The organism is Marinomonas balearica, assembly GCF_004362145.1.
Classification (GTDB): Bacteria; Pseudomonadota; Gammaproteobacteria; order Pseudomonadales; family Marinomonadaceae; genus Marinomonas; species Marinomonas balearica.
In genome coordinates, this window is the sequence record NZ_SNXC01000003.1 from 1 (window position 1) to 57,671 (window position 57,671).

43 protein-coding genes and 4 tRNA genes (1 of these 47 running past the window's edge) are annotated in these 57,671 nt (G+C 43.7%); 27 read left to right on the forward strand and 20 right to left on the reverse strand.

The features are described 5' to 3' along the window. Positions 1–417: 417 nt before the first annotated feature. From DFP79_RS00985 to DFP79_RS00995, 3 genes are all read right to left on the reverse strand, one after another. Positions 418–1,590 carry a sodium ion-translocating decarboxylase subunit beta gene (locus DFP79_RS00985; protein ID WP_133502099.1) on the reverse strand — a complete coding sequence of 391 codons (1,173 nt, stop codon included), beginning with the start codon at positions 1,588–1,590 and terminating at the stop codon, positions 418–420. A gap of 105 nt (positions 1,591–1,695) precedes the next feature. Beyond that, positions 1,696–3,477, reverse strand: coding sequence for a sodium-extruding oxaloacetate decarboxylase subunit alpha (gene oadA / locus DFP79_RS00990; protein WP_133502100.1), 1,782 nt, complete (start codon positions 3,475–3,477; stop codon positions 1,696–1,698). 33 nt (positions 3,478–3,510) lie between these two features. Beyond that, positions 3,511–3,753, reverse strand: coding sequence for an OadG family protein (locus tag DFP79_RS00995; protein WP_133502101.1), 243 nt, complete (start codon positions 3,751–3,753; stop codon positions 3,511–3,513). Between the two features lie 239 nt (positions 3,754–3,992). Here DFP79_RS00995 and DFP79_RS01000 point away from each other — a divergent pair, with 239 nt between their 5' ends. Then, complete coding sequence (locus tag DFP79_RS01000; protein ID WP_133502102.1) at positions 3,993–4,943, forward strand: tRNA dihydrouridine synthase; 951 nt, start codon at positions 3,993–3,995, stop codon at positions 4,941–4,943. Positions 4,944–5,098: 155 nt separating this feature from the next. On the opposite strand, the gene DFP79_RS01005 is transcribed toward DFP79_RS01000, so the two are convergent. The 8 genes from DFP79_RS01005 to alr all read right to left on the reverse strand — a co-directional run bounded on the left by DFP79_RS01005 (position 5,099) and on the right by alr (position 11,231). Then, a tRNA-Arg gene (locus DFP79_RS01005) sits at positions 5,099–5,175 on the reverse strand. A 27-nt stretch (positions 5,176–5,202) separates the two neighbouring features. After that, positions 5,203–5,279: transfer RNA gene (locus DFP79_RS01010), tRNA-Arg, on the reverse strand. A 71-nt stretch (positions 5,280–5,350) separates the two neighbouring features. Next, positions 5,351–5,427 (reverse strand) — tRNA-Arg (locus DFP79_RS01015). 7 nt (positions 5,428–5,434) lie between these two features. Then, positions 5,435–5,525: transfer RNA gene (locus tag DFP79_RS01020), tRNA-Ser, on the reverse strand. Positions 5,526–5,602: 77 nt separating this feature from the next. Continuing rightward, positions 5,603–5,791 carry a carbon storage regulator CsrA gene (gene csrA, locus DFP79_RS01025; protein WP_013659940.1) on the reverse strand — a complete coding sequence of 63 codons (189 nt, stop codon included), beginning with the start codon at positions 5,789–5,791 and terminating at the stop codon, positions 5,603–5,605. Positions 5,792–5,922: 131 nt separating this feature from the next. Then, a complete protein-coding gene (locus DFP79_RS01030) occupies positions 5,923–7,164 on the reverse strand; it encodes an aspartate kinase (protein WP_133502103.1) in 1,242 nt (413 codons plus the stop codon). A 124-nt stretch (positions 7,165–7,288) separates the two neighbouring features. Beyond that, positions 7,289–9,904: an alanine--tRNA ligase gene (gene alaS, locus DFP79_RS01035; protein WP_133502104.1), complete on the reverse strand. Its 2,616-nt coding sequence runs from the start codon at positions 9,902–9,904 to the stop codon at positions 7,289–7,291. Positions 9,905–10,133: 229 nt separating this feature from the next. Next, positions 10,134–11,231, reverse strand: coding sequence for an alanine racemase (alr, locus tag DFP79_RS01040; RefSeq protein WP_133502105.1), 1,098 nt, complete (start codon positions 11,229–11,231; stop codon positions 10,134–10,136). Between the two features lie 321 nt (positions 11,232–11,552). Here alr and DFP79_RS01045 point away from each other — a divergent pair, with 321 nt between their 5' ends. After that, positions 11,553–11,999: a regulatory protein RecX gene (locus tag DFP79_RS01045; protein WP_133502106.1), complete on the forward strand. Its 447-nt coding sequence runs from the start codon at positions 11,553–11,555 to the stop codon at positions 11,997–11,999. A gap of 8 nt (positions 12,000–12,007) precedes the next feature. Here DFP79_RS01045 and DFP79_RS01050 read toward each other — a convergent pair whose 3' ends face one another. The 4 genes from DFP79_RS01050 to DFP79_RS01065 form a co-directional block, all read right to left on the reverse strand. Then, entirely contained in the window at positions 12,008–13,588 is a 1,581-nt protein-coding gene (locus DFP79_RS01050; protein WP_133502107.1) for a coiled-coil domain-containing protein, read from the reverse strand. A gap of 132 nt (positions 13,589–13,720) precedes the next feature. Next, a complete protein-coding gene (gene glmS, locus DFP79_RS01055; RefSeq protein ID WP_133502108.1) occupies positions 13,721–15,532 on the reverse strand; it encodes a glutamine--fructose-6-phosphate transaminase (isomerizing) in 1,812 nt (603 codons plus the stop codon). Positions 15,533–15,699: 167 nt separating this feature from the next. Beyond that, entirely contained in the window at positions 15,700–18,345 is a 2,646-nt protein-coding gene (locus DFP79_RS01060) for a response regulator (protein ID WP_133502109.1), read from the reverse strand. Between the two features lie 50 nt (positions 18,346–18,395). Beyond that, entirely contained in the window at positions 18,396–19,358 is a 963-nt protein-coding gene (locus DFP79_RS01065) for an NAD-dependent epimerase/dehydratase family protein (protein WP_133502110.1), read from the reverse strand. A gap of 204 nt (positions 19,359–19,562) precedes the next feature. Here DFP79_RS01065 and DFP79_RS01070 point away from each other — a divergent pair, with 204 nt between their 5' ends. Continuing rightward, on the forward strand, positions 19,563–20,594 hold the full coding sequence (locus tag DFP79_RS01070) for a glycosyltransferase family 4 protein (protein WP_133502111.1): 1,032 nt from the start codon (positions 19,563–19,565) through the stop codon (positions 20,592–20,594). A gap of 155 nt (positions 20,595–20,749) precedes the next feature. On the opposite strand, the gene DFP79_RS01075 is transcribed toward DFP79_RS01070, so the two are convergent. Continuing rightward, complete coding sequence (locus DFP79_RS01075; RefSeq protein ID WP_133502112.1) at positions 20,750–21,730, reverse strand: glycosyltransferase family 2 protein; 981 nt, start codon at positions 21,728–21,730, stop codon at positions 20,750–20,752. A gap of 164 nt (positions 21,731–21,894) precedes the next feature. Between DFP79_RS01075 and DFP79_RS01080 the strand changes: the two genes are divergently transcribed. The 19 genes from DFP79_RS01080 (at position 21,895) to DFP79_RS01170 (ending at position 46,560) form a co-directional block, all read left to right on the forward strand. Further along, positions 21,895–23,079 (forward strand): glycosyltransferase family 4 protein, encoded by a 1,185-nt coding sequence (locus DFP79_RS01080; protein WP_166637613.1) that lies wholly within the window; start codon positions 21,895–21,897, stop codon positions 23,077–23,079. A gap of 10 nt (positions 23,080–23,089) precedes the next feature. Further along, entirely contained in the window at positions 23,090–24,571 is a 1,482-nt protein-coding gene (locus DFP79_RS01085; protein WP_133502114.1) for a lipopolysaccharide biosynthesis protein, read from the forward strand. Further along, positions 24,555–26,024, forward strand: coding sequence for an O-antigen ligase family protein (locus DFP79_RS01090; RefSeq protein WP_133502115.1), 1,470 nt, complete (start codon positions 24,555–24,557; stop codon positions 26,022–26,024). The genes DFP79_RS01085 and DFP79_RS01090 overlap by 17 nt, the downstream gene beginning before the upstream one ends. Positions 26,025–26,057: 33 nt before the next feature. Beyond that, a complete protein-coding gene (locus DFP79_RS18145) occupies positions 26,058–26,828 on the forward strand; it encodes an acyltransferase (protein WP_133502116.1) in 771 nt (256 codons plus the stop codon). Next, complete coding sequence (locus tag DFP79_RS01100; RefSeq protein ID WP_133502117.1) at positions 26,825–28,084, forward strand: glycosyltransferase; 1,260 nt, start codon at positions 26,825–26,827, stop codon at positions 28,082–28,084. Before DFP79_RS18145 ends, DFP79_RS01100 begins: the two co-directional genes overlap by 4 nt. A gap of 13 nt (positions 28,085–28,097) precedes the next feature. Next, on the forward strand, positions 28,098–30,536 hold the full coding sequence (locus DFP79_RS01105; protein ID WP_133502118.1) for a hypothetical protein: 2,439 nt from the start codon (positions 28,098–28,100) through the stop codon (positions 30,534–30,536). 25 nt (positions 30,537–30,561) lie between these two features. Further along, on the forward strand, positions 30,562–32,106 hold the full coding sequence (locus DFP79_RS01110) for a GumC family protein (RefSeq protein ID WP_133502119.1): 1,545 nt from the start codon (positions 30,562–30,564) through the stop codon (positions 32,104–32,106). 12 nt (positions 32,107–32,118) lie between these two features. After that, positions 32,119–33,207, forward strand: coding sequence for a glycosyltransferase (locus tag DFP79_RS01115; RefSeq protein WP_133502120.1), 1,089 nt, complete (start codon positions 32,119–32,121; stop codon positions 33,205–33,207). After that, positions 33,204–34,370, forward strand: a complete 1,167-nt coding sequence (locus DFP79_RS01120) for a glycosyltransferase family 2 protein (RefSeq protein ID WP_133502121.1) — start codon at positions 33,204–33,206, stop codon at positions 34,368–34,370. Before DFP79_RS01115 ends, DFP79_RS01120 begins: the two co-directional genes overlap by 4 nt. Next, entirely contained in the window at positions 34,363–35,043 is a 681-nt protein-coding gene (locus DFP79_RS01125) for a sugar transferase (RefSeq protein ID WP_133502122.1), read from the forward strand. Before DFP79_RS01120 ends, DFP79_RS01125 begins: the two co-directional genes overlap by 8 nt. A 204-nt stretch (positions 35,044–35,247) precedes the next feature. Beyond that, complete coding sequence (locus DFP79_RS01130; protein ID WP_133502123.1) at positions 35,248–35,577, forward strand: STAS domain-containing protein; 330 nt, start codon at positions 35,248–35,250, stop codon at positions 35,575–35,577. 27 nt (positions 35,578–35,604) lie between these two features. Continuing rightward, positions 35,605–36,423: an OmpA family protein gene (locus DFP79_RS01135; RefSeq protein ID WP_133502124.1), complete on the forward strand. Its 819-nt coding sequence runs from the start codon at positions 35,605–35,607 to the stop codon at positions 36,421–36,423. Position 36,424: 1 nt separating this feature from the next. Continuing rightward, positions 36,425–38,527 carry an SLBB domain-containing protein gene (locus tag DFP79_RS01140; protein ID WP_133502125.1) on the forward strand — a complete coding sequence of 701 codons (2,103 nt, stop codon included), beginning with the start codon at positions 36,425–36,427 and terminating at the stop codon, positions 38,525–38,527. 20 nt (positions 38,528–38,547) lie between these two features. Further along, a complete protein-coding gene (locus tag DFP79_RS01145; protein ID WP_133502126.1) occupies positions 38,548–39,255 on the forward strand; it encodes a tyrosine-protein kinase family protein in 708 nt (235 codons plus the stop codon). A gap of 10 nt (positions 39,256–39,265) precedes the next feature. Beyond that, the gene (locus DFP79_RS01150) at positions 39,266–40,672 is read left to right on the forward strand and encodes a response regulator (RefSeq protein ID WP_133502127.1); all 1,407 of its coding nucleotides are present in this window, start codon (positions 39,266–39,268) and stop codon (positions 40,670–40,672) included. A 10-nt stretch (positions 40,673–40,682) separates the two neighbouring features. Continuing rightward, positions 40,683–42,230, forward strand: a complete 1,548-nt coding sequence (locus DFP79_RS01155; RefSeq protein ID WP_133502128.1) for a SpoIIE family protein phosphatase — start codon at positions 40,683–40,685, stop codon at positions 42,228–42,230. Positions 42,231–42,298: 68 nt separating this feature from the next. After that, positions 42,299–43,810, forward strand: a complete 1,512-nt coding sequence (locus DFP79_RS01160; RefSeq protein ID WP_133502129.1) for a sigma-54-dependent transcriptional regulator — start codon at positions 42,299–42,301, stop codon at positions 43,808–43,810. Positions 43,811–44,011: 201 nt separating this feature from the next. Continuing rightward, entirely contained in the window at positions 44,012–44,488 is a 477-nt protein-coding gene (locus tag DFP79_RS01165) for a hypothetical protein (RefSeq protein WP_133502130.1), read from the forward strand. 20 nt (positions 44,489–44,508) lie between these two features. Then, on the forward strand, positions 44,509–46,560 hold the full coding sequence (locus DFP79_RS01170) for an LruC domain-containing protein (protein WP_166637614.1): 2,052 nt from the start codon (positions 44,509–44,511) through the stop codon (positions 46,558–46,560). Between the two features lie 82 nt (positions 46,561–46,642). On the opposite strand, the gene recA is transcribed toward DFP79_RS01170, so the two are convergent. Together recA and DFP79_RS01180 are read right to left on the reverse strand one after the other, a co-directional pair. Beyond that, positions 46,643–47,689 carry a recombinase RecA gene (gene recA, locus DFP79_RS01175; RefSeq protein ID WP_133502132.1) on the reverse strand — a complete coding sequence of 349 codons (1,047 nt, stop codon included), beginning with the start codon at positions 47,687–47,689 and terminating at the stop codon, positions 46,643–46,645. A gap of 140 nt (positions 47,690–47,829) precedes the next feature. Continuing rightward, the gene (locus DFP79_RS01180) at positions 47,830–48,321 is read right to left on the reverse strand and encodes a CinA family protein (RefSeq protein WP_133502133.1); all 492 of its coding nucleotides are present in this window, start codon (positions 48,319–48,321) and stop codon (positions 47,830–47,832) included. A gap of 194 nt (positions 48,322–48,515) precedes the next feature. Here DFP79_RS01180 and mutS point away from each other — a divergent pair, with 194 nt between their 5' ends. Together mutS and fdxA are read left to right on the forward strand one after the other, a co-directional pair. Next, the gene (gene mutS / locus DFP79_RS01185) at positions 48,516–51,152 is read left to right on the forward strand and encodes a DNA mismatch repair protein MutS (protein ID WP_133502134.1); all 2,637 of its coding nucleotides are present in this window, start codon (positions 48,516–48,518) and stop codon (positions 51,150–51,152) included. Positions 51,153–51,366: 214 nt separating this feature from the next. Next, the gene (gene fdxA / locus DFP79_RS01190) at positions 51,367–51,690 is read left to right on the forward strand and encodes a ferredoxin FdxA (protein ID WP_133502135.1); all 324 of its coding nucleotides are present in this window, start codon (positions 51,367–51,369) and stop codon (positions 51,688–51,690) included. Between the two features lie 448 nt (positions 51,691–52,138). Here fdxA and DFP79_RS01195 read toward each other — a convergent pair whose 3' ends face one another. Then, positions 52,139–53,344, reverse strand: coding sequence for an EAL and HDOD domain-containing protein (locus DFP79_RS01195; RefSeq protein WP_133502136.1), 1,206 nt, complete (start codon positions 53,342–53,344; stop codon positions 52,139–52,141). A 206-nt stretch (positions 53,345–53,550) separates the two neighbouring features. Between DFP79_RS01195 and ilvD the strand changes: the two genes are divergently transcribed. The 3 genes from ilvD to DFP79_RS01210 all read left to right on the forward strand — a co-directional run bounded on the left by ilvD (position 53,551) and on the right by DFP79_RS01210 (position 57,629). Beyond that, positions 53,551–55,395, forward strand: a complete 1,845-nt coding sequence (gene ilvD, locus DFP79_RS01200; RefSeq protein ID WP_133502137.1) for a dihydroxy-acid dehydratase — start codon at positions 53,551–53,553, stop codon at positions 55,393–55,395. A gap of 144 nt (positions 55,396–55,539) precedes the next feature. After that, positions 55,540–56,382 carry a 23S rRNA (adenine(2030)-N(6))-methyltransferase RlmJ gene (locus DFP79_RS01205; protein ID WP_133502138.1) on the forward strand — a complete coding sequence of 281 codons (843 nt, stop codon included), beginning with the start codon at positions 55,540–55,542 and terminating at the stop codon, positions 56,380–56,382. 20 nt (positions 56,383–56,402) lie between these two features. Next, positions 56,403–57,629 carry a GGDEF domain-containing protein gene (locus DFP79_RS01210; protein ID WP_133502139.1) on the forward strand — a complete coding sequence of 409 codons (1,227 nt, stop codon included), beginning with the start codon at positions 56,403–56,405 and terminating at the stop codon, positions 57,627–57,629. A gap of 32 nt (positions 57,630–57,661) precedes the next feature. On the opposite strand, the gene DFP79_RS01215 is transcribed toward DFP79_RS01210, so the two are convergent. Beyond that, positions 57,662–57,671, reverse strand: the final stretch of a protein-coding gene (locus tag DFP79_RS01215) for a secondary thiamine-phosphate synthase enzyme YjbQ (protein ID WP_133502140.1). The gene runs 410 nt beyond the window's last position; 10 of the gene's 420 nt are visible here — the last part of the coding sequence; its start codon lies beyond the right edge, outside the window; the stop codon is at positions 57,662–57,664.

Below are 57,671 nucleotides of genomic sequence, written 5' to 3' on the forward strand. Positions count from 1 at the left end.
ATTGACGTGTTCACTCATCAAAGACTTTAATTTTTTAGAAGTCTCCAGCGAGCGCCCACACAAATTATCTGATTATCTATTTTAAAGAGCGTACCGACTCGGTTACTTAGAAGCGTTCTTCTTAGTGTCTCACTCGTTGTTCTGAGTGGTTGTCCGTGTCAGCGAGTGCGTATATTAAGGATCTACAGATTTAGTGCAACCCCTTTTTTATCTTTTTATCAAAAAAGTCATTCTAAAAGCCGAAAAGACAAACTTGAATTAGGCTAAAAGGCTTATTAATAAAGGGTTACAGCACATTACTACTCAAAAAAGTTAATCCCCCCATTTTCTTTAAACACGCAAAATACACGACAAAAAAACAAAAAAGGCGCCAAGGCGCCTTTCATTGTATCCATTTCTGCTTCAAATGAAGGTCATTTAGCCACCAACATAACTCAGCATAACACCAGCAGCTACAGCCGAGCCGATGACACCCGCAACATTTGGCCCCATCGCATGCATAAGCAAGAAGTTTTGCTTGTTTGCTTCAAGACCCACTTTATTTGCTACGCGTGCAGCCATCGGCACCGCAGACACACCTGCTGCCCCGATAAGAGGGTTTATTGGATGAGCAGATACTTTATTAAGCAGTTTCGCCATCAAAACGCCCGTTGCCGTACCAATAGAGAAAGCAACCAATCCAAGAGATAGAATTCCTAACGTTTCTAAATTCAAAAATGCTTCAGAACTAAGCTTTGAACCAACACCAAGACCTAAGAATATAGTAACGATATTAATCAATGCGTTCTGCGCTGTATCACTAAGGCGATCAACTACGCCAGACTCTTTCATCAAATTACCAAAACAGAACATACCCAACAATGGAGCCGCCGAAGGCAAGAATGCAGCTGCCAATAGAGTTACCACAATAGGGAAGATTATTTTTTCTGTTTTCGTCACATGACGAAGCTGCACCATTTTGATTGCACGCTCTTCATTAGACGTCAGCGCTTTCATAATTGGTGGTTGAATGAGTGGCACCAATGCCATGTACGAATAAGCCGCTACTGCAATCGCACCCAAAAGATCTGGGGCTAATCGACTCGCTACAAAAATCGCTGTTGGCCCATCAGCGCCACCGATAATACCAATCGCAGCCGCATCCGCTAATGTGAAGTCCATGATACCGTATGCTCCCAATAGAACAGCACCGATCACCGTAGCAAAAATACCAAACTGAGCTGCTGCCCCCAATAGAAGCGTTTTAGGGTTAGCCAACATCGGACCAAAGTCGGTCATCGCCCCAACCCCCATAAATATTAGGAGTGGAAACAATCCGGTCTCAATACCGCCATGATAAATGTAGTATTGCAATCCACCCGGAGACACCATATGACCGGCAGCATCATACACAGGGGCAGCCATAAAACCAGCACCAGGAATGTTAACCAAAATTGCACCCACACCAATAGGCAACAACAACAGTGGCTCAAACCCTTTTTTGATCGCGAGGTAGATCAAAAGCATGCCAACCAACATCATAACAGCCTGTCCAAATTCCAGCTGATAGATACCAGTGTCATGATATAAATTTAATAATTTTTGTTCCATATTGAACGAACCCTTCCTCTCGAAGAAGCATATTTAACGCGACCTTCCTACCTCTATATAAGAAGGCCGCCTTTTAAAAAGGCAAACAGATAGACAAAACACTCTTTATAGGGAGACGAGAGCCTGCCCAACTTGAACCGCATCGCCTTCTTTAACATATATAGAACCAACCACTCCCGATTTAGGAGCAGATATCTCTGTTTCCATTTTCATTGCTTCCAGAACCATAATCGTTTCACCTTCTTGAACTTGCTGCCCAGGTGAAACAAGCACTTTGAATATATTGCCAGCCAAAGGAGCAGGAACATCTTCACCTCCACCAGCAGGTGCTACTGGAGCAGGCGCAGGTACTGAAGGCGCACCCCCAATTGGTTGGATCTGGCTGATATCACCACCATCCGTCACCTCAACAACATAGCTTTGACCCGAAACATTCACTGTATAAACAGCAGGCCCCTCTTCGGTTGAGTCCTTAACAGCCACCTCTTTACCTGTCGGAACAGGCTCAAACGCACTCGCATCACCACGATTTTCCAAAAATTTCAGGCCGATTTGAGGGAACAATGCGTATGTAAGCACATCATCAATAGATTCATCAGAAAGCGTAATGCCTTTTTCAGCCGCTAGAGAGTCTAACTCTTGAGTTAACTTCTCCACTTCCGGAGACAGTAAATCAGCAGGGCGACACGTAATGGGTTCTGCACCATCAAGCACACGCGTTTGCAACTCTTCATTAAACTCTGCGGGTGCTGCACCATATTCACCTTTTAGAACACCAGCAGTCTCTTTAGAGATCGACTTGTAACGCTCACCAGTCAATACGTTCAATACTGCTTGCGTACCTACAATTTGAGATGTCGGCGTCACCAATGGAATCATTCCAAGATCTTTACGCACCTTTGGAATTTCTTCCAACACTTCATCAAACTTGTCTGCTGCACCCTGCTCTTTTAGCTGATTTTCCATGTTAGTTAGCATGCCACCTGGCACCTGAGCGATCAAAATACGCGAATCCGTTCCTCTCAATGAACCTTCAAATTTGGCATATTTTTTACGCACCACACGAAAGTAAGCTGCAATTTCTTCTAGCAAAGCCAGATCCAAACCCGTGTCTCGGTTTGTTCCCTGTAGCGCCGCAACAACAGACTCTGTTGCAGAGTGACCGTATGTCATCGACATCGAGGAGATTGCAGTATCGACGCGGTCAATACCCGCTTCGATGGCCTTCAATATGGTCATATCTGACAAACCAGACGTTGCGTGAGCATGCAACTGAACCTCCAGATCAGTCTGATCCTTAAGAAGAGTTACCAATTCAAATGCGTCGTAAGGCGTTAAGATGCCAGACATATCTTTTATCGCAATCGAATCTGCACCCATATCTTCTAAGGTCTTTGCGTAGTCAACCCAAGTCTTAGTCGTATGAACCTCACTCTTAGTGTAAGAGAGAGTACCTTGAGCGTGCTTGCCAACCTCTTTTACAGATTTGATTGCTTGCTCTAAGTTACGAGGGTCATTCATCGCATCAAAAATACGAAATACATCTACACCGTTTTTAGCTGCGCGCTCAACAAATTTAGCGACAACGTCGTCCGCATAATGTCGATAGCCTAAAAGGTTTTGTCCGCGAAGAAGCATTTGCTGAGGCGTATTCGGCATCGCTTTCTTAAGCTCACGAATACGATCCCATGGATCTTCCCCGATAAATCGAATACAAGAGTCAAACGTTGCTCCCCCCCACGATTCAAGTGACCAAAAACCAACCTTATCCAATTTTTCTGCGATAGGAAGCATGTCATCGATACGTAGGCGTGTAGCAAATAGAGATTGATGTGCGTCGCGTAGTACGACATCGGTTATACCAAGAGGTTGTTTAGTTGTTGTCATAGATTCAGCCTCGGCAAAATGCGTCTGTTAATTTTATCGGTTGCGATGTTGATGTATTGCCGCTGAGATAGCGGCTACGATTTGAGGGTCTACTGTATTATTTGCCGTTACCGGTGCACTTGGCACTTTAGCAGCAGGTTGAGCCGCCTCTGGAAACAGTTTATTAACCAAGGTAGACATATAACCAGTAGCAAAAATCAGAATAACCAAGAAGAGGAACACAAAGCCCATCCCCAAGACCATTAGGCCGATACCTTCACTTACCAATTCGTTCATTGTTGCACCCTTACTTGCACGAATTATTGCCTTGTTTAGAGGCTGCGAATGTGATCTTATTCAAATTTTGAGCAGATCTTCAGTTTTGGTTGCTTATTTTTACCACAAACCAGAACAGTTTAATATTTTTTTTGCATAACAGTTTAATTCAAATCGTGAATACACATAATATAATTAATAAGCAGCCAACCAATAACTCCATCCTCTATAAGAAGAAATTCACATTAGCAGTAGCTCCGATGGAAGGAGTCATGGATCACACCATGAGATCACTCTTATCCTCTATCGGCGGAATGGATTATTTAGTTTCAGAATTTATTCGAGTTTCTCAGAACGCCATCCCTGTTACTGGTTTTAGAAGATTAGTACCTGAAATCGAAAAAAATAGCCAAACAGAGTATGGACACCCTGTTCACGTACAATTTTTAGGTAGCAATGCAGAAAGAATAGCACAAAGTGCAATAAATGCAGTGGCAGCCGGCGCAACCCATATCGACATGAATTTTGGCTGCCCAGCGAAACGAGTAAACGGCCATGGCGGAGGGTCAGTATTGCTGCAAACACCAGAACAACTGCACGAAATCATGAGCAGCCTCTATAAAGCCCTACCCAACCACATAGGCCTATCTGCAAAGATCAGATTAGGCTATGAAGATGAAGCACTGCTTTTCGAAAATGTATCCGCTATAGAAGATGCAGGAACACAGACTTTAACCGTTCACGGACGAACAAAAAAAGATGGGTACAGGCCACCCGCTAGATGGGAGAAAATTGGTGACATTAACGCCCGCAGCAAAATGCGCATTATTGCCAATGGCGATATTGAAAACTTTGATGCCTTAATGCGTTGTCACGACATAACAGGGTGTGTCGACTTCATGATCGGACGAGGCAGCTTAAGCAACCCGTTTATTTTCCAACAACTGAAAACAAAACTACAAGCCGAAGACGCATTACACTCAAATTCAATCGATACACTCACAAGAGAGCCTTTACTTCAGTTAGTAGAGCAATATCAGAAAAACCTAAGAAAAGAGTGTGATGAGTTTGCAACTATGGGGAGACTCAAGCAGTGGTGTGCGCACCTAAGAAAACATTACCCATACATAGAGACTAATTTACGAGAATTAAGAAATACCACAACGATAGAAGAATTTTTACACTTGCTCGATAAAATTGAACGCGATTAAAAATTCAAATAGAAAAAACAATAAATTCAACACAGGATAAGAATTGAACAGAAAAGTAAAACTTTAGATTTATAACAATAAGAAGGAAAACTAAGAACTATTTTAGTTTTTTTTGAATGGAGTTCGATTTGAAAAAAAGAGATAAGAATAAGTAATGGCGCATCCGGGAGGATTCGAACCTCCGACCGCTCGGTTCGTAGCCGAGTACTCTATCCAGCTGAGCTACGGATGCGTATCAATACTTTTTACAAATTTTAAATGGCGCATCCGGGAGGATTCGAACCTCCGACCGCTCGGTTCGTAGCCGAGTACTCTATCCAGCTGAGCTACGGATGCGTAAACATTTAAAATATTTTTTGCGATATTACCATTGGAAGGATAGTTACCAATATTCGCGGAACTTGTGATGGCGCATCCGGGAGGATTCGAACCTCCGACCGCTCGGTTCGTAGCCGAGTACTCTATCCAGCTGAGCTACGGATGCATCAAAATGGCGGAGAGTGAGGGATTCGAACCCTCGATGAGTGATTAACCCATACTCCCTTAGCAGGGGAGCGCCTTCGGCCACTCGGCCAACTCTCCGAAACAAGTGCGGCGTATTATAGATGCCCCAATTGTTTTGTAAAGACTTTTTTTCCAAAAAGTTTAATTTTTTTCAATTAATCTTCTAGGTTGTGTTCGTCTTGCTCTTTTTGGATGCGAAGATAGATTTCTTCACGGTGTACAGAAACATCTTTAGGAGCGTTGATACCAATACGTACTTGATTCCCTTTAACACCAAGAACAGTAACAGACACTTCATCACCAACCATTAGAGTTTCACCAACGCGACGAGTAAGAATAAGCATAATAGATCTCCTTTGAGTCCTTAATAAAAATTCGATGTCAGGAAATTCCTTCTAGGTTGTAAGAATTCCCCTACAAAACGAATTGTAGCTTCAAGCAAGACAATACGCCACCCCTAACTTGTGAGTGATTGTTAAACTTCGCTAATACCTGCTGCTGATACGTTAAGCTTGAATGCAGAATGTAACGCACGTACTGCTAGCTCCATATATTTCTCATCAATAATGACAGAAACTTTGATTTCAGAGGTAGAAATAAGCTGAATATTGATTGCATCTTCTGCGAGCGCAGAGAACATAGTACTCGCGACACCAGCGTGCGAACGCATACCAACGCCTACTATAGAAACCTTCGCGATTCTCGCGTCTGTAAGCGTGTCACGCGCGCCCAGCTCCGTTTCAATAGACTTCAGTATACCTAACGCCTTGTCGTGATCATTTCGATGCACAGTAAAGGTGAAATCCGTTGTACCATCCGCTGAAACGTTTTGAACGATCATATCGACTTCAATGTTGGCACTGCTGATTGGACCAAGAATCTTTGATGCGACTCCTGGAATATCAGGCACGCCTTTTAAAGTGAGTTTGGCTTCGTCTCGCGTAAATGCAATACCAGATACGGCAGGTTGCTCCATAGTGTCGTTCTCCTCAGTTGTTATCAAAGTGCCTTCGCCATCTTTAAAACTGGAAAGCACTCGCAAAGGCACTTGATACTTACCAGCAAACTCTACTGAACGGATCTGTAAAACTTTTGACCCAAGGCTGGCCATTTCCAGCATTTCTTCAAACGTGATCTTTTCTAAACGTCGAGCGCTGTCAACAACACGAGGGTCCGTCGTATATACACCGTCTACATCAGTATAAATCTGACATTCATCCGCTTTTAGTGCCGCCGCCAGTGCAACGCCCGTTGTATCGGAGCCACCACGACCCAGCGTGGTAATATTGCCTTGCTCATCCGCCCCTTGAAAACCAGCGACCACAACAACGCGCCCAGCATCAAGATCTTTGCGCATACGTTCAGTATCAATCTCTTCAATACGTGCTTTGCCATGTGCGCTGTCAGTTTGAATACGGACTTGAGAACCGGTATAGGACACAGCAGAAAGGCCGCGCTTCATTAATGCCATAGACAATAGCGCAATTGTTACTTGCTCACCTGTCGACAACAACACATCCATTTCGCGTGCATCTGGCGCATCTTGAATACTTTTTGCCAAAGCTATTAAACGATTGGTTTCACCACTCATCGCGGAAACGGCCACAACAATATCATCACCTTGCTGCTTGTGTTTCAGCACTCTATCTGCCACGGCCTCAATTCGTTCTACCGAACCAACGGACGTGCCGCCATATTTTTGTACTAACAACGCCATAATGTTTATCTACTCTAATGTAACTCCGCCACCGAAATAACCTTAAATCAAGGTATCGCAGTGGCGGAATATTCCTGTTACTTTAAGAACCCATTTTGATAACGCGACCTATGCCGTTATGGCATTAGACGCGCTCTTTTACCCAATCAGGCACTCGCTCCAACGCCTCAGGCAAAGCACTCGGGTTATTCCCTCCCGCTTGCGCCATGTCTGGGCGGCCACCGCCTTTACCATCTACTAAAGGCGCTACCATTTTGATCAGGTCGCCTGCCTTCACTTTTTTGGTTAACTCTTTTGTTACGCCAGCGATAAGGCTTACCTTACCGTCATTAACTGTCGCAAGAAGGATTACCGCAGACTCAAGTTTACTCTTCAGTTGATCTAGCAGATCACGAAGCGCTTTCGGATCAGATTCAACTTGAGCAACCAACAGTTTGCCACCTTCAATATCAACGGCTTGAGCAGCAAGATCGCTACCCGCAGCGGCTGCCAGCTTAGATTTCAACGCCTCAATTTCTTTTTGCAACGCACGCGCTTGATCGTTAAGTGCCGTTACCTTTTCAAGAGCATTGTCTTTATTGCCTTTGACGATCGCAGCAACGCCACTCAATGCGTTCTCTGAATGACGTACTGCATCAATTGCCGCTTTCCCAGTAACCGCCTCAATACGACGAACACCCGCAGCAATGCCACCTTCCGTTAGAATTTTGAAAAGGCCAATATCTCCGGTACGTTTAACATGAGTACCACCACACAATTCAACAGAGTAATCCGCTCCCATAGTGAGTACACGCACTTCACTGTCGTATTTTTCCCCGAACAGAGCCATCGCACCTTTTTCTTTCGCAGAGTCGATGTCCATGATTTCGGTTGTTACTTCATGGTTTAAACGAATTTGCTCATTAACCATGTCTTCAACTTGTTCAATTTCAGCGTCTGTTAAGCCTTCAAAGTGTGAGAAGTCGAAACGCAATCGTTCAGCATTAACCAACGAACCTTTTTGATTAACATGATCACCTACAATACGGCGAAGCGCTTCATGAACCAAATGAGTGGCTGAATGGTTTAACCCTGTTGCATTACGCATGGTACGATCCACTTGTGCCGAAACCGTATCGCCCACTTTAATAGAGCCTTCTTTAAGCTCACCTTGATGCAAATGCGCTTTGCCTTGCTTCGTAGTATTTGAAACTTTGAACGCACCTGGACCGCGTAACCAACCTTGATCTCCAACTTGTCCACCCGATTCGCCGTAAAATGGCGTCGAATTTAGCAAGATAATGGCTTCTTGGCCTGCTGACACTTCTTCAACATTTGAACCGTCAACGATCAATGCTTCGACAACACTCTCACCTTCTAGCTCAGTGTAGCCTGTAAATTCTGTTTCAGAATCAATTGATACATCACCTGACATATCCATGCTGAAGTTGCTTGCTGAACGAGCACGAGCACGCTGCTCTTCCATTGCTGCTTCAAAGCCAGCTTCATCGATTTCTAACTCATTTTCACGAGCAACGTCGTTCGTCAAATCTGCAGGGAACCCGTAAGTGTCATATAACTTGAATACGGTTTGACCTGGAATGATCTTGCTATCACCTAATTCAGAGATTGCGTCTTCAAGAATTCGCATACCCTGATCAAGCGTTTTGGCAAATTGCTCTTCTTCTTTAAGCAAGATAGAGGCAACACGCTCTTTCAGCTTTCTCAATTCTGGGTATGCTTCACCCATTTCAGCATCCAGCGCCTCAACCAATTTATGGAAGAACACACCCTTTTGACCTAATTTATTGCCGTGACGAATCGCGCGACGAATAATACGGCGCAAAACGTAACCACGACCTTCATTAGAAGGCACAACACCGTCCACAATCATGAAAGAACAAGAGCGAATATGGTCAGCGATGACGCGAAGCGACTGACTGGTTAAGTCGTCTGTTCCAACTGCGTTGGCAGATGCTTTAATCAAGTTTTGAAACAAGTCGATTTCATAGTTACTGTGAACACCTTGCAAAATAGCAGCAATACGCTCAAGCCCCATACCTGTATCAACAGAAGGTTTTGGCAGTGGCGCCATATCCCCATTCGCTGAACGGTTAAATTGCATGAAGACGACGTTCCAAATTTCTATAAAACGATCGCCATCTTCTTCAGGAGAACCTGGAGGCCCACCCCAAATATGCGCACCATGATCATAGAAAACTTCTGTACAAGGACCGCATGGGCCAGTGTCGCCCATCTGCCAAAAGTTGTCTGATGCATAACGTGAACCTTTGTTATCACCGATGCGGATGATTTTCTCTTTTGGCAATCCGATTTCTTTATGCCAAATGTCGAAAGCCTCATCGTCATCTGCATAAACAGTAACAAGCAGTTTGTCTTCTGGCAGCTTGGCCACTTTTGTTAGGAATTCCCAAGCGTATGCAATTGCATCCTGCTTGAAGTAATCACCAAAACTGAAATTACCCAGCATTTCAAAGAATGTATGATGACGTGCCGTATATCCGACATTCTCTAAATCATTGTGTTTACCACCCGCTCGTACACAACGTTGTGATGTGGTCGCTCGTGTATAATTGCGTTTGTCTGTGCCTAAAAACACATCTTTAAACTGCACCATACCGGCATTGGTAAATAACAAGGTCGGATCGTTGCCCGGAATCAAAGAACTTGATTCAACAATCTGGTGTTGCTTACTTTCAAAGTAAGACAAAAATGACTGACGTAACTCAGAACTTTTCATAGTTGGATGAGACTCTATTTCTAGTTTCTTGGCGAATAAGTATGTGTAAATGCGATTTCAATTTAACGCACTGTTGGCGTTGAAAACCTGTCATTGTACACACAAAAAGTCGGTATATTAAAAATGGGACAGATTTTAAGCCTATTTAGATTAAAAGGTAAACACAGACAACAAAAAACACGCTTATATCCCTGATTATTCCCTGCCTTACCAAAGTTAAAGGCTAAGGTTAATCCGTGTCATTTTCGGATGTGTAAACTCTCAAAGGTCGCTTCGTCATTCGAGTAACCAATTCATAACCTATGGTACCTGCCATAAGTGCAACCTCTTCTACAGGAACACTTCCTCCCCATAGCTCTACTTCCTCACCTAATTGAACAGCGCGTTCTTGATTCGACAGTTTTACAGTAATCATATCCATCGAAACTCGTCCCACGAGTTCGCCTGAATCACCGCTAATCATTACAGGTGTGCCGTTCTGTGTACTGCGTGGATAACCGTCACCGTAACCGACCGCTACCGTTGCTATCTGATGTGGTTTTTCGGCTTTGTATGTTTGACCATAGCCAATCGCATCACCCGCTTCAACGTCACGAACTGAAATCACCTTAGAGGTCAATTTCATTGCCGGCTTAAGACCTAATTGCTCCCCCGAAACATCCGCAAATGGAGAAATGCCATACAACATAATTCCTGGACGAATCCAGCCACCTTCAGGCACCGTCCATTTCATTATCGCCGCGGAGTTTGCAACACTTGTAGGGATTGAGCCAATTGATTGATTCACTCCTTCGAATAACGCTAATTGCTTAATCGTTTCTAAATTCGAAAGGTCATCAGCACATGAGAAATGCGTCATAAGGACGACTTCTTTGACTAAACCAGAATCCTTAAGTGTTTTAACCACATACTCAGTACCTTCTTGATCAAGGCCAAGTCGGTGCATTCCTGTATCAAGCTTCACAAATACCTTTTCTATTTGGCTTCCTGAATCCAATAGCCACTCGAGCTGTACACGGTTTTCAATGACGCTCCAAAAGCCTAACTCTTCACATAAAGGCCACTCGCTTTGCTCAAACACACCCTCAAGTAAAAGAATGGGGGACGTGATATTCGCCTCTCTCAGTTCGATTGCTTCTTCAATCGCCGCCACAGCAAACGCATCCACGACATCATCAAGATACGCAGCGACGTTAACTGCACCGTGCCCATAGGCATCACTCTTTACCACCGCCAGTGCGTTGCATGTCGGATGTAACTTCTTAGAAAACCTGTAATTTTCTTTAATTGCTTCAAGGTCTATTGTCGCTATAAGGGGTCGAGCCATGTATCTCTCTCTTTAAGGAAGTATCTGAATTCTCTGTTTTTTCATACCATTAGCAATAAACGCAGGCAGTGCGCCCATGGAATTGAATATAACAAAACTGGGCTCTTGTTTGGCGCTAACATTCCAACTTTTCTATATACTAAAGGCGCAGCATATACACCTATTCGCCGCGTTATGTGGTCAGCACTCATATATTTAGGAAAAACTCTGAATACGAGTGTTGGGCAAACTTATAGAGTTTCATAAATTATAGAAAGAGCCGACAGCACGCTCTACGAATAATAAAAAACGTATTTTCCCTTTTATCAGTAGTAAAAAGATATGACACAAAACGAAATCTACGACAATGCTATGTTGATTCTGTCTCAACGAGATCACAGCATTAAAGAGATCAAAGAAAAGCTGGCAAAGAAGGAAGCAGATTCAGAGTTAATAGACGCAGTAATCGCTCTTCTTCTCGAATATAACTATTTGAACGATCGTCGCTTTGCTCAAATTTATATACGATCCAAAGCGTCTCGATTGTACGGCCAATTTCGCATCAGGCAAGAACTCAAACAAAAAGGAGTAACCCAAGAAGACATTGCGATTGCGTTCGACGAAGAACCCGTCGATTGGTATGAGAATGCAAAATCGCTTCGTCACAGGAAGTTCGGAACATTGGTTCCCAGTGATTTCAAAGCAAAATCGAAACAGATGCGCTATTTACAGAGCCACGGTTTTAGTTTTGATGAGATTAACTACTCATTTGAGCCTGAAGAACACTAAGATCGATTTTAAGACATCATGGCATTTAGGTATTTTTCTTCCATTACAACATATTGCGCTTGAACCATTTCAATTCTTTGATCTAAATCGACAATCATATCTTTGAGTTCAAGCGTGTCTTGATCGTCCTTACTCAATTCTGATAACTCATCTTTGAGTTTTTGTAGCTCTCTTGAGAGCTCACCGTTTACCTCTTTCAGGTTTTCTATTTCTTCTCTGATTTGGTTTTCATTTACAACGGATTGAATGTCTACTTTTTCACCTCGAAGAGCGGCCTCTAACGTCTCATCGAGCGCGTCTTTCTTTTCTCTCAGCTTATCCAGATCCAATTCGAGCATTTCTACATACAGCTCAGATTCACTTACCATGGCTCGTAGTTCGCCGACTTTTCCACCTTGTTCGGCGTGAAATTCCTGAGACTCTTGGGTCAATGGAATGTCGCTAAGCAGTTTTTCCATATTGTTCATAGCAGAGTATTCTTGCTCAATGACATCGCGCCATTCCTCAGAACCTGAGTTTGCTCTCTGCTTCTCTTGCAACATCGCGCCTTTATGAAGAAGCTCTGCTTCTCGGCGTCGAACATCGACGTTCAAATTGTGTTTGATGGTCTGAACACTCGCCAGCTTATTTTCCAAAGCCTTAATCACTTTATTGTTCTCAAGCATGGCTTTTTCCATGCGTGCCACCGCAATGTCAGCAGTATCAATGTGCTTGTCTCGGATCGTGCGCTCTTTCGCTTCTTTCAATTGCTTCTTAAGGTCTGCAATTGCTTCTGCTTGATAATCAGCCAAATGCTTCAAGTCACTGATTTTATGGTTCATTTCATCGGCAACAGGCGCGAGAAAATCATTACCTAACGCGCCATCTAAGAAATCATCCAAAGCAGAATGGTATTCATCGGAATGAGCTGCGGTCTCAGAATGAGATTCACGTTTAAGGCGCTCAGCTAAATCATACATACTCGCAATTTCGGCACGCAGCTCGGCAAGCTCTTGATCTAATTCCGTTTCGTGTAGTAGTTTGGCTTGAGCCTTATCAAGCTGAAGATTCAAATTCGCGGTCACGTTCATTTGAGCGAAGACTTGATCGCCCGTTTTTTGAACAATTTTATTTATCTGTTTAAGTAATTTGGTATTGATGGACAATTTACGCAGCATCATTTCGACATCCTGCGCATCCATAAGCCGCTCAACCAGCGGCGTAAACGCATCTAATAAGCGTTCTGTCTCTTTGATTTCATGGTTGTTGGACAACAGTGTAATTTCGACATCGAGAAACGTCTGCCAACAGGTCAGTATCGCTTTTTCATGCGCACTGGTTTGACCGTATTGCTCTAGTAAAGTCTCACATACTGCGCTTTGCTCCATGAGCAGCGATACCCATATATCCTTATCTTGTGTGATATTTTTTCCTGAGTCTGTAGGGCCGCCTCCCGATGCATTCTCGGAATGCTCTGCACCCTCACCCGACGACTCATTATCAGGTGAAAGCTTCTGACGCCGAACATACAAATACCAGCCTGCTGATATCAAGCACGTCGTTGCAGAAAATGCTGCTGCCCCAATAAGTAACCAAGACAAAAAACTCATCAAATTCTTCCTTAACTTTTGGCAAAAAGTCCACGATCGACACACAAAATAAGAACGTGAACTTTCAAGAATAAAGAGGAACGATGATCTACGCTAGAGCCCGCTGCAAAAAACAACAAACTATTGCATTTATTATTCAACCGTTACGGATTTGGCCAAGTTTCTGGGCTGATCCACATCCGTTCCTCGTTCTACCGCTGTAAAATAGGACAATAATTGTACTGCCACGCTGCTAATAAACGGAGCCAGAATTTCATTGACCGTAGGAAGTTCAATGCTGTAATCCGCATAACTCTTACACATTTCGCATCCCAATTTGTCACTAATGAGCAAGACTTTTGCGCCGCGCGCTCTCACCTCTTGTAAATTAGAGACAACTTTTTCAAATAAACGATCATAAGGCGCAACAACCACAACGGGCATACCTTCATCAATAAGCGCTATTGGGCCATGTTTTAGTTCACCTGCCGCATACCCTTCGGCATGAATATAAGAAATCTCTTTGAGCTTTAACGCGCCTTCAAGCGCGATCGGATAACATTGTCCTCGTCCTAAAAATATAGCACTAGTCGCTTGATTAAAAAGAGGTAAAACGTCTTTAACCCGCATCTCTTTCATTAAAACTTGATGCATACTGCTTACAACATCATGTTCTGGCGAGCGCCCGAGACTTTTTAACAGCGCCTGACCGCATTGCCGTTGATGCGCGGCTTTCTTAACGAGATGAAAAAGAACAGCCAATTGAGAGGTAAATGCTTTGGTTGAGGCCACGCCTATTTCGGGACCACACAATGTTCGCAACACGCAATCCGAATCACGTGCTATCGAACTGTTCGGCACATTAACGATTGAAAGGCAGTACTGGTTCTTCGATTTAGCAAAACGCAGAGCTGCGAGCGTATCCGCCGTCTCACCACTTTGAGAAATAAATAGACACCCACCTTGTTGACTCATCGGTGGCTCTCGATATCGGAATTCGCTCGCGAGGTCGACCTCAACATTCAATTCCGCAATTCTCTCAAACCAGTATTTCGCAACTAAACCTGCGTAATAGCTAGTACCACAAGCCACAATCTGAAGTTTGTCGAATTGAGTGAAATCGACTTCTTCCGATCTTGCAACACTGACACTGGAAAGCCCTTCCCACGTTCTCGCCAACGCACTGGGTTGCTCGTGAATTTCTTTTAACATAAAGTGATCATAGCTTCCTTTAGAGGCTGAAAACTGATCATAATCCACTTTTACCTTTTTGCGATCTACAACAAAACCGTCGTAATCCGTGATGTCTACGCCGTCTGCTTTTACGAGCGCGATATCATCTTCTTCCAAATACAATATTTCATCCGCTAAGCCAGAGGTCGCCACCATATCAGACGCGATAAAAGCAGAATCGGAATTAAATCCGACCACTAATGGGCTTCCTCTTCGCGTTGCAATGATTTGATCATCAACACCTTTAATGATGATCGCCAGCGCAAACGTACCTTGCACATCGTTCATGGCATAACGAACCGCTTCTATGGGATCATCACATTGTGTCAAATACAAAGCAATTAAATGAGGCAGGACTTCCGTGTCTGTTTCACTAAAAAAACGTACGCCACTGGCTTTAAGTTGCTCTCTAAGGTCATCTGCATTTTCAATAATCCCATTGTGGACAACGGCGACATTTGTCGCTCTATGAGGATGGGCATTCAGCTCTGTCGGCTTTCCATGGGTTGCCCAGCGAGTATGAGCAATACCCGTTGCACCGCTCAATGGCCAGTCTCTGATCATACTTTCCAGATTCACCAACTTCCCTGGGGCTCGACGGCAACTGATGTTCCCTTTTTGCAAAGTTGCAATACCTGCTGAATCGTATCCACGATATTCCAACGCTTTTAACCCTTTCAAAAGAGTATGAGACGCTTTTTCATCATTCACAACACCAAAGATTCCGCACATGCGAACCTCCTAATAATCAACGTGTACGTTAATATTGCGAACGATATGCCAACTTTAAAAATATATTAAAGCGTTGTTTTTATTGGATTTTAATAATGTAAACTAGGACTAACCATGAGCCGAATTGCTTTTTGAAAATATCATTAGCAAATTGCAAAGCGCAATTTTTAGAGAAGAGTTTGAATAGAAGCAATAACCACACTTCGAGCTTCATCAAATTGCGATAGCAGCATCGCACATTCTGAAGGGTGCTCTGTCTTTGCAGCAATCTCAAGCGCAGCAGTAATAGCGGCAATTTCTAACGCTGCAACACTTTCCGAACTGCCTTTTAGTCGGTGTGCAATAAAAGCCAGTTGTTTTAGCTCCGTTGAAGCTTCTAAAGAAGGTTCAACGATAATGTCTAAGCGTATGCTCTGAAATGGGCTGTCTAAGTCTTTTAAATATTGACGTAACATCGTTCGGTATACATCTTTGCTGCTACCGCATTGCTTCACCCCCTGAGAAATATTCAAGCCAAGTAAGTATTCTGGCCATTGAATACTTGGATGAGAGTGTATAACGGGAGAAGCATCATTATCGGTTAAAAGCGTTTTATCTTTTGAAGGCTCGATATAACTTATAGGTTCAACGTCAATTTCTTCCAGCCCCAGCCATTTTATGAGAGTCGAGTATAAAGTCTCAGGAACAACCGGTTTCGACAGGTAGTCGTTCATTCCGGATTCGAGCGCTTTTTCTCGATCGCCTTTCATCGCATTTGCCGTCATTGCAATAATAGGAATGTCTTTTAATTTAGGATTTAATCGAATTTGCCTTGTTGCCGAATAGCCATCAAGAATGGGCATTTGAACATCCATAATAATCAAATCATATGAGTTCAACTTCAGCTCATTTACCGCTTCCTCCCCATTGGGTGAAAAACCGATAGAAGCCGATTGCATTGTCAAAAGCTGCCCTAAAATCTGCGCATTTAATGCATTGTCCTCAACGATAAGTATGTGCTTATCTTTGAAGTACTGCTTTTTGCTTATGATACCCGCAGCATTTGACCGAACGAGTGCATTTTTTAGTGTCCGAGTCGCCAGATATTCTTTGACTGCTGTCGGAGTAATAAGCCCTCCTAAGCAGTGCGTTCCTAACATATTCACTCTTTGCAGCGCTTTTGCGCAATTGGGATAGATTACAACTCTCGGTAAGCGTTTAATCGATTCTGGCTGTTGATTTAATTGCTCTAGCCAACCTTTAAGTTCCTTAAAACTGTAAGGTAATAGCACGAGTTTATTGGGTAATGTTCGCTGTAAATAAAAGTGTGAATTTGATACATCAAAAAATTCAAATTCCCAGCCTAATTGCGTCAACAATTGGTTGAATCCGGGACGTCCTCCTATTACAGCGACCGTACCCTGAGGCGAAACAGTGTCACCTTCCTCTTCAGGTTCAGCGTGGATCAGAGGACATTCAAGCCGAAACTCACTTCCCGAACCAAACTCAGTCTTTACGTGTATTTCACCACCGAGCAAATCAGACAATTGTTTTGTAATTGCTAATCCTAACCCTGTGCCGCCAAATCGTCTTGTCGTACTCGAATCTTCTTGTTTGAATGCTTCAAACAAGGACTCAATTTTGTTTGGCCTAATACCCAAACCAGTATCGACAACGCTAAAACGAATCCAAGCTGTTGAATTCCGTTCAATTTGGCTCACTGTTAATGTGACTTTCCCACTATCGGTAAACTTAATTGCGTTACTGACGAGGTTCACCAGAATCTGATTCATCCTAAAAGCATCACCTATCAATTGATTATCTAACCTAAAATCTCGATCTATGATAAACATCAACCCTTTTTCAATGGCCCGCCATTCATTTAATACAAAAACTTGCTCAAGCAAACTGTCCAAATTGAAATCACGTCGCTCTATTTCGATCGCTCCCGACTCAATTTTAGAAAAATCCAAAATGTCGTTAATTATCGACAACAAGCTGTCTGCAGATCTAAGCATTTTTCGAACATATTCAGTCTGAGTCTGATCCAAAACAGTACTTTGGATCAAATGCCCTAATCCAATAATGCCATTCATCGGTGTCCGTATTTCATGACTCATAGTCGCCAGAAACTCTGTTTTTGCTTTCGTTGCCGCTTGAGCTTTAACAAAGTTCTCCTCAAGCTCTTTTGTTAATCTAATCGCCTGGAGGTGCTTTTCATCCGATCGTTTGCTTTGCAGTACCAATTCAACAATCAGAGCAAGCACCGACAACGCGAGGCCGCCGAGAAGGTAGGTAAAGTAATTAAACAGTGTGACTAGGTATAGCTTAGCGGTGTAACTCTCATTCGCTTCGTATAGAAGGCCTTTTAACTCAATGTCCAGAGCCTCATCTAGCGCTTTTTCCAACTCAGGCATAATAAGTGACACAAAATCAGAGGAATAAGATTCCGCTTGAACAAGATCGTCCATGATATCCACCTGTCGCTTCAAGGACTCGACATGCTTCTGTAAATCATCATTACTACGATAAAAACGCCCAAGTTTACCGGTCTGCATAATGGCTACGCGACTGTAGACGAGATCAAAACGAAACGCTAAATCCTCTCGATGCTGGTTGAGATTGACAGTTTCATTCAAAAAAAATTGGAATCTCAGCAGTTCTTTTTCCGTTTGATGTACAGCACGTAAGGCGTTTTCTTCTGCGGGTGAAGCAAGCATTTTTTGTTGATCATTGATTAAGGTATAGAGGCCAATTGAAAACACAAGAAAAAGCAGACTCGCCAAACCAAAGAGCCACAACCGCCAGTTCCTGAGTAATCCTAATGTCACCATAGATCTCGTATTCCTTTTTTATCAACATGCGATCGTCAATGTGCAACTGATCAATTTGCAACAGAGAGCGGTCTGATCCTGTCACAATTGTTCGTGAGGGTTTGATTGTTCATTTCCAACAACCCTAAACCTAAATCATAGTCGGGTTTAAAGCCAAAATATCGTATCAAATTGTTAGGATCACCAAGAGAACTGTGAATATCCCCTTGTCTTTTGGGACCATAAGATATGCCTACCTGATAACCTGAAACGGAAAATATCGTTTCGGCAAGGGCTTTAATACTGCAAGGTTTTCCAGTACAAATATTAAATACGGGCGCGCTGCATTTTGCTTTCCCCATGCCTGCGACGAGATAACGAATCACATCTTTCACATAAACAAAATCCCGAACCTGACTGCCATCGCCATTGATCGTAATACTTTCGTGATGTGCAACGCGATTTGCAAAAATAGAAATCACACCGCTGTATGGAGAGCTCGGATCTTGCCGTTCACCGAAGACATTAAAAAAACGAAAACCGATTGTCGGTACCTTATGAATAACACCTGCCACTTTGGCCTGAAACTCACATGACAATTTATCCACGCCATAAGCTGATAAAGGACGTTGTTCACTGTGTTCTTTAAGCGGCGTACTTGCATTGTCACCATATACCGCCGCAGAAGAGGCGTACACAACAGGAACACAGTGATCCAGTCGAGCACTGCATTCTAAAATATTAACAGTCCCTGTTTGATTAACGCTGTGTGTCTCAGCCCATTCTAGATTTGACTTTTCAACCGACGCAATCGCCGCCAGATGAAAGCAGCCATCTATTCCGTGCATCAAAGTTTTAAGCAGCTTGGTATCCCGGATATCTCCTACAAAAAGCTTTACTCCAGTCGGCAAGTTTTCTTTCTTGCCTGTCGAAAGGTTATCTAAAACATCGACATCATGGCCTTGCTCAAGTAACGCTTCGCAAAGATGAGACCCGATAAACCCACAACCGCCTGTTACTAAATAGTTCGCCATGATTCTCTCCTGTCTTTTTATTTGATATTCAGGAGAGATCAATCTCTGTGCCAACCCATTTTTTTAAATATTAATCAATAAGATAAAAGAATCGCTGTCATGATGGTGACCGTGATTCATGCCCCGCGTTGCATTTTGCAAATACATCGTTGGCATTTACTTTGCTGAACCATTATTAAAAGCACAAAACAGAGAGACGCTTGTATGATAGACATCACACTTTTTGTTGATTCCTGCGGTGTAGGCGGAATCGAGACTCACATCGTTCAACTGGCGAAAGCGCTAAAAGCAAACGCCATTCTGGTACAGGTTGTATTGTGGCAACGTTACGCCCAAGAACCTCATGTCATCGAATCATCGCTTTCCCAAGAAGCGATTCCCGTGTTTTATGCCGACGGATCATTACAGCGTTTACGCGATCTTACTCATTCAAACGGCACGCTTCATACACACGGATACAAAGCAAATTTGATCGGAAAATTTGGCCACTATTTTGGATGGTGGAAGACAGTACCTACTCACCATAACGGAGACCTTGGCACAGGAAAACTAAAGCTGTACGTCAAGCTGGATGAAATGACTTCACAACTCTTTTCGCCAATCTCAGTCAGTCAGGAAATCTTTCATCGACTGCATCACAAAGGCATAAAGCTGAAAAATTTTGTGAATTACGACCCATCACTCAAACCTCAGACGCGTAAAGATAATACACAGAGAGTGGCCTTTGTTGGCAGGCTCAGTGACGAAAAAGACCCAACTACTTTCTGCCGTCTCGCCGAACAATTTTTAGATCATGACTGTGAATTTCACGTCTACGGTGCGGGTGCAATGCTAGATGAACTGAAAGAGACGTTTTCACACATTGAGTTTCATGGCCAGACATCGATGGAATCAGAATGGGAAAAGATTGATTTGCTTTGCATCACGTCTAAAACAGAAGGCTTGCCGCTGGCCGCATTGGAAGCAATGTCTAGAGGTATCCCAATAGTAGCATTTGGAGTCGGTGATTTACCCGAAGTGATAAAAGACGGAGTGAACGGATGGCTCATTCCCTCGGGCGATATCAACCAACTGCAAATTGCCATAAAACAGTGGCTATCGCTCCAACCTTTTCAGCTGGCAGGTATGATGTATCAGGCTGAAAGAATCGTTAAAGATGAATATTCTCAAGAAGTTGTTCTCCCTCAATTACTCTCTCATTACCCTTCAGATCCATCAGGTAGAGCCAACCATTGAATAGAACAAAGTAGCATGAAGTCACACTCGTCTCTCATGCTATAAACCCTCGTACTCAGTGCCCTTACATTTAGGAGCAAGGGCACTGAGTAGAAGTTATCCAACCAAATCTATCTATCAAAAACGATTCTTTTACTGGCTAGATACGTCCATTATTAATTCCGAGCACCTTTTACAAAGTGGGACAGCATTGCCCATAAATTACGCTTTGTAGGCAATCCTGAACAGGCCTTTATATAATGCCTAAGGGCGCGTAAATAGTGTCCCGATTGATCTCGGTACGCTTCGGCTTTGGCAATGGATAAGCGAGCATAAGCAGGCGCGCAACACTCTGGGTTCAAATTTTCCATATCCTTACGATGACGGTCTAATATGAGTTCAACACTGGCAATACGACGTTCAGCATTTCTGGAAATAGAGTTCGATCTTACTAAGTACGCCGTTGCCGCTTTTTTATGAACGATAACATCACCCAGTAGACTGATTTTAAGCCATAGATCCCAATCACTGGCAGAAAACAGTGTCTCATCAAAGCCACCTACTGCCTTTAGTGTCTGTGTTCTTACAACCACTGTCGACGTTCCGATGACGTTCTCTTCGTAAATACTGGTTTTCTTTTCTCCTGTTAGATATACCACCTCATCATCGCTCTTTATACGTTTTTGGAAGCGTGGCCAAAAATCAAAACAGCGTCCTAAACATTCATTTTGCTCACCAAAATGGTCGTACTCTGTAAAACTCAAAACGCAGTTTGGAGATTTTTCTAAACAGGCTAATTGATCTTCTAACTTCCCTAAATACCAATAATCGTCAGCATCCAAGAATGCAACCCAGCGACCTTTTGCTTGCTGGATGGCCAAATTTCGAGCGGCAGATACGCCTTTGTGCTGACCTTTGATCACTTTTACCCTAGCATCACGTTCGGACATTTGACGCAGCCAGTCATCTGATCCATCTGTCGAGCAGTCGTCAATCACAATCAACTCTAGATCTACTTTTTGGCAAAGCACACTGTTCACCGCATCGGGTAAATACTCTAAACAATTGTATGTTGGCATTATGACAGTGACGTCTATTCCATTTTCTTCCAACGAACCTTCACACCCTGTTTTTTGTTTTCCTACATATTTCTTCATATTCGTATCCTCTATTTCGGTTTGGCACTTAGCTTGCTCTAGTCAATATTAAGAATGCTTTGCACGCCCTTTTTAGAGGGAATATTCAGTTACTCGTCATAACTTACTTAGCATTCAATGTGCCAACGTCACACTTAAGACGGATGAGAACAGGAAGAAAAGAGATGAAAAAAATTGCGTACATAGCAACGGCTTTTCCCGTTTTATCAGAAACCTTTATTGGCAATGAAATAAGGGCGTTACAGCGACTCAACCATACTATTGAGCTAGCAACATTCGACGCACGAAACGAAGAAGGACAACAGGAAGACAAAGAACTATCGAAACACGCAGTTGAGCTAAAAAGCATTGAATGGCAAGAAGCTTTGAAAATGCTAACCACCTCTGGATTTGGTTTGCAAAATGCAATGCAATTTGTCAGTAAACAATCTGGTTTACCTAAACGCTCGCTGCTTTGGTATGGCGCTAAACTCGCAGCGTTCGTTAAAAAGTCAGAATGCCAGCATATTCACGCGCATTTTGGGCTTGCGAGCACAGCAACCGCCATTGTAGCAGCGAGGCTGACGAACCTTCCCGTATCGTTTACTTGCCATGGTTACGACATTTACAAAAATCCTTCTGATCTGCCATTAAAACTGTCGAATGCCACGTTCGCTGTCGCGGTGTGTGACATGATGAAAAACGATATGGAAGCGCTCGCTCCCTCTTCAAATATTGTCAAAGTACGCTGCGGTGTAGACGTGTCGAGCGCTAAAAATATCAATGAACCGAACTATCGAGCCAAACGCCTGCTTTACATAGGAAGACTGTCTGAGACAAAAGGGTTGTTTGTCATGCTGCAAGCGCTGGCTTCTATCCCTAAAGCACATAGACCTCAAATTGATTTAGTCGGTGATGGGCCGTTAAAAGAAGAACTACAAACCACAAGTCGCATTCTAAACGTCGATAATTGCGTTCGTTTTTTAGGTGCAAAACAATCCAATTGGATCGCAGAAAATCACCATCAATATTGTGGCCTAATTGCGCCCTTTATCGTGACGCCAGCAGGCGCTCAAGACACAGGGCCTTTGGTAATAAAAGAAGCCATGATGTTAAAGCTGCCGATCATTACAAGTGACATACGCGCATGCCTAGAAATGCTAAACAACCAGCCAGATAACAACGCTCTGGCAAACATTGTGAAATCAGGCTGCTCTCTTTCACTCGCAGCCAAAATGATCGAATTTCTAGAAATGGCTCCTGAAGAAAAACGCGATCAAGCAAATCGAGCCTATTCCCACTTACTTGAGCACTTCCTGATCGACGATCAAGTCAAACTGCTCTCAAACGCGTTTGAAGAATGTCGATAGGGAGCGAGGGATGAAACAATACACGGCATTCAAACAAGGCTTAGACAGCATATTCGTTGAACAAAGCGCGCTCGCCCAGCAAGCGTGTTACGCCATTGGAATTATTCTTTCAAAAGCCATTAGTCTTTTCTTACTTCCGTTTGTTGCTGGTCAGCTTGGTTTAATCGAGTTTGCTCGACTTGAAACCATTATTGCTCTGCTAAACGGCGCAGCAATTGTCGTCAGCTTTGGCATGGTAAACCTTCTTTATCGTCAAGCAGGTGAAGCAAAAGATCGCTCCGCTAAAAAGCGCATCGTTGCCTCGCTTTTCGGAACCACATTATGCATCGCGGCCCTAATAGGCGGAGGCGTCTTCCTAAGTTTCTCAATAAGCCTTCCGCTTATTAATCAGATCACCCCATTGTCCGCTTCTGAGCTGATCTTATGTACGCTAATTATGTCACTCGAAGGCATTATCGGGCTTTGTTTAGCTTGGCTGAGAATGGAAGAAAAAGCCTTTATATTTTTACGTTCAATGCTGATGCGCACCTTGGTATACAGCTTATTAACGGTCATTGGTTTAAGTCTCGGCTATGGTCTGACTTTTTTGCTTTTCGCGTCTCTCGCTGCCAGTCTCATTCAAGCAAGCGAACTCATCGTCCACCAGCTTAAAAGTTCTGGCGTTCGATTTGATGCAAAGGCACTTTGGCACACTTTACAATATGGCTGGCCTTTCGTGCTGAGTGGGTTCGCCATGTATGCCTCCCAAGGAATGGAAGTGGTGATACTTGCTCAATATACATCCCCTGAATTGCTTGCCGCCTACGCGATCGCTATAAAGTTTTTTCTCATCGCAGCCTTATGCAATCAGCCGTATTTACTTTGGTGGTATGCACGACGTATGAACGTGCTATCAAATCCGCATGCATTACGCAGTGCAGGAACAGGCGCAACCTTAGGTGTACTAATCGCCATGGCAAGCAGTTTATTGGTTTGGCTTTGGTCTGAGTGGCTTATCCTTCACCTATTTGACCCAGCGATTCTACAAGCCATGAATTTCTTACCGTGGCTTTTAGCGGCGGGAGTTCTCAAACAATGGGGCGCGCTCTACAACTTAGGTTGCTTTAGTAGCGAAAACAGCCGTATTCAAATGTACATAGAACTGGGCACGGGGGCATTTTGCGTTATTTGCTTCCCTGTTTTGATTTCCTCATATGGCGTACATGGCGCTCTGCTTACCTTTGTTATCAGTCAGCTTGGTCGTTTAGTTGCGTACTGGTTCGTCAGTCAACATGTGCTGTATATCGCTTATCCGCTGGGTCTATTAGTAAAAGGTGCGCTGGGGTTAACAAGCATTCTGCTTATTACCTTGATGACCTCAACTACGTTAAATACCGTGATAACAAACACCAAATTTACCTTTTGGATCATGTTTTCGGTGGCTCTGTGCGCATCCATCGCCTGTCTAGTGTGGGTCGTAAAACTTGGGAGGCCCTATGCAAAAACTCTCTAATCTCAAACGTGTGGGGCTGTCGCTCTTGCTGTGCGGTGCTATCGGGTTAGTTTGGTGGAAATTACCTCATCCGTTTCTGGTTTTACCTTTGGTTTTTCTGCCCTTGGCGGCTTGGTTCGCACTTAAAAACACAACATGGATTTGTATGGGGTTTATCTTGTTTTCGTTTTTTAGAATCCATGAGGCCTTTCCGGTTTTATATTCTTTGAAAATACCGCAATTACTCGCTCTTGGGTCTTTGGGTGTTGCAGCGTGGCATATGGTGATTACCAAAGAGATAAAGCCCTATTGGAACAGCCACATGACTGGATTCATTGTCTTTTGTGCGTTTGTAACCATTGGGCTTCTATTCGCCAGTAATCGTGGTGAAGCGATGGCGGCTTGGACTGGCAACTTTATTAAAATCGCCGTTATGGTTTTCATCATTGCTTGGTTACTAAAATGCAAACGAGACTTTGCAATATGCAATTGGGGGATATTAATCACCGGCAGCGTGATCGCTCTCATCGCCTTACAAAACAAGATGAATGGAATCGGTCTGGTCGAAGGGTCGCGTGTGACAATCGGTCGAGATATTGGTTCGATGCTTGGCGATCCAAATGATCTGGCGCTGGTTTTGCTGTTTCCTACAAGCTTTGCGCTGGCCATTATTTTCTCTCCAGATAATAAACGTTTTTTAAAGTTTATTGGGGTGTGCGGGTACATATTGCTCGTATCCGCCATTATTGCTACACAAAGCCGAGGAGGCTTACTTGGCATTATGTCCGTTACGGGTGTATTTGCTTGGCAAAAAATTCAAAACAAAGTGTTACTCATCACCCTTACAGGTGCCGCTGCCATGCTTCTTCTGGCTCTGGCGGGCATATCAGATAGAGCGTCTGGAGGCGCTGCGGAAGACGGCATTGATGCATCGGCCATGGGCCGGATCTATGCGTGGCAGGCGGCATGGAATATGGCCATCTCCAACCCATTCAGCGGCGTCGGCTTAAACAACTTTTATGTGAACTATTTCTTTTATGGCCCACATTGGGATGGCAAAAATCACGCAGTTCACAGTACTTGGCTGGGCGTGTTAGCGGAAACAGGATTCACAGGTTTTATCGCTTTCACAACAATGGTCGTTCGCCTCTTAATCAACAATATCAAACAAGTAGCGTCTCTTAACGCTGCGCTAAAAAATAAAGACTTACGAGCCGGCATTCCCATTCCGTTAGCCGTCAGCGCTCAAGCAACGCTTGCAGGTGTGATCGGCGTCATGGTGTCGGGCACCTTTCTGACTCAAGGCTTTACGTGGCCTATTTATATTTTGTTCGCACTCAGCATGGCCGTGACTGCCAATTTAGGCCCCATTCTGTCTTCTATTAAAAAACAGGATTCCAGTCAAAAAATGCAATTTGCAAATGGCACAGAGGATGCAAACACAGAAGAGAACTCTTCACGTAGCACTATGTGAATAGACGAATTGAGGAATAGCGAGGACGACATCATGCAATCCATTCAGTCTGTAAAATATTGGGCAAAAACCAGTGACACCTCTGCGGCAAAAAGTATTCGCCGTTTGTGGTATTCATGCCAACAATTGGAAATGCCCTGCATTCCCGTTTTTACCCAATGTTTGCTGCTTCTGCATAACTTTATAACAACATTCTTTACCAGCCTGACTCGAAGAATCTATTGGACTCCGCTGTTCAAAAGCCAGATTCGAGGAGGAAAGCATCTTTATCTGTATTCAGGTATGCCACAAATATTAGGTAAGCCAACAATACAAGTCGGTCAAAATTGTCGGTGGTCGGGTATCAGTACTGTCTCGGCGCGTTGGGGGAGTAAAACACCTCGCTTTATTGTGGGTGACAACGTTGATATTGGTTGGCAAAGCAACATAGCAGTTGGCCAAGATATCATTCTCGAAGACAACGTTCGTATGGCAGGAAAAGCGTTTTTAGCGGGCTATCCGGGCCACCCAATTAACCCAACGGACAGAGCGAACGGGCTGCCAGAGCTTGACTCGCAAATTGGCAACATCCATTTAAAACAGAATGTTTGGTTGGGAACGGGAGTCACGGTGCTGGGAGGTGTGACGATTGGGCGAAATAGTATCATTGGTGCGGGCAGCGTGGTGACAAAAAGTCTCCCTGACAATGTCATCGCTGCTGGAAACCCAGCCAAAGTTATCAGGCATCTAACAACCCAAGAATGCAATGAACACGAACGCGCTCCAACGACCAACCACCTTGCTGAACAAGGAAGTCTATTATGAAATGGACAGTATTTGGAGAAGATTGGGGAAGTCACCCTAGCAGCACGCAACATCTATTTCGCTACCTTTCTGCGAATGAACAGGTCGTTTGGATGAATTCGATGGGGCTACGTCATCCGAAATTAAACGCTCATGACATCAAACGCCTATACACAAAAGGCAAAAAAATGATGACACGAAACGCTTCCAAACATGCGTCGTGTTATTGCGAACCACCTTTATTGCAAAGTGTTCCAGTAACGCCTCCAGAATCCAGACCGCAAACAGTCCTATCGCCAATGGCATTGCCTTTCTATGGATTTCCCCCTGCCCGAAAAGTAAACAAATACTGTCTGTCTAGACAGATCAAAAAAGCGCAGGCATCAATGCAAAAATCCCCTCATGCTCTTTGGCTTTCTTTGCCTTCTGCCGTTGATGTAATCGGCCACTGCGACGAAGAAGTAAGCGTTTACTACTGCGGCGATGATTTTAGAGCGCTTGCTGGGGTCGATCATAAGATCATAGGCAGAATGGAAGACGAACTGGTTGAAAAATGCGATCTCATTCTGACAGCAAGTGAAATGTTGGCGGATCGGTTTCCAGCACATAAAACCCGTTTGCTGGAACACGGTGTTGATTATCGTCAATTTGCTCAAAAGCGTTCAAAACCCACAGGGGTCCCGCACACCAAAACACTTGGCTTTTATGGTCAACTCGCCGACTGGGTTGATATCGAACTGTTGGAAAAGATTGCGGATCATTATCCTAGTTGGACCCTCATGCTCATTGGTGCCGTCCATACCAACACCAAAGAACTACTGAACAAGCCAAACGTCAAAATATTACCTCCAATGCCTCACTCTCAGTTATCCGCCTTTGTGCAAAATTGGGACATTGCACTGTTACCCTTTCGGCATTGTCAGCAGATCGATCATTGCAACCCATTGAAACTAAGAGAATACCTAGCATCAGGAACGCCCATCGTGTGTACGGATTTCCATGCTGCGCGTGCCTATCAATCTGCCATAACATTAGTAAGCGAGCACGACGATTATATTTCAAAACTGGATCACATCGTCAGAGAACTAGGCCAATGCTCCAATCAGGAAAAGCAGACGCAACGCGCCCTGCAATCCAATCTCGTGAAGCAAGATGATTGGTCTCAAAAAGCCAAATTAGCACACCACTATGTACTCTGTGCACTCAATGAAAAACAAGGCATCACTCCCCCTAAGACGTTCAACTCAAAAAGAGAGGTTTGCATTGAATTACGTTAAATGGATGCTCTGTTTGAGCTGCGTTTTCATTGCGACTCATACTGTAAGTTCCGATGCAGTCGAGACAAAGCGTTCTGACTCCTCTTTGTCATCTGAACAGCTCACGTTAACTCCGCCGTTTAAAAAGCAGCTTTGGTCATTTGAATCAGGGGTAGATAACGGACATGAGCTGGTGATTAAAGGCAAAGCGCTATCAAAAGGCGTTAGAGCGCTAATACGAATTGATCATCCCAAGAGCCATCATTATTTTTCACGTTTTAATCACGAGCAATTACTAAGTAAAGGTAACTTCACTATTCGAATCGATTTAGACAATTTGAAAACCGGACGTAGTGCTACCTTCTCATCCCATAAAATCCGTCGCATTTACTACGCCACAATAGAGGGTGAAACAGAATTAATTGACGCGAAAATCGCACCAAAAATCAAAGCACCAAAAGAGCTTATAGGATGGGATTTCGGTAGTCAGGAGAAAAGCGGAGCATGGGGCTTCTACCCAGTTTCATCAGGATCAAGGTGGGAAAACATTGGAGGAGTCGGTTTAAACAAACCAAGCGATGTTTTATTGAAAGGTAATCTGAGAGCTCGCAACAGACCCTATCATGATGGCTTGATCAGAGATGGTTTTGAAGGAATTGACTCTATCACCCTGCCTATTCGTAATGGTTTTTGGCGAGTGCGTTTATGGATAAACGACATAGGTGAATGGGAATACTTACCGCACCCTCTAAACCGTTCGATATCCATTAATGATCAGACGATTTTTGCACAAGATCTAACCCCAGAACAATGGCATGATAACTACTATTTTAATCAACCTGATCTGTCCGGCGTTTCGTCTTTAAACGCCACCTCCAATCGCATCATTGCCGAACGTTTTTGGGAATCTTTTATGATTTTCCGAGGCACCCCCATAGATGCCGTTGTCCAAGTTGAGAACGAACAGCTCAAAATCAATCTTGAAAGTAATGTTCCAGCAGGAAAATTTCTTTCAGGTGTGATCGCAACCCCTTGGAATGGAGGGTCTGAAAAGACCATGGAAAAATTCGATCAACTTCGGAAACAGGCATTCATTGAACAATGGCCAATATTGCTGTCTTCTGAACCATGGGAAAACGACGCCAACTTAACCGTATTTGGGGAGAGCGAAACGCATGTCGCACACTCTGAGCTGGTTAGTCTGAAGATCAAGTTTGATCAACATTTAGGTCGCTTATTGTCCCATCAACTTCCCATTACTGAGGCTATTTGGCTAAAAGAAGAATCAATCCTTGGACGAGTGGGAGGACAAGAAAAAGCCCTAACACTACGCTCATACCTTAAATCGTTTGACCCAATGACGACAGATGCAAAGAATGGTGACATTTGGTATCTGCTCGCCAAGGTTCATCGAGCGCCACACCACACTCATAATAATATATCCTCTGTGGGAGAACTTGTTTTTTCAAAGGGATCGCTCAACCACACTTTTATTCATATGCCTGTGCGTTTGCCACAAACGCCTGTTCCGGTTGGCATTTATTTGGATTATGCACCCCATTTAAGTTGGTTTTCGAACGATCTCGCCATAAAACAAGCTCGGTGTGACTATCGATTTTTAAAACGTTTCGGCCTGTCTGGAGTCGCGCCAGCACTGCCAACCCCATCGACAGAGCCTGAATCAATAATGGCGTTCAAAAAAGCCATACAAGCGCCATTACTAGAAGGACTCCAACCCCCTTTACCAGCATATACGCCGCTAAAACGCATGGTCAATCAACCTTTGCATGAACAAATTTCTGTGCTTCAGAATCTAAAACAATCCCACCCTTACACACTGTGGTCTTTGGCAGACGAGCCGGGACTCTTTATTAAAATGGATGAGCAACTCAATGCTCTGAATAGCCAACTGGCGGATTTTCTGCCGACATTACGTCGATATGCTCAACTGAACCACAATGAACATGCAGACGTGATTGAAAACTACTCTGACGTATTAATTAATCAAGGATATGGTCTCAACCCGTCTTCATTTGAGACGTTGCAAAAAGCAGGTACACGCTATTATTTGTATAATTTACCGAACCTTAGGTACTCATCTGGCGCGTATCTATGGCGCTCGAAAGCGAGAGGATTCTGGCAGTGGCATGGCAGAATGCCCACCGCCCATCCATTCGACCCAACTGACGGTCGCGAAGACGATGTTCAGTTCTTTTTGCCCAACAAACAAGGCTGTAACTTTCCCATCATTCGATCCGACCTCGTTCATATGCGCTCGGGAATTAATGATTTGAAGTGGTTATTTTGGCTTTCTCAAAATGCAAATAACGATATCCATTTTGCAATTTTAAAGCATCAGCTAGAACAGGCAATCTCATTAGAATATTCAAAAAAATCTATATCAAACAAGGATATAAACTTATTAATCAGCAAAATAAAGAAGCTGGCACAAAGCCTGCCCATAGAAAGATAGGATTAATTTTTATGGGCCATTATCTATGCATCTTGCAATCCAAGCCAGAATATATCGCCTGCTTTGTGCCGCATGGAGGCATCGATATCTATTAATAATACCACCGCTTATTCTGCCCATTGTCGGTTATCTATTATCGACTTCTTCGGCCAAAATTTACGATAACCACACCTCATTTCTTATTCAAGAAAGCGCCACGTTAAACCCATTTTTGAAAGATCTCTCTGTAGAGACTCAAATTCAGCAGCGAATTAAAGCACTCGATACACTTCTTCATAGCCGTCATATCTTAAAACGCGTCGCAGAAGAAAAAAGCCTGTATGCCTCGAACGCTTCGAATTACGCAAAAGATCAAATCATCGGCAAGTTATCCGCCAATTTAAAAGTTAACCTGTTTGGCTCTGACCTCATTCGTATTTCATATCGAAGCGGTACCCCAGAAGGCATGAGCCAAGTATTAAAAAAAGTCAGAGAAGTCTTTATCGAACAATTACTCGCCCCTGAGCGCAGCTCCATGAGCAGCTCAGAAGACTTTTTGCTTAACCAACTTATCGAACAACGCGTTCAGTTGGAGGAAGCCGAAGTAGCACTGGCGAAGTTTAAGTCTAAAAATGCGCTTCAGCTTCCAAGCCTTTTTAATAATAACGTTCAAAGTATGTCAGAGCTTCGCCAATTGATTGCTGATAAAGAGATAGAACTTGCAGGTCAGCAGGCCGTCATGGACAGCTTACATACCGAACTGTTGCGCAATAACCCGCTCATAGGGCTGCTAGAAAACGACATAATGCAGCAAAAAAGAGAGCTGAATAACTTACTCGCTCGATACACACAAAAACACAGCAAAGTCGTTATTGCGACGGCAAATTTATCAAGGTTAGAGAAAGAGCTTATCGAGTTTCTCAATATAACCAAATCCATTACAAGCTTTGATGAGCTGGAGCGACTTTGGTTGTCCAGCCTGTCCAAGATCGAAGACGCGCTACCAAACTCTGGGGCCAATGTAAGCTTCATCCCCGGCGAGGAAATCGAGTCTGCTAAATTGCGCTACTCACGCATGAAGCAAGAGTTGGCTCAACTAAAGCTTCAGCAAAAAGACTTACTTGCCTTTATCTCATCGAGCAGCACTGTCGAACAACAACTCAAAACGTTAAACAGAGACATCGAGGTTAAAAAGAAAGTTTATCAAGATACGCTAAATCGTCACGAACGAGCAAAATTGACTGGCGCTCTGGGTGACTATGAACAAAAAGACCGAATAAAAGTCATTGATGAAGCCTATACCCCTTCATCGCCAAGCAACATGCCCGCCATTTTATACATGATTCTTGGCGTAATTGCGGGCATTGGGCTGGGCTCCGGTGCGGCACTGATTATAGAAATTACCGATTCTCGATTGCGTTATATCACCGATGTTCAGTCCATAGCAGGCGTACCCGTTTTGGCGCGCATTCCTAAAGTACAAGATTCACGTCACCAACTGGATAGGCTCCTAGCGTCGCCTGATTTCACAGAAAACACGCAATCAACATTACCCCAAAAAACGTTACTTAACTCGAAAAGACACTCTTAATCGGAGAAGGTTATGAAAATCATCGAAGTCGTACAACATCTCGCGCCGGGCGGCATTGAAACACTCGTATTGGAACTCGAAAAGGCTTATCAAAACATCGATCACATCACTATCGTAAGTTTAGAAGGACAACAATCTAAAGCAGAAAAACAGTGGCCAAGATTACTTCAAACTAAGTGTGATATGGTGTTTTTAGATAAGCAACCTGGGCTACAGTGGTCGGTTGTTCAAACCTTAACGTCACTGTTTAAAAAGCATAAACCCGATGCAATTCACACACACCATATTGGCCCACTGCTATACGGTGGTTTAGCGGCCAAACGTGTCGGCATTCGTAACATAGTGCATACAGAGCACGACGTTTGGCACCTACAACAAAGTAGAAAGCGCTATCTGTTGCAATCATCACTGTTGTCGGTCGTAAAACCTACACTGGTGGCAGACGCGAAGTACGTCGGTCGCGCCTTGTCGATCTTATTTCCTAAATACAAAAACTGCATTATTCCAAACGGTATAGACACCGATAAGTTCTCTCCAGGCAGTCAGTTTCAAGCACGTTCGGCGCTCTCTTTACCGCAAAAGAGTGGCCTTGTAGGTTGTGCGGCTAGGCTGGTTCAAGGTAAGGGTCATACGTATTTGTTCAACGCAATGTTGGACATACCAAAAGACATACACCTTGCTTTAGCAGGCGATGGAGAGCTACGACAAGAATTAGAAGACGGTGCCGAGGCTTTAGGGCTAAGCGATCGCATCCACTTCCTTGGAAACCTCGATAATATGTGCGATTTTTATCGCTCATTAGATGTCTTTTGCTTGCCGTCCGAAGCTGAAGGTCTTCCGTTATCCCCGTTAGAAGCTCAAGCATGCAATATTCCGGTCATTTTGACCGACGTGGGCGGCTGCGAGGAAGCGATTTGCCCTGACTCGGGAATGCTCATCCCCGCTAAAGACAGTGAGGCGCTTGCATTGGCCATCAGTAAAAAGTTGTTAATTGATGAAGATAAAATTCCTCCAAGACAGTTCGTCGCATCCCAATATTCTTTAAATAAAGCCGCGCAATCTTACCGAACATTAATGCTTAAATTAGGAGAAGCCTCATGATCCTCTTAATGTCAATTTTTCTCTTTTGCAGCTTGCTGATTGTTTACCATCATGCAGGATACCCCATACTGATTAAACTCATTTCCAAAAACCGAACATCGAAAAGTAACAGGAAACAATCAGAGTCTATTTCAGACGCTGAACTACCCAGTATTGGACTGGTCATTCCCATATACAATGAAGAAAACGTAATTGCAGATAAGCTTCGAAATATTTCGTTCGTTGATTACCCAGATGAAAAATTAACGGTTCATCTAATTTTTGATGGTTGCACCGATCGCTCATACGAAGTTGCAAAGAAAGTGTTAGAAGAACCGCTACTGGGGCGACTTAACGTATCGATTCACAACAGCCACATAAACAAGGGGAAAGTAGCGCAACTCAATGCAGTTCTTCCTTGTATCACGTCTGATATTACCGCTCTTTCCGACGTTTCTGCTTTACTGTCGATTGACGCACTTACAATTGCAGCACGGCATTTCCAAAACACAGAAATTGGCGCTGTGTGTGCGACATATCGTTTTTTGAGCGATGGCGCAGTACAAGAAAAAAGTTATTGGAAGTATCAATGCGACATTAAAAATTCTGAAAGTAACCTAGGTTCAACATTAGGTGCTCATGGTGCATTTTACGTGTTTAGAAGCGACTTATTTTGCCCTCTTCCTTCAGATACCATTAATGACGACTTTGTACTTCCATGCACGATCATCCAACAAAACCATCGTGTAATTTACGAGCAAGAAATGATTGCAGTGGAACTTGAAGCAACCGATGTCGAACAAGATTTGAATCGCCGGCTGAGAATTGGTGCCGGGAATTTCCAGCAAAGCATCCGCTTACTGCCTTTACTCAATCCCAAATATGGCATGACAGCCTTTATGTTTTTTTCGTGTAAATGGCTGCGCCCTTTTATGCCAATGTTATTTCTTTTAGCGCTACTGTCCTCCGGCGTTTTAGCAGCCTATAGCCTTTGGTTTGTACCTATAGTCGCAGTTCAACTACTCGTATATGGCGTAGCAACGCTGCAACACTACTTTAAGATCAATAACCATTTACTGGTAAAGATTCACTATGTGATCTCAGCCCACTTTATCAATGCGTTGGCCATATCCCATTATCTATCTGGCAAATACACCACACCTTGGAGAAGATCTCATGATTAATTTAACCAGCACTCAAGATCAGGCTATTCAAAGCGCGTCTGTCACTTATGTTCCTAACCGAGTGAGGCTGTGTAAGCGCGTATTCGATGTCTTTTTAGCCACAACATTACTGCTCATCACCCTGCCAATTTGGCCACTGGTTATGATCGCTATAAAACTCGATTCCAAAGGCCCGATCTTCTTCTCTCAAGTTCGAATAGGCTTGGGAAATAAAAACACATCGAGCCTTTTCAAAATGGTGAAATTTAGAACCATGGTTCAAGATGCGGAATCAGCGACCGGCCCCGTCTGGGCTCAGAAAAATGATTCCCGCATAACCAAAGTGGGAAGGTTTATGAGAAAAACACGCATCGACGAACTTCCTCAACTCTTCAATGTGTTGAAAGGTGAGATGTCGATGATCGGCCCTCGTCCAGAAAGACCCGGCATAATGGGCAAATTAGAAACACAAATCCCGCTGTTTAGTGAACGAACCTATGGCGTTTTACCAGGGATTACAGGGTTGGCACAGGTGTATCAGGGATACGACGAATCCATTGAAGACAGTCGCAATAAGCTTGGATACGATTTATCTTATTCCGTCGCTCTGACGTCCTTCAAACAATGGATTTTAATGGACGCGCTCATTACGTGGAAAACCATTACCGTTGTTATTATGGGGAGAGGACAATAACCCTTGTTAAGTCTCCCCGCTCTTCTTTTGCAGAATGCAAAACCATCCGTTGCATTCTGCATTTTTATTCTTTCATCACATCAAAAACCCGCTTAGTTAAAAATAAAAACAATATAAATCAATGCTTTATATTTTTTAATATGTTGGCCTAATCTCTGCAATCTCCTAATTACACACTCACATTATGTGATCTAGGAGAAAACCATGTATCAAAACCACTATACCTTAAACGCCTATGAAGTATTGGAACTCGCCGGTGAAATGGACTGTGTCGCAGTCGCTGAAAGCAAGGATATTTTAGAGAAAATACCGCAGGACTTCGCAGGCGACATAGTCTTTGATTTATCAAAAGTCACCTTTATCGATTCATCCGGTATTGGGGCGATCGTTTTCCTATTTAAACGCCTGCGTGAAGAGGAGCGCGCTCTTTTAATAACGGGATTGAACGGTCAACCAAAAGAACTCATGACATTACTCAGAATCAATCGAGCGATTACCATCAAAGACGATGTTCGAAGTTGTGCCGTTTCATAGGCGCGAATTCGATCCAAGGAGGTTATCATGAATCATGTAACGTATATCTTGTCGCTTATTTTAATAGCATCTGCTTTATCGGCTTGCAGCCATTTTAAGCCCGCCGCTAAACCTGCTGATGCAGACTATCCCCTACCGCTGCAATTTACTGAACATGGCCGGATATCAGACGCTCTGCGAATTGCCGCCGTTCGTGTAAACCAGCTTGAACATTCAGGTGGTCAAGAATGCATGCCTGGGCGGATCTACAATATGCGTAAACTTCTCTTGGTGGCCAATGGGGAACATGAATCCGGCCTTAACGAAGATGCCGCTTTAAACCTTCGAACCCTAGATCAACGCATTGAAGAAGCTGAAAAAGGCCTAACCTTTTTACATGCCAGCAGCACGTGCTTGGGTGAGCAACACGATGACGCGTTAGCAGAAATTCTTCCTCTCTTAGAGCAATTATCTAGAACTAACTTTGCATCAGGCAGCGCTCAGATGCCAGCAGAGATGCCAAAACTGCTCGATGAACTGGCCAAATGGCTTATTTTAAACCCCAACTTCAAAGTGACGTTAGTGGGACACACTGACGCTCGTGGAAGCATTGAAAATAATGAACATTTGGCACTTAATCGAGCGGCAACGGTTTCAAGATATCTCATTGCACACAATGTCGATGCACATCAGCTTCGATGCAATGGTGAAGGCCCTTGGAATCCCATAAGTCATAACGCCAACGAGCAATCTCGGAAATACAACCGCCGCGTTGAAGTAATCGCCAGTCGTATGGATGAAGAGACGTTTAAAATAGACAAACTCAAATACTGGCCTAGGATTACAGACATCTGGGGAGGGAAGTAGTATGGATTGGTTGAACCCTAAGTTACGGATAGCGTTGATGATATTGCTGTTAATATCGCCGTTTAGCATTGCTCAAGATAATGCAAACAATCTGATTCAACCAGGAGATAGTCTACAAATAAACTTCTTGGGAGACGATGCATTCGAAGAACCGTTTGAAGTCGACCGATTGGGTAATATCGTATTGCCAGAAGTCGGTGTCATTACGTTAACAGGGCTCAGTCTAGCCGACGCGACTACGCTCATTCAGGTTCAACTTTCCAGCCATTTTTTAAACACAGAACAGTTAACGTTGTCTCGGGTAGAGCACCGATTACTCATTACTGTTTTAGGTTATGTCAAAACACCCGGCGAAGTAGAAATTCCGCAACATGGCAACCTTCAAATGGCGTTGACCGAAGCGGGCGGAATAAAGCCCGGAGCACAATTAAATAAAGTACAAATCCGCCGCAATAATGACTCCTTTGTAATCGATTATAAGCAATACCTTGATACGGGAGACGCAAATCTTATTCCTGAGTTGCAATCTCTAGACACCATTTTTGTGCCGTCATCCCCATTAACAGGTAACGTCGAGGTTGAATTTGATGCCGCCAGCTTGCTTTCTGGCGGAGATGCTGCGGAGAAAGCACTGTCGGTAAAAATATTTGGTGAAGTACATAAACCAGGGACATTCACCTACGACACGACACAAAACATTGTCGATATGCTGATGCGAGCTGGAGGAGTAACTCGCTTTGCAAGCGTTGGACAGATCAGACTGATTACCGATGGCGATCCAATATTGTTCGACCTAAAAGACTATTTGGACGGTGGAAGTGATCAGCTGCTCCCAAAAGTCGCTCCGGGTGCAACCATCTTTGTTCCGATGAAAGAAGAGGAAGTAAAGTCAGGGAATAGAACGGTTTATATCATGGGTGAAGTCTTTCGCCCCGGTGCATACGAAATCCAAGAAAGTGCTTCTTTTATAGAAATATTAGCGAATGCAGGCGGGCCATCTCGGTTTGCCAGAACCCGTGCCATCCGAATTATTCGCAACGATAACAGCGTGGCAGAGTTTGATCTCCAAGCCTATACGGAAGGGCTTTCCTCAGCGACACCTCCAGCAGTAGAACCAGGCGACGCCATATTTGTTCCCGAAAAAAACGACGTTAATCAGACTTCTTGGTTAAAAATAACGTCTGACAAAGCAATACATATCATTGGCGCTGTCGTCAAACCGGGTCGATATGAATGGTCAAATGAAATGAGTTTAATGGATCTAATCGCTGAAAGCCGAGGCCCGACCAAAGATGCCGACATAAGCAACCTTTCTATTAAACGCCCAAACTTGCCCCCTATCCAATTTAACCTCGCTCAGTATCTAGGCGGAAAGGGAGAGCAATCCATGCCGAAACTAAAAGGTGGCGATACCATTGTTATTCCGCGCCACCCACAATTTCCTGTCAGTGACAAAGCAGAATGGGTAAAACAAACAGGCGAAGACTCCGTTTTCGTGATGGGACAAGTGGGCATTCCCGGACGTTATCGCTTTACTGGAAAAGAAAGTTTTCTAGACGTTCTAGCTGCGGCCAATGGCCCCAGCGACAGCGCTGATTTACGCGCTGCTAGGGTTATTCATCGGAACGACAGACAGGCAAAAACAACAAAGGTTAACCTTGCATTGTATTTTGATACGGGCGATGAAAGCCTTCTGCCTTCACTTCAAGCAGGCGACACACTCTTTCTCCCTGGAAAATCACTTAAAGATTACAACGGACAGGCGCAACGCTCAATCAAGGTTATGGGCGCACTGGTCAGCCCAGGGCATTATCGATTTAGTGATGACATGAACTTATTAGATGCGCTGGCACAGGCGGGTGGCCCTACTAACTCGGCTGACATCAGTGAAGTCAGAATTGTTCATGAAGGGTGCTGTAATACTACCTCATTGGTGTTCGACCTCGCGGCGTATTTACGCTCACCCGAAGGCGCTCTTCTGCCTGTCATTCGCCCTGGCGATACCATTTATATTTCGTCAACAGAAAACAGTATGTGGACGCAAACAATGTCTTTCGTCCGAGATATGATCAGCATAGCCACCCTTCTTATTTTGGTACTTTAGCAAACGAATTGGAGAGAAAGATGAATAATTTACCCGTCAATTATGTCGAGCTAGAGTCCATATTTACCGCGCTCGAACGAAAAGGCGCACACGTTACTAATTTATGTGGGGCACATAATCAGTGTGGAACCTCAATGACAGCGTATGCATTGGCGAAACGTTATCAAGCAAACGGATATCACGTTCTATTGATCGATTTAAACTTGTATAACCCAAGCCTTGACCGCTCTTTAGGACTTCCAAGAAGCAGATGGAGCATTGGGGAAAACTCAGAAAAAGCCATCATTAAGCCCTCTCCAGTCGGTACCCATTATTTACCGGCTCCAATTTGCAGTACCGCGCCCCTTAGCTTTCGGGACCCGGGATTGGTTCGCACCCAAATAAACGATTGGCTGAAAAGCTACGATCGCATTGTCATCGACACTGCGCCCATAAGCGGAAACAATTATCGAGATATTCCAACAGACCTTATCTGTTCCGTTTCGGATGCCTCATTGCTCTTGGTTCAGTCTGAGGTCACAACTCAAGCCGTCCTCAAATCATGCTGTGACAAATTAGCAAAAGCAAAAACGAGTTTTGCAGGCATTATCATGAACGATATCGAATTCCCCTCTTTGGCAAATGAGATGGTGAGAGAAGCGAACCGGTTCAACCGCTACCTTCCTTGGCTATCTAATATACTAAAGAAACTGATAAGGCGTTCTGCATTTCTTAATTTACGAGTATGAAGAGGTTCACATGCTAAAAAACCAATCCAAGTTATTAGTGGTTTGCCTTACAGGTGGATTCTTATTGTCTATTGCAAACCTGCTCCCGTTGTTTGAGCCTATGTTTTTCTTGCTGCATCTTGGCGTTCTGCTTAGCCTCATTGCAAGCATGGCAATTGTTTCTATCGATAAGAAAACAAAAAAGAACCTAGACGAAACAGCAGACAGCAACGTGTTGTCTAACATCGAGTCTATGTCGCCCGCTGAAGCACATTCCACTTACTCACCAGAGCCGTCGAATCATTCAGATCTACTTACGATTATCAAGCAACTGCCGATCGCTACGGTGACCTTCAATAAGGGCAATATATTAAATATTAACCCAGCGACACTCGAACTGTTTTGTGCAAATGATGATCGTAATTTTTCTCTTGAAGATGCATTAGACAGCGCGGGAACAAAGCAGGTGATTGCGTACACGCAATCAAGATCGGAAACCAAAACACTTAATATCAAAAGAACCAACGCGATCAGCCAAACAAACTCGATTCTGTCGGTACAAATTCAGGGGTTCTCGGTAGGAGAAATAGACTGCATCGTTTTTATTCCTAAAGACGCATCTAACGAACCTCTGCAATCAAGTATTCCTCAAGCCAAAAACAAAGTTCTTATCGTCGACGACAGCCCTACAAATTTAATCTTAGCGAAGAGTTTACTGGACGAAGCTAATATTCCTGCGATTACTGCAGACAGTGGTAACGACGCTATTAAGGTCGCTCAACATGAGCCTTTATCGTGTATTTTAATGGATTTACAGATGCCTGATATGGATGGATACGAAACAGCTAAAAAAATAAAACAGCTGGATCGGTGTCGTAACACACGAATCATTGCTCTTTCTGGTACCGAAACTGCCGATTTAAAAACACGTTTAATCGAGTCGCATATTGAGGATTTTATGCTTAAGCCTCTCAATAAGGAAAAGCTACTTCAAGCACTCAAGCGGTCTCCTCTAGAACCGAGCGCGTCTAGCATTTCAACCGCCTCACTCAATGTCACCATAGACGAGAATATCGAAAAGCCACTGGACATTTCTCAAGACGCCGACTTGCTAGATTTAGCGGTAATAGAGCAAATGAAACGCGACATCGGCTTAGACAAAACCGTTCATATGAAAAAAATTGCCGTAAACGAAATCGAAAACAGGCTCACCATTCTAGAAAACCCAACGGCATGTGAACTGCCTCATTTACAACGAGAAGCCCATTCGATTAAAAGCACAGCGGCCAGCTTTGGATTTGTGTCTCTTGCCAATATCGCAAAACAAATTGAACACCTGTATGCGACCAATAATATTGACACAACAGCCTCTCTCATCTTGCAAGCAAGAAAGAGCTTCGAAAACTCAAAACACCAGCTGCATCAAACGTTAAACTAGGGGCGACAAAATGGGGATAGCACATACAATCAATTTTAACTTCGATCTAGACTTACCACGAAAGCTCAGAAATGCGGCCCAAATGATTTTACTCCAGTCGCCGCTGTCCGTTTCTCAGCAAAACTTAGTGTTACTCGCAATCAGCGAAATCAGTGCAAACTATATTAGACACAGTCATCCCACACCAACGCAAATAACACTAAAACTCGATTGGAGCTCATTGGATTTTACGCTCACACTCGATGATAACGGCGGTAAGATAGCCAATTTAGAGATCAATGAACTTGACGAGTTACTCAATGCGGATCTGCAAACCAGCGGGTATGGTTTGTCTATTTTGAAAGATCAGTTTGACCAATGTACCTATCACGTCGGCACGCCTAAAAATCAATGGCGACTAAAGCTTCAAACAGAGAATAAAAAAGCGCTCTACAAAATCGCTATTATCGACGACGACACTGTGCAACTGTCTTTACTGGAGCTGTACCTCCAAGAACACGAACTTTGTCTTTTCCAATCACCTCTAGACGCTTTCCAATGGCTCAAGAATAATCAAGTAGACATCATCATTTCAGACATACACATGTCAGAGCTTGATGGCATATCCTTTCGTGAGCACATCAGCGCCATCACCCATTTAGCAATCACGCCCTTTGTTTTTTTAACGGGCGACAGTAACGAATCACTCGAAAATGGAATCGCACGATTTAATATTGATGACTTTATCCTAAAGCCTATTCAAAAAAACAAGCTCATTAGCGTGATTGATCGAGTTCTTCAACAACGAAAAAGCATAGAACAACAGACCCATAAATTGCTTGATACAGACATAAAATCCAAACTACGTCATACGGTTCACGAAGAAATTCTAGACGGTTACCTCATTAGCACGTTTACACAAAGTGCAGACATTGGCGGCGGCGATTGTTGGCATTTCGAAAAACTAAACAATTGCTCGTTAGGAATAACACTGTGTGATGTCATGGGACACGATCTAAAATCCAGCTTTAACGCAGCAAGGCTGCTCGGCGCGGTTCAATCTTCTTCTTACCATTTTCAATCCACTAATTTGGAAACATCGGATTACCCCTCTTACCTTTGCGACACAACAAATCACTGGTTAAACCTAGCAGGCAATGATGTTCTGACGACTATGCTTACGCTGTCTATTTCAAACGAGAGTATCAATATTCTAAATACAGGTGGCCTTCCACCCTACTTAGTAACCAAAGAAGGAACGCTCGCCTCCTTGCCATTCACAGCACCACTTCTTGGATTATTTGGCTCTCCAATATTTGAATCGAATCAATGTGTTCTCAAAGATGGCGAGCGTCTGCTATTGTTTACTGACGGTTTAGTTGAAATAGCAAATGACTTCCAAGCAGAAACAGACAGGCTACAAACATTACAATCACTCTTCAATACGCCGTATCAAGACCGAAAAGATATGCGAGATACGATATCGGAATTTGTCACTCTATTACCGAACATCGACGACATCAGCTTAATTGTTATTGAAAAACAGCCTCATAAAAACCTCGCAGGCAAATTTGCCTGAAAACATAATGTGAGGTAGATGGCGTTAAGAAACACGCTAGTTTCAATAACTCACTCGGAGATTTGTTTATGGCATCAAGGGAAGCTTCTATTCTTATTATTGAAGACAGCCAAACTATGGCTGAGCTCTATCTAAGTTATTTGGAATCTCTTCCCTATGGCCTCACCGTCGTAAGCGACGGGAAATCGGCGCTGGATGCGCTTAAAAAAGCATCTTTCGATGTGTTGTTAGTCGATATACATCTACCTGATATGAATGGGCTTGAGATTCTAAAGTTCGTTAACAGCAACGATTTACCCTCTTCTTCTATCGTTATCACCTCAAATGGCTCCGTAGAATACGCAGTAGAAGCCATGCAACATGGTGCAATTGATTTCATCGAAAAGCCATTTAGCGCTAGCCGATTGATCACCACTGTGCAGAATGCGCTAAGAAGTCGGCAATTAGAAACTCAAATTAAAACGCTCAAAGATAACTATGAACGCAGTCATTTCGAAGGGTTTGTGGGCAGTTCTTTAGCCATGCAGCGTGTATACAATATTATTGACAGCGCTGCGCCCAGCAAAGCAACCACATTTGTTACTGGCGAGAGCGGCACGGGCAAAGAAGTCTGCGCTGAAGCCATTCACTCCCTTAGTCAGCGAAAAGAGAAACCATTCGTGGCACTCAATTGCGGTGCCATTCCTAAAGACTTAATGGAAAGCGAAATTTTCGGTCATTTGAAAGGTTCGTTTACAGGAGCAATATCGCCACGCCAAGGTGCTGCTGAACGAGCGCATCAAGGGACTTTATTTCTTGATGAAATTTGTGAAATGGATCTCGATTTACAAGTTAAGCTACTTCGATTTATTCAAACGGGTAGCTTTCAAAAAGTGGGGAGCAGTGAAACCAAACAAGTCGATGTGAGGTTTATCTGTGCAACAAACAGAGACCCTTTAAAAGAAGTTGAAACAGGCCGATTCAGAGAAGATTTGTATTATCGATTACATGTTATTCCTATACATTTGCCGCCATTGAGAGATCGCGAATACGATTTGATTTTACTAGCACGGCATTTTTTAAACCTTTACAGTAAAGAAGAAAATAAGCATTTTTCCCAGTTTTCCCCCAAAGCCGAAGTGGTAATAAACAGCTACCCTTGGCCTGGCAACATACGTCAGTTGCAAAATGTCATCCGTAATATCATCGTTTTAAACGATGGAGATACTGTTGATGAAGACATGCTGCCACCTCCGCTTAATAACCTATCTCGCACGCTCGGTGATGTGGCCGCCCCGATAGCGCCTCCAATGGCAGAGTTGTCCAGAAACAGGTCTCAAGCAAGCGCGATAACAAGTAATTTAGCGCCTTCAAATTCTTCCATGCAATCACCCTCTTTGGCACGTTTTAAAGCCTCCTCTACTGAGGATATTCGCCCGCTCTGGATTGTCGAAAAAGAAGTGATTGAAACCGCCATTGAACTTTGTGACGACAATATCCCCCAAGCGGCTGCAAAACTCGAGGTGAGCCCTTCCACTATCTACCGGAAAAAACAGCAGTGGGATGCGATGAAAGAAAATAGCGAAACAAAAGAAGGCTAATTGCCCAACTTTGCGACACCCACTTATTTTGGAGATTTGCAAACTGCAAACCCTCCTTCCTGATGTTACCGTATTTATGTTTGCATTTTGCAAAAAAACGCATAAAGAACTCATCTAATACGTTGATTTAAAAAGACAAATATAAGTAGGCTTACTAGTTGCAGTTATGGAGTATGTTACCAACCTATGGAGCGCATACTCATGTACAAATACCCCACTATGATAATAATTGTCATGTTATTAAGCGGGTGTGGCGGTGGCTCCGGCACTTCATCAACCACCTCTACCGATAACAGTGATTCTGCCGATAATGAGCCATACAACTCGACAGATACCACCACTTCAGAACTTAAATCGTCGGCAGACTTTAACTTTTCCAACCATCATAATATTTCGTTGGATCTCCAATTAGCGGCCTTCGCAAACGAGCGCGTCATGGTAAACATATGCTTACCAGTAGGCTCAGAATCGGCTCTTACAACCAGAGAACCCCCATCAATTGATTATTCCCAGTGCGTTTTTAAAGCAACCATCGCGACGGGTGAGCTCCAAATACCGCTTACAATCGCGAAACACGAACATCTTTTGATCCTAGAAATGCGCCCTTATTCAAACTTTTCAGAAAAAACAACCTATCAGTGGCAGCCTACCGATGGCGGTTACTGGGTAGTGCGCTAATGCCAGCTAAAGGAGAAATCATGAAAAATTATAAATCTCTGGCTCTCAGCGGGTTAGTAAGCGCTGCACTGATACCAGAATTGCACGCCAGCCCGTTTACTGAGTGTCCAAGCAATGCATTCCTAATTCAAGGTACTGTCGCTAAGCTTTACAGTGTCGACCTTGCTACAGGGTTCTATGAAACGCTCTCTGATAACTTAGGGACAAACAACACGTTAAACGCAATGGCATACAACTTCCACGACGACTATTTATATGCCTACAGCAAAGAATTTACCGGCATCACTCGGATTCACTCTAATTATCAATTAGAAGCATTAGCCGCCTCAAATCTACCCAGTGCCAATTTCTATGTCGGAGACATTTCACTTGTTGAAAATACGTACTACTTATATCGTCCTGGCAGTGCGTATGGACTGTATAAAATAAGTTTAGATTCATCCTCACCTGATTATCTTCAAACTCAACGAGTCGTCGATGGAAGTGTGCTTAATATCGCCATCTTCGACTTTGCTATGCACCCAGTGAACAACCAGCTTTATGCCGTTGATCGCCATGGAACACTGCACCAAATAGACACTGACATTGGCGATTCAATTGCACTCGGCAACGTGGGACAAAGCGGTACGTTTGGCGCATCTTATTTTGACGAGAATGGAACGTTTTACATCAGTCGAAATTCTGACGGCCATATTTTTCGAATTAACGTTCAAGACCCTTCGCCCGAAGCTGAATTTTTTGCACATGGCCCTTCATCATCTCAAAACGACGGAGCACGGTGTGCCTTTGCCAACTTGTTAGACGAGAGCTCCAGAGTGGACTTTGGAGACGCCCCCGACAGTTACGGCTCCAACATTGAAAATAACGGTGCACGGCACAACATGTCAGATACGATCTATCTTGGAGAGACACTCGGTGGAGCGCCCAACGGAGTGACGCCAGTAACAACATTTGAGCAAGGGTTAGATACTGCGATATCCATCAAAACAAAAGGCTCAGGCGCCGTTAATATGTGGGTCGATTGGAGTCAAGATGGCGAGTTTAATGGCTCCGATCAAGTGGTAACCGATCAATCACTGACTGAGGGTGATAACCTCGTCGTTTTTGACACTCCAGCGAACGCAGAGACTGGAACCACATGGATGCGCACTCGATACTCTACTTCGAGTGGAATTGGCCCCAATGGGGGCGTATCGGATGGAGAGGTCGAAGACATTCAAATTGTCGTATCCGAGCAAGGAACTACAGTCTATTCTTACCCTTCTGCAAACAGACATACTACCTTAGCATACGAAGATAAATGGCCCGTTATTGGTGACTATGATATGAACGACGTTGTTGTCTCTTATAATACTCATAGATATGTAAAAGAAGGTCAGGCCGTTAGATACGTTATCGAAGGCAGTATTCTTGCTCATGGTGCAAGTTACAGTAACGGCTTTGCCATTCAGCTAGACGGAATCCCTCGCTCTGCTGTAAACCAAGCCGCCATTGTGTTCCAACTCGACAATACGATTATTCCCGATGCGAAGCCGCTAGAAAAAGGCTCAGATACAGACGATGCTGTGGTTGTGATTGCGAATAACCTTTGGGATCACATTAGCAAGCCAGACGGATGCCGCTTCTATCGCACTCAAGTTGGTTGTGGCGAATTAACAGAATTGGATTTTTCGATATCTGTTCCTTTATCAACGTCAATAGACGATACAACCGCTCCTAAAGGGGTGCTTAACCCCTTCATTTTTGCGACACCAAACCGATGGCATGGTATAGGGCAACCAGGTCGCGGACTCGAAGTGCATTTAAAAAACAAGAAAGTATCGGCTCGCTTTAATCATTCTTTGTTCGGTACTTATGACGACCGATCGGATTATCCAAACAACGCATTTTTAAATGAAAATGGAATGCCTTGGGCCTTGGAGCTGCCAGTATTATGGAATCATCCCATGGAACATATTGACTTGGTTAAAGCCTATCCGCGCTTTGTCGATTACGTCGAATCTGCCGGACAACTCGAACAAGACTGGTATAAAAAACCGCATTCATTACAGCGAATAATCAGTAATCAATAAAGGTGGGGGAAATAAAATTTAGTTCTACAAAAAATCCCCGCACTAGGCGGGGATTTTTTGTAGAATCGAGAATGAAGAAAGATTAAAACTCTAACTTATCTTCATCAGCCTTGTCTTTTTTGTCTTCTTTTTGCGAAGTTGGCAATAAAGCTTCGCGAATTTTGGTTTCAATTTCTTGCGCTATTTCAGGGTTGTCGCTTAGGTATTGCGCAGCATTTGCTTTACCCTGACCAATCTTATTGCCACCGTAAGCGTACCAAGCTCCAGATTTATCAACGAAGCCTTGTTTCACACCCAAATCGATGATTTCGCCCATACGGTAGATACCTCGGCCGTACATGATCTGGAATTCCGTTTGTTTAAACGGAGGTGCGATCTTGTTCTTAACAACCTTAACTCGAGTCTCGTTACCGATGACCTCATCACCCTGTTTCACCGAGCCGATACGGCGGATATCAAGGCGAACTGAGCTGTAAAACTTAAGCGCATTACCACCTGTTGTAGTTTCAGGAGAACCAAACATAACCCCAATCTTCATACGAATTTGGTTAATGAATACGACAAGGCAGTTTGCATTCTTAATCGAACCCGTCAATTTACGCATTGCTTGAGAAAGCAATCGAGCTTGCACGCCCACTGACGAATCGCCCATTTCACCTTCGATCTCAGATTTAGGCACAAGTGCTGCAACCGAATCGACGATAATAACGTCAACACTGTTAGAACGAACCAACATGTCACAAATTTCTAACGCTTGTTCACCAGTATCAGGCTGAGAGACTAAAAGCTCACCAATATTAACACCAAGCTTCTCTGCGTAACCTGGATCTAATGCATGCTCAGCGTCAATAAATGCACACGTTTTACCTTGCTTTTGCGCTTCTGCAATAACACTTAACGTTAGCGTTGTTTTACCAGAGGATTCTGGACCGTAGATTTCACATATACGTCCAAACGGCAGGCCACCAGCACCCAGAGCAATATCCAACCCCAATGATCCAGTCGATACCGTATCGATATCGAGTTTCGCTCCTTCACCCATCTTCATGATGGCGCCTTTACCGAACTGACGTTCGATTTGGGAAAGCGCTGCGTCTAGCGCTTTTTTCTTGTTGTCTGCTGTTGACATATAAAAGCCCTTCTAAATAATCTTCTTTCGAACACGCTGCGTATGTTTTATGATTGCAGTGGTCTCTAATATCTTGAATGCAACTCTATCTTCTTTTTCTTCAGCACACAAGAAAATACTGTATAAAAAAACAGTATTTTTTATTTTGCGCTCGACATCACTCCTTCAAGTGCTCTTATGACTGTTCTCTGTCGGATCTCTTTGCGGTTTCCTTCAAATTGACAACGCTCAACATAAGCTTCAGAGCCTTTTCTTTGCCAGCCGATATAAACGCAACCGACAGGTTTATCATCCGACCCGCCCGAAGGACCTGCGACACCACTTACGGCCACAGCAATGTCACCACCAAGATGTAACGCCCCTAGACACATCTGCTTTACGGTCAGCTCGCTTACCGCACCTTCGTCTATAAGGGTTTGCTCACTGACACTGAGACCTTTCACTTTTGCCATATTGTCGTAACTTATTACCCCACCAAAAAACCACGCTGAGCTGCCTGAAAGTTCAGTGCAAGATGCGCCAATTAAGCCTCCCGTGCAAGACTCAGCCGTTACAAGCATCCAGCCACGACCAGACAAGACTTCTGCCGTTTCTACGACCAATTGGTTAATTTTTCTTTCTAGATCATTCATTTAATTTACCTTAAATCCCTTGCGCTTTTAGCGTAGAATGCGACGTTATCTATTATTGTGTTTTGATTCTAGCGTGACATTGTTATCTGCCAACATACTTACTGTTTAAAAGTGCGTTAAGGCGTGTATATAAAGTCAAAACGTATTACACAATAGACATAAACACTCAGTGTAACAACAACGTAACGAACCCTATGACCAAATCCTCTTCAGACAACCATACTCCTATGATGCGCCAGTATTTTGGCCTAAAGTCCGAGCACCCAAATCAAATGTTGTTTTATCGCATGGGTGACTTCTACGAGATTTTTTATGAGGACGCCAAGCGTGCATCGGAACTATTAGACATTACGCTTACTGCTCGTGGTCATTCTGGTGGCAAACCTATCCCTATGGCAGGCATCCCATTTCACGCAGCGGAAAACTACATAGCACGCCTTGTAAGGATGGGTGAATCGGTTGTTATTGCAGAGCAAGTAGGTGACCCAGCAACATCTAAAGGCCCAGTAGAACGTCAAGTCGCTCGTATCGTTACACCTGGAACAATCAGTGATGAAGCTTTCCTTGAAGAAAAAAGAGAAAACCTTCTATTGAGTATTGCCCATACTCAACGTAAGGGACTGGATGTCTTTGGCTTTTCTTACTTAGACATGGCCAGTGGGCGTTTTTGTCTATTTGAAGTAGATGGATTTGATGCTCTTTCCAGCGAGTTGCAACGTCTATCTCCAATGGAAGTGCTTATTTCTGAAGATTTCCCTGCTCGTGACTGTATCCAGTTAGAAAAAGGAATTTGTGAACTCGGTCCATGGCATTTTGATTACGAGTCCAGCTATCGCCAACTTATTCAACAATTTAATACAAAAGACTTATCCGGTTTTGGCTGTGAAGCGTTAACCGCCGCGACAGCATCAGCCGGCGCTCTTCTACAATATGCAAAAGATACACAGCGATCTTCGCTGCCTCACATCCAGTCGATAAGTGTTGAACAAAGAGATGCCTCGGTACTGATCGATGGAGCAACGCGAAAAAACTTAGAAATAGATCAAAATCTTACAGGCACCCAGACCAATACCTTGGTCAGTGTTTTAGACACCTGTGCAACGCCTATGGGGTCTAGACTGCTTAAACGTTGGCTGCATACTCCTATTCGTCAGTTAGAGGAACTTCATCAGCGCCAAGCCGCTGTAAAAGCACTTAAAGATGGCGCAGGTTATGACTTGATTCAGCCTATTTTAAAACAAGTTGGCGACCTTGAACGTATCCTTTCACGTGTCGCGCTGCGTTCAGCAAGACCTAGAGATCTATTAAGACTGCGCTTTGCTCTCGACAGCTTCCCTGAAATTCGCCTTATTCTTAAAGAGATCGAAAGCGAGCGCCTTAATTCGCTCAATAAACGAATCATTGAACAACCTTTAATCGCCAATACATTGATGCGTGCATTGGTTGAAAACCCACCTTCTGTTATTCGTGACGGCGGAATTTTTGACCTTGGTTACGACTCCGAATTAGATGAACTCATCTCTTTGTCGACCAATGCCACGGACTACCTTGCTGAGATCGAGCGACGTGAAAAAGAACGTACAGGGATTCAGTCTCTTAAAGTTGGTTACAACCGTGTACATGGCTATTACATAGAAATCAGTCGACTGCATTCAGACATGGCGCCCGTCGAATACGTGCGACGTCAAACACTGAAAAATGCGGAGCGTTTTATCACGCCGGAGCTGAAAGAGTTCGAAGACAAAGCCTTAAGTGCAAAATCTAAAGCGCTCGCCCGTGAAAAACAGCTTTACGAAGATTTGTTGGATCAACTTAATGACATTTTAGGAGAGCTTCAGACCAGCAGTCAGGCGGTGGCACAGCTCGATGTTCTGACGTCCTTTGCTGAGCGTGCAGAACGACTTAGTTTTAACTGTCCAGATCTGCACAACAACGGCGGTTTGTCGATCCAAGCCGGGCGTCACCCGGTCGTCGAATCAGTGATTTCAGACCCCTTTATTCCAAATGATCTGGAATTAAACAGGCAGCGCAGCCTACTCATGATCACAGGTCCGAATATGGGTGGTAAATCTACCTATATGCGCCAAGTTGCAATCATCACCTTGCTCGCACATACCGGAAGCTTTGTCCCCGCACAAAAAGCATCGATTTCGATCGTTGATCGTATCTTTACGCGAATGGGGTCGTCCGATGATCTCGCCGGTGGACGATCGACTTTTATGGTGGAAATGACTGAAACTGCGAACATTCTAAACAACGCTTCTAAAGACAGCTTAGTCCTTATGGACGAAGTGGGCCGCGGAACAAGCACATTTGATGGATTATCTTTAGCATGGTCAGCCGTTGAGTATCTGGCAAACCAGCTAAAGTGCTACGTTCTTTTCGCCACTCACTACTTTGAGCTAACGACACTCGCGGAACAGCTCCCACAAGCGGCTAACGTACACCTAACCGCGACTGAGTATGAAGATGAAATCGTCTTTATGCATCAGGTTCACGACGGCCCAGCAAGTCAATCCTACGGTTTACAGGTTGCTCAACTTGCGGGAGTACCTCGTACTGTCATCGGTCATGCAAAAAACAAATTAGCTGAATTAGAATCAGACAGCCTGCCCATAAAATCGAACACATTGACTCTGTCGGACTCACAAGATCACACGAACAACACTCACTCAAGCCAAGTTCAAGAAAGCTCACAAAACTGGCAGCCAGATTTATTTGCCGAAGCAGAAAAGAACGAGCTAAAAGAATCCATTCTCGAATTGGATCTTGATAACCTAAGCCCGATTGAAGCCCTAAACACGCTGTATAAGTTAAAAGAGTTTCTATAAAGGTTTTTGTTATATAAAAATATGTTTTAATAATATTATAAGCTAAGACCAGATAAGTTTAGATGAATACTATTTGTTCCTTGCTGAAAAATAGTCTAACACTCTAAAATATCGCCACATTATAATTAGAGGAAGTTTTAGGATTGACGGAAGGCCAAGCGCCAACGCAACCTCTTCCCAAACATTTGCTTTTAAGTTTTAAAGGAGAAGCTGTATGGCTTTCATCGTTACTGATAACTGTATTCGCTGTAAATACACTGACTGTGTAGAAGTATGTCCTGTAGACTGCTTTTATGAAGGTCCAAATTTCTTGGTCATTAACCCTGATGAGTGTATCGACTGTGCACTTTGTGAACCGGAATGTCCTGCTAATGCGATCTTCTCTGAAGATGAACTACCGGAGAATCAAGAAGTTTATGTTGAGTTAAACAAAGATCTTGCTGATGTTTGGCCAAACATTACTGAAAAGAAAGACGCGCATCCTGATGCTGCTACTTGGGATGGTATTGAAGATAAATTAGAGCACTTAGAACGCTAAGTTCAGAGACTTTAATTGAAACAATATAAAAGTCAGACACAAAAAAAGCGACTATGAAGTCGCTTTTTTTGTTGCCGTCCTGACAACCTCTCATTCCTGAGTATCGATATTCTATCGAGTCCTAACCACTCCATATGGCAACACAATCCGTCGCGTTGTGTCGTCCATCTCCTTGTCAGCGTCCAGCCCTATCCTTAAATATGAGTGCTTCCCTAGCAGGCAATTCCTTATCGCCAATTCCTGAAATATCCTTTCATGAATCTAAAGATATGACCTTATTCAGGAATACACAAATACTCAAAAATACGACGTGAAATCTATTTTTTTATATACAACAAGCAGTTAATAAAAATCAAAAAGAAATGTCAGGTGTTCGGACAGTAAATAGAGATTATCCTTACAGACTTTGTAGGAGGATTCGGACGATTGTTCTCTACAGGTGAGACTTTTATATTCGAGCCATAAACTCATCAACCCACTTTAGAGCTTCTACGTAGGTTTTTTGTATGATTTCTCGATCGTGCTCGTCTTGAATGAGTCGGCTCTTCTCAAATAATTCAACCAACTCTAGGGCATGACCCACACGCCCAGTTCGCTCTACGATCGATTTCTTAAACTCATCGGGCAAAGGCAACTCTGCGAGTACATCATCAAGTTGTTGACCAACGCACACATCGATCATTGACATCATTCCAGCTAGGAAAAAACGATCAAGGTTACTGTATCCCTTCTCTGTCGCGTACAATTCAGCATGCTTGGATCTTACAAGTACCTGAGACAATACAGCCGGGCGATCTTCTGTCATTGCTGACATCAGCAATAAATTGGTCAATGACTTCAAATGATCTACACCAATAAGTGTAATGGCAAGCTTAACCGTATCAACAGATGCAACAAGCCCAGTCATTGGTGAGTTTAGATATTTTAATAATTTATGAACAAGCCCGACATCTTGACTGACGATTTTTTCAATTTCATCGATATCACCGTCAGAGTTCTTGATCAAAGCAGCCATTAATTGCAGAAGCGTCATTTGATTGACTGTCGTAGACTTATTCGTAAGTACTTGAGGGCGTTCGAAGAAATACCCCTGATAGTAATCAACTTCTAGCAATTTAGCGAAATGGAAGTCATCCCACGTTTCAACTTTCTCTGCGATGATCTTTACATCAAACGCTTTCAAAGCAGTAACTTGGGCATGAAACGCCTCTTTACCGAGCGCTAACAAATCAAGCTTGACGTAATCAGCAAGCTCTACGAAAGGGGTTAACTTTGCTTCAAATTGAAAATCATCGAGCGCAAGCTTATAGCCTGCACCTTTCCAGCGTCTAAGAGCGGCAAGCAGAATAGGATCAAAACCGGCATTTTCAAGCACTTCAATTACAGCGGTATCACGTGGGAGCGGAACGCCACTGGGATTCGTTAAATAACTTCGTGGAAAATTAACAAAGGCTTCATTATTTCCAACTATGTTATTCAAGCCGATATCAAGCAATGACGATGTTATGACTTGAGCTGTCGCCCCAACATCATCAATTATTTCCGCTTCCTTTGCCTCCGAGTCACGACGGTACAACAGTTCGTACGCGAAAACTGCAAGCTTATCATCAACAATCGGCTGTCGAGCCACTGCGACAGTTTGATAACTCACCATTTAAAACACCAATTTTTTCCTAAGTTTGACAGTATCTACTGCAATTTAACTTGGAGCAACCTTTTCTTAGTATTGAAAAGCAGAGTTTGCATTTTTTTACATTCGACTTTCAATATACGACCTCTAACAAAATTCCATTGGGTGATTGAAAGAATCTTGATAAGATAGACGGCTATATAAAATATATAATATCTGTGGGGAAACCGATGCCAGACTACCGTTCCAAAACGACCACCTCAGGCCGTAATATGGCTGGTGCACGTGCACTATGGCGTGCAACGGGCATGAAAGACGATGACTTTCATAAGCCGATTATTGCCGTTGCAAACTCATTTACTCAATTTGTACCGGGTCACGTACATCTAAAAGACCTAGGACAATTAGTATGCCGAGAAATTGAAAAAGCCGGTGGTGTTGCAAAAGAGTTTAATACTATTGCAGTCGACGACGGCATCGCTATGGGCCACGATGGTATGCTTTACAGCCTTCCATCGCGAGACCTGATCGCAGATTCAGTTGAATACATGGTAAACGCACATTGTGCTGATGCTCTGGTTTGTATTTCTAACTGTGACAAAATCACACCTGGAATGCTGATGGCCGCTATGCGCCTTAACATTCCAGTTATCTTCGTTTCCGGCGGCCCAATGGAAGCGGGTAAAACTAAATTGTCTGAGCATAACCTTGATCTGGTTGATGCGATGGTTATTGCAGCAGACCCAACGGCTTCAGATGAGCTTGTTGAAGAGTACGAACGCTCTGCTTGTCCTACGTGTGGCTCATGTTCAGGGATGTTCACTGCGAACTCCATGAACTGCCTAACAGAAGCGATGGGATTAAGTCTTCCAGGTAACGGTACAACCCTTGCTACCCATTCTGATCGCCGTCGCCTATTTGAAGAAGCCGGTAAACGCATTGTCGACATCACTAAAAAATTCTACGATGAAGATCAGCCTCAATGGGCACCACGTGCCATTGCGACAATGGAAGCTTTTGAAAACGCGATAACGCTAGACATTGCGATGGGCGGATCTACAAATACCATCCTTCACTTACTCGCGATTGCTCGTGAGGCTGAAGTTGACTTTACTCTAGAAGATATCGACCGCTTGTCTCGTACCGTGCCTCAATTATGTAAAGTGGCACCTAACACTCAAAAGTATCATATTGAAGACGTTCATCGCGCTGGCGGAATATTCGGCATCTTGGGTGAATTGAATCGTGCGGGCATTTTGCATAATCAAGTTCATACCGTGCACGCTGACACCATGTTAGATGCATTGAAAAAATGGGACATTATGGAATCACCTTCGGCTGAGATCGTTGAGTTCTATAAAGCGGGACCCGCTGGTATTCCGACTCAAACGGCTTTCAGCCAATCAACTCGTTGGCCTACTTTAGACGGCGACCGTGAAAATGGTTGTATCCGCTCTCTAGAAAATGCCTTTTCCCTTGAAGGCGGTTTAGCCGTTCTTTACGGCAACATTGCATTAGATGGCTGTGTTGTTAAAAGTGCAGGCGTAGACGAATCTATCCTTGTTTTTGAAGGCACAGCTCACGTAACTGAATCTCAAGATGAAGCCGTTCAAAACATTCTTGATGATAAAGTAAAAGCAGGCGACGTAGTGATTGTTCGCTATGAAGGGCCTCGTGGTGGTCCGGGCATGCAAGAAATGCTGTACCCAACCTCATACATTAAATCCAAAGGATTGGGTAAAGAGTGCGCTCTTTTGACAGACGGTCGTTTCTCCGGCGGTACTTCTGGCCTGTCTATTGGTCACGTTTCTCCTGAAGCTGCGGGCGGCGGCGCTATCGGTTTGGTAGAGAATGGCGATAAAATTTTGATCGACATCCCTAACCGAAGCATCAACGTTATGATTTCGGACGAAGAGTTACAAAATCGTCGTGATGCGATGGAAGCGAAAGGCAGCGCTGCTTGGAAGCCAGTAGAAGAGCGTCCTCGTAAAGTATCGCCAGCATTAAAAGTGTATGCACACTTTGCTACAAGTGCTGACAAAGGCGCGGTACGCGATCTAGACCAGATCGACTAAAATAGATCTTTTTCTTTATAATAAGAGAGACAGATCAAGGCCGCGCCTTTCAAAGCGCGGTTTTTTTTCGATTACTATTAACGTATTCACATTTAATTTAAGAGTGAGTGTGGGTACGTAACAAGCCATTACCTTGGGATTATTATGCTCAGTTACCGTCATATTTACCACGCAGGCAACCATGCCGATATTCTAAAGCATCTTGTGGTAAGCCAAATTTGTCGCCATTTCGTCAAAAAAGAAGCGCCTTTCTTTTATCTTGATACGCATTCTGGCATTGGCATGTACGAGCTAGCGTCCGATCAGGCACAGCTAAATAAAGAATTTGACACTGGAATAAGCAAGCTTATGTCCGATGATCAATTGCCTGAACCCCTTCAACAATACAAAGAAATAGTAAAGTCCTTTAACCCAAACGATCAGCTAGAAGTCTATCCTGGTAGTCCAAAGGTTGTTGATTACTATACAAGACAAAAAGATAAGCTACACTTGTGCGAGCTTCATCCAAATGATTACCTCTTATTGGCATCGATGTTTCCAAAAAAACGTAAGGCAAACGTCGTAAAAGAAAACGGTTTTGGTGCGGTAAAGTCCATGTTACCTCCGCCACAAAAGCGCGGTTTTGTACTAATGGATCCGCCTTATGAGGTAAAAAAAGACTATCAAGATGTTGTAACAGCGCTTCAAGATGGACACAAGCGTTTTTCACAAGGTACTTACGCTGTTTGGTACCCTGTATTAAACAGAAGACAAGCTGATAGCTTGTTGAATGCAGTAGAACAGACCAAAATTAGAAATGTACTGTTGTTAGAGTTATGCATTCGAGAGACTGAAGAGAAGCGAGGAATGGCAGGCAGTGGTATGATCATTGTTAACCCTCCGTGGACGTTAGAAAAAGAAGCACAGGAGTTTATGCCGTATTTACAAAATACGTTAGCTGAAACCCCCGATGCACATTTCCAAATAAAGTGGATAACCCCAGAATAAAATAAAAAGAGGAGTAATGGATGAGCGTTCCATTCCAAACCGCTTTTGAACTAATGCCAACACCCGCGTTTGTCGTACGTATTACTGACGGCGAAATTGCGGCGGTCAACCAGACCTTGAAACAATTGTACGCCAATGTCGACGCTATCATGCCCGACAATTGGAAAAAGTGTATAACAGAATCCATCGATGAAAACGCATGGAGCCTATTTGTTGAAGGCGTAAAAGCACACGATATAGAGCGCTGCTCGGTTGCACTTCAAATGGGTTCCAGTATGCTCGACGTCGACATTCAGTTTCGGGTCGCAGACGACAATCACTTTATTGGATGTGTTTATAGCCCAGAATATAAAGATCTGCGAGCGACGGAAAATACGTTACTCAAATTTACCTTATCTGAATCTTCTGCAGGCCTTTGGGTATGGGAAACAGCAAGCGACAGCGTTTATTGCTCTTCTTCTCTTGCGACATTGCTGCATTGCACGGACACTAACACGCCTAAGACAACCCCTGATTGGCATCAACTTGTCCACCCAGACGATGTCGAACGTTTAGCGAATGTCGTTAACTCTTTCGTAAGCAATAGACTGATTGGCTACGAAGCAGAATATCGAATTCTAAGCAATCAAGACGAGTACTCTTGGGTAAAAGAGCGCGGTCGGGCATACAGTCACAGTGCAGACGGAACAATCAGTCGCGTAGTTGGGTTTGTTGAAGACATCAGCTCTCAAAAAGCATTGGAAGAGCATCTACGCGCACAAGCGACTTTTGATGAACTAACTGGCTTATTGACACGTGGCGCAGCGTTGACTCACTTCAAAAAACAGCTTGAATTAGCACGCCGCCAATACACCCCGCTCACTATGGCAAAGATTGATTTAGATGCTAACGACACATTAAAGGAAAAGTCGCAGGATAAACGCAACATGGCGATCCATACTTCTGCACACTATTTCTATAAAAAAATGCGTGACGCCGACATTTTAGCGAGAGTCGCAGATGACAAGCTTTTGGTTCTACTGCCAAACACCAGCGTTAAAGATGCGTCTAAGCTGTTAAATTCGATGCTAGAACCTGATGAGCGAGAAGAGAAAGCCCTTGCGTATTCGGAAACGTCTTACACCAATTTCTGTATCGGTATAGCAACCTTCCCAGAGGACGGTGAATCAATAGAAGAGCTTGCCGACAGTGCAAATAATGCTGTTGAGGAAGGGCGACGCCTTCGTCAAAGTATTGTTGTAAACTGACATTCTATAGTTCGTCAGATACTGGCGTTTAACTACTCACCG

Coding starts and splice junctions, on each gene's coding strand:
- DFP79_RS00985 (WP_133502099.1), bottom strand. CDS start 1,590: ATGGAACAAAAATTATTAAATTTATATCATGACACTGGTATCTATCAG.
- oadA (WP_133502100.1), bottom strand. CDS start 3,477: ATGACAACAACTAAACAACCTCTTGGTATAACCGATGTCGTACTACGC.
- DFP79_RS00995 (WP_133502101.1), bottom strand. CDS start 3,753: ATGAACGAATTGGTAAGTGAAGGTATCGGCCTAATGGTCTTGGGGATG.
- DFP79_RS01000 (WP_133502102.1), top strand. CDS start 3,993: ATGGAAGGAGTCATGGATCACACCATGAGATCACTCTTATCCTCTATC.
- csrA (WP_013659940.1), bottom strand. CDS start 5,791: ATGCTTATTCTTACTCGTCGCGTTGGTGAAACTCTAATGGTTGGTGAT.
- DFP79_RS01030 (WP_133502103.1), bottom strand. CDS start 7,164: ATGGCGTTGTTAGTACAAAAATATGGCGGCACGTCCGTTGGTTCGGTA.
- alaS (WP_133502104.1), bottom strand. CDS start 9,904: ATGAAAAGTTCTGAGTTACGTCAGTCATTTTTGTCTTACTTTGAAAGT.
- alr (WP_133502105.1), bottom strand. CDS start 11,231: ATGGCTCGACCCCTTATAGCGACAATAGACCTTGAAGCAATTAAAGAA.
- DFP79_RS01045 (WP_133502106.1), top strand. CDS start 11,553: ATGACACAAAACGAAATCTACGACAATGCTATGTTGATTCTGTCTCAA.
- DFP79_RS01050 (WP_133502107.1), bottom strand. CDS start 13,588: ATGAGTTTTTTGTCTTGGTTACTTATTGGGGCAGCAGCATTTTCTGCA.
- glmS (WP_133502108.1), bottom strand. CDS start 15,532: ATGTGCGGAATCTTTGGTGTTGTGAATGATGAAAAAGCGTCTCATACT.
- DFP79_RS01060 (WP_133502109.1), bottom strand. CDS start 18,345: ATGGTGACATTAGGATTACTCAGGAACTGGCGGTTGTGGCTCTTTGGT.
- DFP79_RS01065 (WP_133502110.1), bottom strand. CDS start 19,358: ATGGCGAACTATTTAGTAACAGGCGGTTGTGGGTTTATCGGGTCTCAT.
- DFP79_RS01070 (WP_133502111.1), top strand. CDS start 19,563: ATGATAGACATCACACTTTTTGTTGATTCCTGCGGTGTAGGCGGAATC.
- DFP79_RS01075 (WP_133502112.1), bottom strand. CDS start 21,730: ATGAAGAAATATGTAGGAAAACAAAAAACAGGGTGTGAAGGTTCGTTG.
- DFP79_RS01080 (WP_166637613.1), top strand. CDS start 21,895: ATGAAAAAAATTGCGTACATAGCAACGGCTTTTCCCGTTTTATCAGAA.
- DFP79_RS01085 (WP_133502114.1), top strand. CDS start 23,090: ATGAAACAATACACGGCATTCAAACAAGGCTTAGACAGCATATTCGTT.
- DFP79_RS01090 (WP_133502115.1), top strand. CDS start 24,555: ATGCAAAAACTCTCTAATCTCAAACGTGTGGGGCTGTCGCTCTTGCTG.
- DFP79_RS18145 (WP_133502116.1), top strand. CDS start 26,058: ATGCAATCCATTCAGTCTGTAAAATATTGGGCAAAAACCAGTGACACC.
- DFP79_RS01100 (WP_133502117.1), top strand. CDS start 26,825: ATGAAATGGACAGTATTTGGAGAAGATTGGGGAAGTCACCCTAGCAGC.
- DFP79_RS01110 (WP_133502119.1), top strand. CDS start 30,562: ATGCATCTTGCAATCCAAGCCAGAATATATCGCCTGCTTTGTGCCGCA.
- DFP79_RS01115 (WP_133502120.1), top strand. CDS start 32,119: ATGAAAATCATCGAAGTCGTACAACATCTCGCGCCGGGCGGCATTGAA.
- DFP79_RS01120 (WP_133502121.1), top strand. CDS start 33,204: ATGATCCTCTTAATGTCAATTTTTCTCTTTTGCAGCTTGCTGATTGTT.
- DFP79_RS01125 (WP_133502122.1), top strand. CDS start 34,363: ATGATTAATTTAACCAGCACTCAAGATCAGGCTATTCAAAGCGCGTCT.
- DFP79_RS01130 (WP_133502123.1), top strand. CDS start 35,248: ATGTATCAAAACCACTATACCTTAAACGCCTATGAAGTATTGGAACTC.
- DFP79_RS01135 (WP_133502124.1), top strand. CDS start 35,605: ATGAATCATGTAACGTATATCTTGTCGCTTATTTTAATAGCATCTGCT.
- DFP79_RS01140 (WP_133502125.1), top strand. CDS start 36,425: ATGGATTGGTTGAACCCTAAGTTACGGATAGCGTTGATGATATTGCTG.
- DFP79_RS01145 (WP_133502126.1), top strand. CDS start 38,548: ATGAATAATTTACCCGTCAATTATGTCGAGCTAGAGTCCATATTTACC.
- DFP79_RS01150 (WP_133502127.1), top strand. CDS start 39,266: ATGCTAAAAAACCAATCCAAGTTATTAGTGGTTTGCCTTACAGGTGGA.
- DFP79_RS01155 (WP_133502128.1), top strand. CDS start 40,683: ATGGGGATAGCACATACAATCAATTTTAACTTCGATCTAGACTTACCA.
- DFP79_RS01160 (WP_133502129.1), top strand. CDS start 42,299: ATGGCATCAAGGGAAGCTTCTATTCTTATTATTGAAGACAGCCAAACT.
- DFP79_RS01165 (WP_133502130.1), top strand. CDS start 44,012: ATGTACAAATACCCCACTATGATAATAATTGTCATGTTATTAAGCGGG.
- DFP79_RS01170 (WP_166637614.1), top strand. CDS start 44,509: ATGAAAAATTATAAATCTCTGGCTCTCAGCGGGTTAGTAAGCGCTGCA.
- recA (WP_133502132.1), bottom strand. CDS start 47,689: ATGTCAACAGCAGACAACAAGAAAAAAGCGCTAGACGCAGCGCTTTCC.
- DFP79_RS01180 (WP_133502133.1), bottom strand. CDS start 48,321: ATGAATGATCTAGAAAGAAAAATTAACCAATTGGTCGTAGAAACGGCA.
- mutS (WP_133502134.1), top strand. CDS start 48,516: ATGACCAAATCCTCTTCAGACAACCATACTCCTATGATGCGCCAGTAT.
- fdxA (WP_133502135.1), top strand. CDS start 51,367: ATGGCTTTCATCGTTACTGATAACTGTATTCGCTGTAAATACACTGAC.
- DFP79_RS01195 (WP_133502136.1), bottom strand. CDS start 53,344: ATGGTGAGTTATCAAACTGTCGCAGTGGCTCGACAGCCGATTGTTGAT.
- ilvD (WP_133502137.1), top strand. CDS start 53,551: ATGCCAGACTACCGTTCCAAAACGACCACCTCAGGCCGTAATATGGCT.
- DFP79_RS01205 (WP_133502138.1), top strand. CDS start 55,540: ATGCTCAGTTACCGTCATATTTACCACGCAGGCAACCATGCCGATATT.
- DFP79_RS01210 (WP_133502139.1), top strand. CDS start 56,403: ATGAGCGTTCCATTCCAAACCGCTTTTGAACTAATGCCAACACCCGCG.